56 protein-coding genes, 1 tRNA gene, 1 other RNA gene and 1 other annotated feature (1 of these 59 running past the window's edge) are annotated in these 57,671 nt (G+C 41.3%); of the genes, 55 read left to right on the forward strand and 3 right to left on the reverse strand.

Features of this window, described 5'->3' with window-relative positions; translation table 11 throughout:
* The first annotated feature begins 270 nt into the window (after positions 1 to 270).
* The 10 genes from GT641_RS01500 to GT641_RS01545 all read left to right on the forward strand — a co-directional run bounded on the left by GT641_RS01500 (position 271) and on the right by GT641_RS01545 (position 11,196).
* The gene (locus GT641_RS01500) at positions 271 to 630 is read left to right on the forward strand and encodes an Asp23/Gls24 family envelope stress response protein (RefSeq protein WP_008400960.1); all 360 of its coding nucleotides are present in this window, start codon (positions 271 to 273) and stop codon (positions 628 to 630) included.
* Positions 631 to 647: 17 nt separating this feature from the next.
* On the forward strand, positions 648 to 2,330 hold the full coding sequence (locus GT641_RS01505; RefSeq protein WP_008400958.1) for a DAK2 domain-containing protein: 1,683 nt from the start codon (positions 648 to 650) through the stop codon (positions 2,328 to 2,330).
* Between the two features lie 15 nt (positions 2,331 to 2,345).
* Positions 2,346 to 4,376: an ATP-dependent DNA helicase RecG gene (gene recG, locus GT641_RS01510; RefSeq protein ID WP_008400957.1), complete on the forward strand. Its 2,031-nt coding sequence runs from the start codon at positions 2,346 to 2,348 to the stop codon at positions 4,374 to 4,376.
* 13 nt (positions 4,377 to 4,389) lie between these two features.
* Positions 4,390 to 5,340: a MoxR family ATPase gene (locus tag GT641_RS01515; RefSeq protein WP_044944989.1), complete on the forward strand. Its 951-nt coding sequence runs from the start codon at positions 4,390 to 4,392 to the stop codon at positions 5,338 to 5,340.
* Position 5,341: 1 nt separating this feature from the next.
* Entirely contained in the window at positions 5,342 to 6,463 is a 1,122-nt protein-coding gene (locus tag GT641_RS01520; RefSeq protein WP_008400955.1) for a DUF58 domain-containing protein, read from the forward strand.
* On the forward strand, positions 6,453 to 7,703 hold the full coding sequence (locus GT641_RS01525; protein WP_161116672.1) for a hypothetical protein: 1,251 nt from the start codon (positions 6,453 to 6,455) through the stop codon (positions 7,701 to 7,703). The genes GT641_RS01520 and GT641_RS01525 overlap by 11 nt, the downstream gene beginning before the upstream one ends.
* 18 nt (positions 7,704 to 7,721) lie before the next feature.
* Positions 7,722 to 9,350: a cellulase family glycosylhydrolase gene (locus tag GT641_RS01530; protein WP_161116673.1), complete on the forward strand. Its 1,629-nt coding sequence runs from the start codon at positions 7,722 to 7,724 to the stop codon at positions 9,348 to 9,350.
* A 62-nt stretch (positions 9,351 to 9,412) separates the two neighbouring features.
* Positions 9,413 to 9,970 carry a 16S rRNA (guanine(966)-N(2))-methyltransferase RsmD gene (gene rsmD, locus GT641_RS01535; RefSeq protein WP_008400951.1) on the forward strand — a complete coding sequence of 186 codons (558 nt, stop codon included), beginning with the start codon at positions 9,413 to 9,415 and terminating at the stop codon, positions 9,968 to 9,970.
* 1 nt (position 9,971) lies between these two features.
* The gene (gene coaD, locus GT641_RS01540; RefSeq protein ID WP_008400949.1) at positions 9,972 to 10,457 is read left to right on the forward strand and encodes a pantetheine-phosphate adenylyltransferase; all 486 of its coding nucleotides are present in this window, start codon (positions 9,972 to 9,974) and stop codon (positions 10,455 to 10,457) included.
* Positions 10,458 to 10,470: 13 nt separating this feature from the next.
* Entirely contained in the window at positions 10,471 to 11,196 is a 726-nt protein-coding gene (locus tag GT641_RS01545) for a hypothetical protein (RefSeq protein ID WP_008400947.1), read from the forward strand.
* A gap of 13 nt (positions 11,197 to 11,209) precedes the next feature.
* Here GT641_RS01545 and GT641_RS01550 read toward each other — a convergent pair whose 3' ends face one another.
* A complete protein-coding gene (locus GT641_RS01550) occupies positions 11,210 to 12,190 on the reverse strand; it encodes a hypothetical protein (protein ID WP_161116674.1) in 981 nt (326 codons plus the stop codon).
* Positions 12,191 to 12,406: 216 nt separating this feature from the next.
* On the opposite strand from GT641_RS01550, the gene thiM reads away from it, so the two are divergent.
* From thiM to GT641_RS01675, 25 genes are all read left to right on the forward strand, one after another.
* The gene (thiM, locus tag GT641_RS01555) at positions 12,407 to 13,228 is read left to right on the forward strand and encodes a hydroxyethylthiazole kinase (protein ID WP_161116675.1); all 822 of its coding nucleotides are present in this window, start codon (positions 12,407 to 12,409) and stop codon (positions 13,226 to 13,228) included.
* A gap of 15 nt (positions 13,229 to 13,243) precedes the next feature.
* Positions 13,244 to 13,897, forward strand: a complete 654-nt coding sequence (thiE, locus tag GT641_RS01560) for a thiamine phosphate synthase (protein ID WP_161116676.1) — start codon at positions 13,244 to 13,246, stop codon at positions 13,895 to 13,897.
* Positions 13,898 to 13,899: 2 nt separating this feature from the next.
* Complete coding sequence (locus tag GT641_RS01565) at positions 13,900 to 14,550, forward strand: HAD family phosphatase (RefSeq protein WP_119963054.1); 651 nt, start codon at positions 13,900 to 13,902, stop codon at positions 14,548 to 14,550.
* A gap of 83 nt (positions 14,551 to 14,633) precedes the next feature.
* Positions 14,634 to 15,434, forward strand: coding sequence for a bifunctional hydroxymethylpyrimidine kinase/phosphomethylpyrimidine kinase (gene thiD, locus GT641_RS01570; RefSeq protein WP_008400941.1), 801 nt, complete (start codon positions 14,634 to 14,636; stop codon positions 15,432 to 15,434).
* A gap of 97 nt (positions 15,435 to 15,531) precedes the next feature.
* The gene (gene secG, locus GT641_RS01575) at positions 15,532 to 15,774 is read left to right on the forward strand and encodes a preprotein translocase subunit SecG (protein ID WP_008400940.1); all 243 of its coding nucleotides are present in this window, start codon (positions 15,532 to 15,534) and stop codon (positions 15,772 to 15,774) included.
* 74 nt (positions 15,775 to 15,848) lie between these two features.
* Positions 15,849 to 18,035, forward strand: a complete 2,187-nt coding sequence (gene rnr / locus GT641_RS01580; protein ID WP_008400939.1) for a ribonuclease R — start codon at positions 15,849 to 15,851, stop codon at positions 18,033 to 18,035.
* Entirely contained in the window at positions 17,998 to 18,465 is a 468-nt protein-coding gene (smpB, locus tag GT641_RS01585) for an SsrA-binding protein SmpB (RefSeq protein ID WP_117784805.1), read from the forward strand. The genes rnr and smpB overlap by 38 nt, the downstream gene beginning before the upstream one ends.
* Before the next feature lie 151 nt (positions 18,466 to 18,616).
* Positions 18,617 to 19,006, forward strand: a complete 390-nt coding sequence (locus tag GT641_RS01590; protein ID WP_008400937.1) for a hypothetical protein — start codon at positions 18,617 to 18,619, stop codon at positions 19,004 to 19,006.
* Positions 19,007 to 19,048: 42 nt separating this feature from the next.
* Positions 19,049 to 19,395: a transfer-messenger RNA gene (gene ssrA / locus GT641_RS01595) on the forward strand.
* Positions 19,396 to 19,562: 167 nt separating this feature from the next.
* Positions 19,563 to 19,913 (forward strand): 50S ribosomal protein L19, encoded by a 351-nt coding sequence (gene rplS / locus GT641_RS01600; RefSeq protein ID WP_008400935.1) that lies wholly within the window; start codon positions 19,563 to 19,565, stop codon positions 19,911 to 19,913.
* Positions 19,914 to 19,993: 80 nt separating this feature from the next.
* A complete protein-coding gene (lepB, locus tag GT641_RS01605) occupies positions 19,994 to 20,566 on the forward strand; it encodes a signal peptidase I (RefSeq protein WP_161116677.1) in 573 nt (190 codons plus the stop codon).
* Entirely contained in the window at positions 20,563 to 21,420 is an 858-nt protein-coding gene (ylqF, locus tag GT641_RS01610; protein ID WP_161116678.1) for a ribosome biogenesis GTPase YlqF, read from the forward strand. Before lepB (GT641_RS01605) ends, ylqF begins: the two co-directional genes overlap by 4 nt.
* 5 nt (positions 21,421 to 21,425) lie before the next feature.
* A complete protein-coding gene (gene lepB / locus GT641_RS12930) occupies positions 21,426 to 22,319 on the forward strand; it encodes a signal peptidase I (protein WP_192919781.1) in 894 nt (297 codons plus the stop codon).
* A gap of 60 nt (positions 22,320 to 22,379) precedes the next feature.
* Positions 22,380 to 23,156, forward strand: a complete 777-nt coding sequence (locus GT641_RS01620; RefSeq protein WP_119963057.1) for a ribonuclease HII — start codon at positions 22,380 to 22,382, stop codon at positions 23,154 to 23,156.
* Between the two features lie 24 nt (positions 23,157 to 23,180).
* Complete coding sequence (locus GT641_RS01625) at positions 23,181 to 23,552, forward strand: YraN family protein (protein ID WP_161116767.1); 372 nt, start codon at positions 23,181 to 23,183, stop codon at positions 23,550 to 23,552.
* A gap of 17 nt (positions 23,553 to 23,569) precedes the next feature.
* Positions 23,570 to 24,445: a peptidoglycan editing factor PgeF gene (gene pgeF, locus GT641_RS01630; RefSeq protein WP_161116679.1), complete on the forward strand. Its 876-nt coding sequence runs from the start codon at positions 23,570 to 23,572 to the stop codon at positions 24,443 to 24,445.
* Positions 24,438 to 25,760, forward strand: coding sequence for a ribosome biogenesis GTPase Der (der, locus tag GT641_RS01635; RefSeq protein ID WP_161116680.1), 1,323 nt, complete (start codon positions 24,438 to 24,440; stop codon positions 25,758 to 25,760). Before pgeF ends, der begins: the two co-directional genes overlap by 8 nt.
* On the forward strand, positions 25,760 to 26,437 hold the full coding sequence (plsY, locus tag GT641_RS01640) for a glycerol-3-phosphate 1-O-acyltransferase PlsY (protein WP_119963061.1): 678 nt from the start codon (positions 25,760 to 25,762) through the stop codon (positions 26,435 to 26,437). The genes der and plsY overlap by 1 nt, the downstream gene beginning before the upstream one ends.
* A gap of 58 nt (positions 26,438 to 26,495) precedes the next feature.
* Entirely contained in the window at positions 26,496 to 27,497 is a 1,002-nt protein-coding gene (locus GT641_RS01645) for an NAD(P)H-dependent glycerol-3-phosphate dehydrogenase (protein ID WP_119963062.1), read from the forward strand.
* Positions 27,498 to 27,646: 149 nt separating this feature from the next.
* On the forward strand, positions 27,647 to 29,119 hold the full coding sequence (gene spoIVA / locus GT641_RS01650) for a stage IV sporulation protein A (protein WP_044944980.1): 1,473 nt from the start codon (positions 27,647 to 27,649) through the stop codon (positions 29,117 to 29,119).
* A 60-nt stretch (positions 29,120 to 29,179) separates the two neighbouring features.
* Complete coding sequence (locus tag GT641_RS01655; RefSeq protein WP_044944977.1) at positions 29,180 to 30,028, forward strand: segregation/condensation protein A; 849 nt, start codon at positions 29,180 to 29,182, stop codon at positions 30,026 to 30,028.
* Positions 30,029 to 30,038: 10 nt separating this feature from the next.
* On the forward strand, positions 30,039 to 30,827 hold the full coding sequence (gene scpB, locus GT641_RS01660; RefSeq protein ID WP_008400920.1) for an SMC-Scp complex subunit ScpB: 789 nt from the start codon (positions 30,039 to 30,041) through the stop codon (positions 30,825 to 30,827).
* A 108-nt stretch (positions 30,828 to 30,935) separates the two neighbouring features.
* Positions 30,936 to 32,237, forward strand: a complete 1,302-nt coding sequence (locus tag GT641_RS01665) for a D-alanyl-D-alanine carboxypeptidase family protein (protein ID WP_243143667.1) — start codon at positions 30,936 to 30,938, stop codon at positions 32,235 to 32,237.
* A gap of 84 nt (positions 32,238 to 32,321) precedes the next feature.
* Positions 32,322 to 33,185 (forward strand): dipicolinate synthase subunit DpsA, encoded by an 864-nt coding sequence (locus tag GT641_RS01670; protein ID WP_161116682.1) that lies wholly within the window; start codon positions 32,322 to 32,324, stop codon positions 33,183 to 33,185.
* A 150-nt stretch (positions 33,186 to 33,335) separates the two neighbouring features.
* Positions 33,336 to 33,920 (forward strand): dipicolinate synthase subunit B, encoded by a 585-nt coding sequence (locus tag GT641_RS01675; protein WP_044945074.1) that lies wholly within the window; start codon positions 33,336 to 33,338, stop codon positions 33,918 to 33,920.
* 357 nt (positions 33,921 to 34,277) lie between these two features.
* On the opposite strand, the gene asnB is transcribed toward GT641_RS01675, so the two are convergent.
* Complete coding sequence (asnB, locus tag GT641_RS01680) at positions 34,278 to 36,134, reverse strand: asparagine synthase (glutamine-hydrolyzing) (protein WP_161116683.1); 1,857 nt, start codon at positions 36,132 to 36,134, stop codon at positions 34,278 to 34,280.
* A 114-nt stretch (positions 36,135 to 36,248) separates the two neighbouring features.
* Positions 36,249 to 36,512 (forward strand) — a binding site (T-box leader).
* Positions 36,513 to 36,599: 87 nt separating this feature from the next.
* On the opposite strand from asnB, the gene ilvB reads away from it, so the two are divergent.
* The 5 genes from ilvB (at position 36,600) to GT641_RS01705 (ending at position 40,470) form a co-directional block, all read left to right on the forward strand.
* Positions 36,600 to 38,324, forward strand: coding sequence for a biosynthetic-type acetolactate synthase large subunit (ilvB, locus tag GT641_RS01685; protein WP_161116684.1), 1,725 nt, complete (start codon positions 36,600 to 36,602; stop codon positions 38,322 to 38,324).
* Between the two features lie 13 nt (positions 38,325 to 38,337).
* On the forward strand, positions 38,338 to 38,844 hold the full coding sequence (ilvN, locus tag GT641_RS01690; protein WP_008400912.1) for an acetolactate synthase small subunit: 507 nt from the start codon (positions 38,338 to 38,340) through the stop codon (positions 38,842 to 38,844).
* Between the two features lie 14 nt (positions 38,845 to 38,858).
* Positions 38,859 to 39,305 carry a D-aminoacyl-tRNA deacylase gene (gene dtd, locus GT641_RS01695; protein WP_161116685.1) on the forward strand — a complete coding sequence of 149 codons (447 nt, stop codon included), beginning with the start codon at positions 38,859 to 38,861 and terminating at the stop codon, positions 39,303 to 39,305.
* Positions 39,306 to 39,459: 154 nt separating this feature from the next.
* The gene (locus GT641_RS01700) at positions 39,460 to 40,128 is read left to right on the forward strand and encodes a DivIVA domain-containing protein (RefSeq protein WP_008400909.1); all 669 of its coding nucleotides are present in this window, start codon (positions 39,460 to 39,462) and stop codon (positions 40,126 to 40,128) included.
* A 15-nt stretch (positions 40,129 to 40,143) separates the two neighbouring features.
* Entirely contained in the window at positions 40,144 to 40,470 is a 327-nt protein-coding gene (locus GT641_RS01705; protein ID WP_119963705.1) for an SCP2 sterol-binding domain-containing protein, read from the forward strand.
* 92 nt (positions 40,471 to 40,562) lie between these two features.
* Here GT641_RS01705 and GT641_RS01710 read toward each other — a convergent pair whose 3' ends face one another.
* Entirely contained in the window at positions 40,563 to 41,591 is a 1,029-nt protein-coding gene (locus GT641_RS01710) for a 3-deoxy-7-phosphoheptulonate synthase (protein ID WP_008400906.1), read from the reverse strand.
* A gap of 214 nt (positions 41,592 to 41,805) precedes the next feature.
* On the opposite strand from GT641_RS01710, the gene GT641_RS01715 reads away from it, so the two are divergent.
* From GT641_RS01715 to GT641_RS01785, 15 genes are all read left to right on the forward strand, one after another.
* Positions 41,806 to 43,101 carry a D-alanyl-D-alanine carboxypeptidase family protein gene (locus tag GT641_RS01715; protein ID WP_243143668.1) on the forward strand — a complete coding sequence of 432 codons (1,296 nt, stop codon included), beginning with the start codon at positions 41,806 to 41,808 and terminating at the stop codon, positions 43,099 to 43,101.
* Between the two features lie 11 nt (positions 43,102 to 43,112).
* Positions 43,113 to 43,976, forward strand: coding sequence for a metallophosphoesterase (locus GT641_RS01720; RefSeq protein WP_008400904.1), 864 nt, complete (start codon positions 43,113 to 43,115; stop codon positions 43,974 to 43,976).
* A 12-nt stretch (positions 43,977 to 43,988) separates the two neighbouring features.
* Entirely contained in the window at positions 43,989 to 45,689 is a 1,701-nt protein-coding gene (locus tag GT641_RS01725; RefSeq protein ID WP_008400903.1) for a L,D-transpeptidase family protein, read from the forward strand.
* A gap of 114 nt (positions 45,690 to 45,803) precedes the next feature.
* Positions 45,804 to 45,891, forward strand: a tRNA-Ser gene (locus GT641_RS01730).
* Between the two features lie 134 nt (positions 45,892 to 46,025).
* Positions 46,026 to 46,838: a purine-nucleoside phosphorylase gene (locus GT641_RS01735; RefSeq protein ID WP_243143669.1), complete on the forward strand. Its 813-nt coding sequence runs from the start codon at positions 46,026 to 46,028 to the stop codon at positions 46,836 to 46,838.
* A gap of 87 nt (positions 46,839 to 46,925) precedes the next feature.
* Positions 46,926 to 47,411 carry a ribonuclease HI gene (gene rnhA / locus GT641_RS01740; protein WP_008400901.1) on the forward strand — a complete coding sequence of 162 codons (486 nt, stop codon included), beginning with the start codon at positions 46,926 to 46,928 and terminating at the stop codon, positions 47,409 to 47,411.
* On the forward strand, positions 47,404 to 49,827 hold the full coding sequence (locus GT641_RS01745) for a homocysteine S-methyltransferase family protein (RefSeq protein WP_161116686.1): 2,424 nt from the start codon (positions 47,404 to 47,406) through the stop codon (positions 49,825 to 49,827). The genes rnhA and GT641_RS01745 overlap by 8 nt, the downstream gene beginning before the upstream one ends.
* Positions 49,828 to 49,929: 102 nt before the next feature.
* Positions 49,930 to 50,418 carry an acetolactate synthase small subunit gene (ilvN, locus tag GT641_RS01750; protein WP_008400899.1) on the forward strand — a complete coding sequence of 163 codons (489 nt, stop codon included), beginning with the start codon at positions 49,930 to 49,932 and terminating at the stop codon, positions 50,416 to 50,418.
* 91 nt (positions 50,419 to 50,509) lie between these two features.
* Positions 50,510 to 51,532 (forward strand): ketol-acid reductoisomerase, encoded by a 1,023-nt coding sequence (gene ilvC, locus GT641_RS01755; RefSeq protein WP_008400897.1) that lies wholly within the window; start codon positions 50,510 to 50,512, stop codon positions 51,530 to 51,532.
* 137 nt (positions 51,533 to 51,669) lie between these two features.
* Complete coding sequence (gene greA, locus GT641_RS01760) at positions 51,670 to 52,167, forward strand: transcription elongation factor GreA (RefSeq protein ID WP_044945066.1); 498 nt, start codon at positions 51,670 to 51,672, stop codon at positions 52,165 to 52,167.
* Positions 52,168 to 52,208: 41 nt separating this feature from the next.
* A complete protein-coding gene (locus GT641_RS01765) occupies positions 52,209 to 52,802 on the forward strand; it encodes a zf-HC2 domain-containing protein (RefSeq protein WP_161116687.1) in 594 nt (197 codons plus the stop codon).
* Positions 52,795 to 55,431 (forward strand): DNA polymerase I, encoded by a 2,637-nt coding sequence (gene polA / locus GT641_RS01770; RefSeq protein ID WP_161116688.1) that lies wholly within the window; start codon positions 52,795 to 52,797, stop codon positions 55,429 to 55,431. The genes GT641_RS01765 and polA overlap by 8 nt, the downstream gene beginning before the upstream one ends.
* Entirely contained in the window at positions 55,418 to 56,101 is a 684-nt protein-coding gene (gene coaE, locus GT641_RS01775) for a dephospho-CoA kinase (protein ID WP_161116689.1), read from the forward strand. The genes polA and coaE overlap by 14 nt, the downstream gene beginning before the upstream one ends.
* Before the next feature lie 154 nt (positions 56,102 to 56,255).
* A complete protein-coding gene (locus GT641_RS01780; RefSeq protein WP_117807541.1) occupies positions 56,256 to 57,443 on the forward strand; it encodes an acetate kinase in 1,188 nt (395 codons plus the stop codon).
* A gap of 97 nt (positions 57,444 to 57,540) precedes the next feature.
* Positions 57,541 to 57,671, forward strand: partial view of a DUF177 domain-containing protein gene (locus GT641_RS01785; protein ID WP_161116690.1) — the 5' portion only. 385 nt of this gene lie beyond the right edge of the window; only the first 131 of its 516 coding nucleotides appear in the window; the start codon lies at positions 57,541 to 57,543; the stop codon falls past the right edge of the window.

A 57,671-nucleotide genomic window follows, 5' to 3' on the forward strand; every position in this document is an offset into this window, starting at 1 on the left:
CATTAGGATGGAAATCTCCAAATCAGGTACTAAAGGATTATCTGGCATCTGTGTAACATATGTTTGACAAACCTACAATTTTTAATTTTTTTAAAAAGAATAGACAATAAATGGTTGTCTTGAAATTTGCATATTCTCTGTTATAATAGAACTATATGTTTATAATTATGGTGAGACAGGTTTGCCTATTTTTAAATATACTTTTCAGAATGATAAGGAGATGGGATTCCTGCACATCATATAACAGGACAAAAGCATGGGAGGTTTTCTATGAACGAATATATAAATAATGATAATGGAACCGTCAGTCTGGATGAGAATGTGGTTGCACAGGTAGCAGGTATGACAGCACTCGATTGCTTTGGCATTGTTGGTATGGGTATTGTCAGTGTAAAAGACGGAATCGTAAAACAGTTAAAAGGAAACAATATCACGCAGGGAATTCATGTTACGTTTGATGAGAATGGAGATATTGTGGTAGAGCTTCATATCGTTGTGGCATATGGTGTCAGCATCAAGGCTGTAACAGATAATCTGATGCAGTCTGTAAAATATAAAGTAGAAGATTTTACATCTCTTAAGGTCAGTCAGGTAAATGTATTTGTTGAAGATGTAAAGATTCTGGATTAGACGGAGGAACTGTAGAAGTGAAAAATACGATTGATGCACTTGCACTGAAGAAAGCATTTATAGCCGGTGCGAATAACCTTGATAATAAAAAAGATTATATTAATGAGCTGAATGTGTTCCCTGTACCGGATGGAGATACCGGTACAAATATGACAATGACGATCATGTCAGCAAAAAGGGAAGTTGAATCCTGTAAGGAGACAATGAGTGATATCGCAAAGGCAATGTCAACCGGTTCCCTTCGTGGAGCCAGAGGTAATTCAGGTGTAATCCTTTCTCAGCTTCTTCGTGGTTTCAGCAAGAAGATCGGGGATAAAACAGAGATCGGAGTAATCGAGATTGCTGATGCATTCCAGAAGGCGGTTGAGACAGCTTATAAGGCTGTTATGAAGCCAAAGGAAGGAACGATCCTTACAGTTGCCAGAGGTATTGCTACTAAGGCCAGAGAATGTGCAGGTACAGATATTACATTGGAGGAATTCTGCGAAACCATCATTAAGCATGGAGATGAAGTGCTTGCTTCCACACCGGAGCTGCTTCCGGTATTAAAAGAGGCCGGTGTTGTGGATTCCGGCGGACAGGGCCTGATGGAAGTATTAAAGGGTGCAGTTGACTGTATTCTCGGACGTGTCGTAATTGCAGATACAAAGCCTTCCGGAGCAGGAGTATCCGGTGTTGACAATCCAAAGTATTCTGAAGATCTGTCGGCCGATATCAAGTTCGGATATTGTACAGAATTTATTATTAATCTGGAAAAACCATACGGCATAAAAGAGGAAGAAGATCTGAAACAGTTCTTAGAGTCGATCGGTGATTCCATTGTCTGTGTATCAGATGATGAGATCGTAAAGATCCATGTTCATACAAACCATCCGGGCCAGGCATTTGAAAAAGGTCTTACCCTTGGTTATCTGTCAAATATGAAGGTCGATAATATGAGACTGGAGCATCATGAGAAGGTCATCAAGCAGGCAGAACGGGAAGAAGCAGCCAGACAGGAAGCTGCAAGACAGGCAGAGAAAGAAAAACAGCAGCCAAAGAAACAATATGGTTTCATCGCAGTATCCATGGGTGATGGATTAAAGGAGTTCTTTACGGAGCTTGGAGTTGATTATGTGATCGAAGGTGGTCAGACGATGAATCCAAGCACTGAGGATATGCTGAATGCGATCGAGAAGGTTCATGCCGAGAATATATTTATATTCCCAAATAATAAAAATGTTGTTCTTGCAGCCAATCAGGCAGCCGGCTTATGTGAAGATAAGAATATCATCGTCCTTGCAACGGCAAATGCGCCACAGGGTATCAGTGCAATGATAGCGTTTGACAGTACGATGACATTAGAGGATAACAAAAACAATATGTTAGAAGCTGTATCAAATGTAAAGAGCGGACAGGTAACATATGCGGTCAGAGATACCTCCATCGATGGAAAAGCCATCCATGAGGGAGATATCATGGGTATCGGTGATAAGGGACTGGTATCCGTTGGTAATGACATTTCGGATGTTACATTCGATCTGATCAAAGATGCAGTAGATGAAGACAGCGAACTGATCAGTATTTATTACGGAGCAGATGTAAAGAAGGAGGATGCAGAGGCATTTGCGGCAAGAGTGGAAGAAAGCTTCCCTGACTGCGATGTACAGAACTACTATGGTGGTCAGCCAATCTATTATTACATTGTTTCTGTAGAATAAAGGGAGAAAAACTACATGGAATTAAAGGATAAGGTAACTTGTATTAAAGGGATAGGAGAAAAAACAGCCGGTAATCTGGCAAAGCTTGGTATCTCTACAGTGAGTGACCTTATCCATTATTATCCAAGAACTTATATTACATATATGGATCCTGTTGACATTCAGGATATACAGGCAGATGAGCGTCAGGCAGTAAGTGTGACGATCAACAGTCGGGTGGAAGTGAAGAAGCTTCGCGGATTCTCGATTGCGACTGCCTATGCCAAAGATTATACCGGGACAATTAAACTGACATGGTTTAATTGTCCTTTTCTGCGTAATTATTTTCATATTGGAGATCGTTATATCTTTGTCGGAGAAGTGAAATATAAGAATGGCATGTATACGATGAGCCAGCCGGAGTACTATACAGTGCCCCAATATCAGGAAATTTTAAAAGAATGGCAGCCTGTATATGGTTGTACGGCGGGTATTACAAGCAAGACGATCCAGAAAGCGGTAAAGGGAACGCTTCCTCTGATTCAGACGCTTTCAGATTATATACCGGAGGACATTCGGGATGAATATGATCTGATGAGGGCAAATGAAGCCGTAACCCATATCCATTTCCCGGATACGGAGGATCACTTAAGAGCTGCGATCAAGCGGGTTGCCTTTGATGAATTTTATGAATTTATAGAGAATATGCATAGTCTGAAAGAACATGATACGGTGAAATACAATCAGGCGAAGATACCATTTACGGAGCAGGTGACAGGGTTTATCGAGAGCCTTCCGTATCGTCTGACTGGGGCACAGATGGATGCGGTTCGAGATATCATGGCAGATATGAATTCAGAGCATGTGATGAACCGTCTTGTGCAGGGGGATGTCGGTTCCGGTAAAACGATCGTTGCTGCGATCGCTTTATTTGCCTGTGCGACGCAGGGTTATCAGGGTGTGATCATGGCGCCGACCGAGGTACTTGCAAATCAGCACTTTAAAGAACTGACCGGCTTATTTGAGCCATATGGAATCCATGTTACGCTGTTGACCGGTTCGATGACGGCAAAGGAGAAACGGGAAGCGTATCAGGAGATTGCAGAGCATCGTGCGGATGTGATCGTTGGAACGCATGCGTTGATACAGGACAAGGTGGAATATGATAATCTGGCGCTTGTTGTGACGGATGAGCAGCATCGGTTTGGCGTAAGACAGAGAGAGAAATTATCGTTAAAAGGGGGAACGCCACATGTTCTTGTTATGAGTGCGACACCGATTCCGAGAACCCTTGCGATCATTATGTACGGAGATCTTGATATTTCGGTAATTAATGAACTGCCGGCAGGACGGATTCCGATCAAAAACTGTGTAGTGGATGAGAGCTACCGCCCGAAAGCACAGGCATTTATCCGGGCAGAGGTTAAGAAAGGACATCAGGTCTATGTGGTATGCCCGATGGTGGAGGAAAGCGAAGCCTTAGATGATGTGGCAAATGTAGTTGAGTATTCGGAAGATCTGTCACAGAAGCTTGACAGCAGCATACATGTGGCCTATTTGCATGGCAAGATGACAGGGGATGAGAAGAACCGTATCCTGACGGATTTTTATGAAAAAAAGGTTGATGTACTGGTATCTACAACGGTTATCGAGGTAGGGATCAATAATCCGAATGCCACGGTTATGATGGTAGAAAATGCAGAACGGTTTGGACTGGCAGCTCTGCATCAGCTCCGTGGGCGTGTGGGACGTGGAAATCTGCAGTCTTATTGTATCTTTATCAGTGGAAAGAAAAATAAAGAAGTGATGGAACGATTAAATGTACTTGCAGATTCAAACGATGGCTTTTATATTGCGGGAGAAGATCTGAAACGGAGAGGACCGGGAGATTTCTTTGGTATCAGACAGAGCGGAGATGTACTGTTTAAGATGGGAGATATCTATAAACATGCCGACATGTTAAAGGCAGCATCGGATGTCTATGAGAAGTATGGTGACCGCATACGGACAGAATTTGACCGAAGTGTAGCAGCAAGAAATGAGATGTATGGAAAACCGATATTATAAGGAGATTAGAACGATGAAGATAGCAGAGGTAAAAGAACAGGCAGATAAGATCTGTGAGAATATATCGAGAGTACTGATCGGCAGAGAGAAGGAGATACGTGTGATACTGGCTGCACTTTTTGCGGGAGGTCATGTACTGGTGGAGGACAGACCGGGAACCGGTAAGACACTTTTAGCAAAGACATTTGCAAAAAGCATCGGAGGACAGTTTAAGAGAGTTCAGTTCACACCTGATCTTATGCCATCCGATATTACAGGCTTAAGTATCTATAATCGTAAATCAGAAGATTTTGTATTGGTGAAGGGACCTGTATTTACAAATATCCTGCTTGCAGATGAGATCAATCGTGCAACACCGAGAACACAGTCCAGTCTGCTTGAGGCAATGGAAGAGCAGCAGGTGACGATCGATGGAGAAAGTCATAGGCTTGAAGCACCGTTTTTTGTTATTGCAACAGAGAATCCGATCGAGACGACCGGTACATACCCGCTTCCGGAAGCCCAGCTTGATCGTTTCCTTATAAAGATCTCCATGGGAGATAATTCAAAGGCTACAGAGGTTTCGATCATGGATCGTTTTATGTCTGAGAATCCGTTTGATACACTTCAGACGGTCTGTGATACAGATCATATAAAGACGATGCAGGAAGCGGTCAGAGAAGTTTTTGTTCATCCTTGCGTAAAGGAATATATAGCAGACATGATCCTTGCGACCAGGAATAATAGCCGGATACAGGTTGGTGCAAGCTCCAGAGGTACGGTAGGGCTTCTTCGTTTGTCGCAGGCATATGCTGCTATGGAGGGCAGAACCTTTGTCCGTCCGGATGACGTCCGGTATATGGCACCGTATGTTCTGGCACATCGTGTGATCATGGCAGGGCACATGGATGAGAAAAAGGAAAAGGCAGTGATCAGGGAACTGGTCGATCAGATCGCTGTTCCGGTTGAAGATTGGGAGAATTAATATGGAGATACTGATAGCAGTATTGTGTTTTCTGGTGATCTATCTCGGACAGACTGTTATTTACCGCAAATACTGGGATCAGGGGCTTTCTCTTGATCTGGATTTTGATGACAGGTATCTGGAGATTGGCGATAAATCAGGGATAACAGAGACAATTACAAATCGAAAGATGCTGCCTCTTACAACTTTACATGTGAAGTTTTCCACAGCGAGATCCTTACAGTTTCAGGAAAATGAGAATGCGGTTGTTACGGATTTTTATCATAGAAATGATCCGTTTTCGATTATGGGAAACCGGAAGGTAGTCAGAAAGCTTTCATTTACGGCGAAAGAGCGAGGTTTGTTTTTTATCAGTGCTGTAAAGCTGATGGCAAAGGATTTTCTGATGTCGAAGACATTTGCGCTGTCTGTAGAAAATCAGGCATATCTGTATGTTTTCCCTGAAAAACTTTCTAATATACAGCTTGATACGGTCTTAGATGGTATGTTGGGTGATCTGACATCAAGGAGAAGTCTTTTTCCGGATCCGTTTGCTTTTTCCGGCCTGCGGACTTACAGCGTGGGAGACCCGAGAAAGAGCATTAACTGGAAAGCAACAGCCAGATGCGACGACCTGATGGTAAATGTATATGAGCACACGGCAGAACAGAGGGTGAAGATACTTGTCTGCCTGGAGCCGAACACCATGATAAGAGTTCATTATATACAGGAAATGTGTATCAGTATAGCATCCACGGCAGCATCTTACTTTCTGGATAACCGGATTCCTGTCATGATACGGGCAAATGGATATGATCTGTTATCCGGTGAGGTGGAATGGGTGGATTTTGGTTCTTCCGGAGAACATCGATTTACGGTTGATAAATATCTGGCACGGATAACGGAAAATGCCGGAATTGATAGATTTGTTGAAGTCTTGAAGCAGGAAGTGACAGATGTAGACAGTAATACAACATATCTGATCGTATCTGCATATCATAAAAAGGATTTGCTGAATGAACTTGATCATATGGCTGAAAAAGGAAAGAATATTTATATGATAGTTCCATATCTGAATATACAGGGGTGCGATGATATCAGACCTTATCTTCATGGAATGGAGGTAGAGTTAAATGACACATAAGATATATTGGGCAGAGCGAGGATTACGTTATCTTTATGAGGTGGTAGTGGCGGAATTGTTCATGTATACATTCTGCATGATATTTATGAGACAAGATCCGCGGTTTACGGATGCCATTTGGATCGCAGGAATATTTCTGTTGTCCTATCTGATCAGAGATTTTGCACCGAATCATATATTACTTACCATTGGACATCTGGTGCTTGCGGGACTTTTAGTTATCTTGCCGGGCACAGTATGGATCCGAATGGTTACAGGGATTTATGATATCGGGTATCTGTTGCCATGTGCGGTTGCTTATGCAAAGAGAGGTTCCGGACTTACAGATATGAGCGAACCATGGCCATCGATCTTAGCAGGAATTATTATTTATTTTGCAAGTATCGGCATGAAACTGTCTGTTTTGTCGAACCTGTCTTATATTGCAGTTGCATTACTTATGGCTATATATATGATGATCCGGTATATACAGGGGTTGAAACGCTATATCTCACACACAACAGAAGTATCGGAGCAATCCATCCGGGATATCGCAGTTATAAATGGCAGGGTTGTATTATTCCTTGCAGTGCTTGTGTTGTTATTAATGGGAGCCTGTCGTTTCCTTGATCTGTCCGGGTTTGTAAATGTACTTGCGCGTGCATTTGCAAAGGTGGTTCAGACAGTATTTGGTGCGATCATGGTCATATGGGTATTTGTGCTGACGCTGCTTACGAAGGGAGGAACGGCAGCAACCGGTCTCGATTATCAGGATACCTTAAATGAATATTATCAGAACAGTGTAAAGGGATATGATGTATTTACCTTGATATTAAAGGTATTTGTAGTTCTTCTTCTGATATTCTTTCTGGTACGGATATTGTTGCAGGTGATCCGTTTCCTTTTGAAACCGAGAAGCCATGCAGATGATGTGATCGAGCTTATCGCCGAAGAACCGAGGCAATATAAAGAACGTATAACAGATAGACGCATAATGCACAGGTTGACAGCTGAAGAACGGGCAAGAAAAATTTATAAGAAGTCGATCCTGCGATATAAGGATGTGATCACACTTAACAAACGGATGACCTGTGAAGATATCAGGCAGGAGATAACAGAGACGGAGGTTGGAAATGTAGAGGGTATTTCTGCTATATATGAACAGATCCGATATGGAGCCGGAGAAGTGGACAACCATGTTATACGAGAAATGAAAGCGGCATCAGGACAGAATAAAAGGGTGAATGAAAAAGGCAAATAAAAAGGGAGTAGTGCAAAAATGAACCAGAAGAAAAAGGCGATTGTATTATGGGGAGTCATCATAGTACTTGCAGCGGCTGTTGTGGCACTGTCAGTTATACTGGTGACAAAAAGTCGGAAAAATAATGATCCGGACGAACAGAAGAATGCCGGAACAGAAGCTGTGATAGAGGAATCCGGGCAGGATGCGGAGCAAAAGGCTGAGGATGGCGCTGATCAAAAGAAGGAAAAGGGTGCATCCGATACTCAGAAGTCGACAGATGACAAGAAGACCTTATATGCAGAAGTAACGGTTGGAAGTACATGGGAAAATAACGGGATGACAGCCGCTACAGAGACGGTCACGATCTATAATAAGACCGATAAAGCTGCAACGGATTGGAGCGTTGATCTGGAATTTTCCGGGAAAGTAACGATCGACCAGCTCTGGAATGGAAAGTATACGGCAGATGGATCGGTGGTTCATGTAACCGCAGAAAGCTATAATGAGGAGATACCGGCTGGTGGCAGCATTGATTTTGGATATAATTTGTCAGCATCGGATGTGAAGCCTGTTCGTTGTACATTGATGATCGCAGGAAAAGAAGTAACAACTGTCACCGGCGATGATCAGCAGAAAAATGATGAGAATGCAGCTCAGACAGATGGGCAGTCCGTTGACAGCGATAAAAAAGATCAGTCCGGCAGCGATAAGGTCACCGACAGCAAAATCGGTAAAAAAGAAGATGATCCGTATAAGGTACATGGAAAACTTGCAGTATCGGGAACGGATCTGGTGGATGCATCCGGCAGTAAATTCCGGTTAAAAGGTGTCAGTACACACGGACTTACCTGGTTTGCTGATTTTGTAAGTAAGGACACCTATCAGTATTTTAAAGATTCCTTTGGTATCAATCTGGTGCGTTTTGCGATGTATACAGATACAGGAGATTCCTATGGATATTGTTCCGGCGGAAATAAATCAGAGATCGAGGAGCTTCTTGGAAAAGGTGTTGATGCAGCAACGGATCTTGGACTGTATGCGATCATTGACTGGCATATTTTAAATGACAATGACCCGAATATGCATATAGATGATGCAAAGGATTTCTTTGATCGGATATCAAAGAAATATGCTTCTTACGGAAATGTGATCTATGAGATCGCAAATGAACCTAATGGGGGAACAACCTGGGATTCCGTAAAGAGCTATGCGGAAACGATCATCCCGATCATACGAAAAAATGCGCCGGATGCTATTATCATTGTCGGAACACCAACTTGGAGTCAGGATGTAGATGTGGCAGCTGCAGATCCGATCACAGATCAGACAAATCTGATGTATGCGGTTCATTTCTATGCCGCAACCCATAAGGATGATCTGAGAAATAAGGTTCAGTCTGCACTTGATTCCGGACTCCCGGTTTTTGTATCGGAGTTTGGCTTGTGTGATGCATCAGGAAACGGTTCGATTGATTATGATCAGTCCGATGCATGGTTTGATCTGATCGATGATAAGAATCTAAGCTATGCGGCATGGAATATTTCAAATAAAGCCGAGACATCGTCATTATTTGATTCCTCCTGTACAAAGAAAAGTGGCTTTACAGATGATGATCTGTCAGACAGCGGAAGGTATATTAAGGAAAAAATTGAGAGTTCCTATTGACAAAAGGGATGAAATATATACAATAAAAAAAGATTTTAACAACCTATGGGAGATCATGATTTATGAGAGTAATAGCGGGAACTGCCAGAAGTCTTCGTCTGGAAACGATCGACACGATGGATACCAGACCGACAACAGACCGGATCAAAGAGACCTTATTTAATATCATATCGAGAGAATTGCCGGATTGTACATTTCTGGATCTGTTCAGTGGAAGCGGAGCGATCGCGATCGAAGCATTGAGTCGTGGAGCAAAGCAGGCAGTCCTTGTAGAACAGAATCGGAAGGCAGTAGACTGCATTAACCGCAATCTGGAATTTACCGGATTAAAAGACAAGGCCAGGGTCATCACAGGAGACTGTGTTGCGGCGATTGACAGTCTGGAACGGTCAGGACTTGTGTTTGATATTATATTTATGGATCCTCCATATGGAAAATTATTAGAAAAACAGGTATTGAACCGTCTTGCGTCTTCAGGTATTGTTGATAAAAACACATGGATCATTGTTGAATCGGATCTGAATACAGAATATGATTATTTAACAGATATAGGATTCGAAATCGATCGTGTGAAGAAGTATAAGACGAATAAACATACATTTATACAGGAGATTTTATAAAATGAGTAGTGCAATTTATCCGGGAAGTTTTGACCCGGTCACATTGGGGCATTTGGATGTGATTAAACGCTCTGCAGAGATGTTTGATGAAGTGATCATCGGCGTTTTGAACAATACTTCAAAAACTCCATTGTTTTCTGTAAAAGAACGTGTTAATATGTTGTCTGAAGTGGTGTCAGATATACCGAATGTTCGTGTTGAGAGCTTTGGGGGACTGCTGATTGATTTTGCCAGACAGAATGGTGTAAAAACGATTATCAGAGGCTTAAGAGCTGTAACAGATTTTGAATATGAATTGCAGATTGCACAGAGTAATCGTAAAGTTGCACCGGAGATTGACACCGTATTTTTGACAACGAGTATTGAATATGCATATCTGAGTTCCAGTATCGTGAAGGAGTATGCAAGATATGGGGTAGATGTTACACAGTTTGTTCCAATAGAAGTTGTCGATCGTATAAAAGAAAAATATAACAGAGCATTTTAGGAGGAAATAAGTCATGGCAAAAAAAGGCATTGAGGAAATGATTTCTGAGATTGAGATTTTTATAGATAATTGTAAGTATCAGCCGTTATCATCCAGTAAGATCGTTGTTCCAAAGGATGATCTGGAACAGATGTTAAATGAACTGAAGTTAAAGCTTCCAAATGAGATTGAGCGTTGCAAAAAGATCATGCGTAATAAAGAAGCTATCCTTGCAGATGCAAGAACAAGAGCAGATTCTATTATCACAGAATCTGTTGCGGAGGCAAATAAGCTGGTAGATCAGAGCCAGATAGTTGAACTTGCAAATATCCGTGCAAATGAGATTTTAGATATGGCAAGAAGTCAGGCTGATCAGATTGTAAACGAAGCAAATGCAGATGCAAATGAGATCCGTCTGGGTTCTATGTATTACACTAAGGATAAGCTTACAGAGGTCAGCAATTATATTAATGCAACATTAGAGGCTGAAAAGGCAAATTACGATAACCTGATTCAGTCCTTACAGTCAAATCTGGATATTGTATTGAATAATACAAATGAGATCAATGGAGATATTGCAAATATGACCGGAGCAGCGCAGCAGGCTGCGGCTCCTGAGGATGATCCACAGGCAGTACCGGAAGAGAAAGTAACTGCAGAAGAGGATCGGAATTATAATGTATATGGTAAGACTGAGTATTCCGATGATGAAGAAGACGATGAAGATGATGATTTTGACGATGACTTTCTGGATGACTAGAGATTGTCGGATTTTAGCTTAAAAGCAACAAGATTATCAGATAACTAAACGTTGCGCAGATACATTTACCAAATGTATAGCATATAAAAGACAGCTTTGTACCTTTTAGGATATGCATGGATTGGCACAGGGAGGATATTCCGCCAAATGATGTAACAGAAAGGATCAAAGCTGTTTTTTGTACATGAGAAAGGGAGAGTGCAGATAATTCCGACAGTCCCTTTGTTATCTCAAGGTAACAGGCGAGAATATGAAGAATCGGTATGCCTCCGGTAAATGCGATTACAAGATCATATAGAACAGAGAAAATGGCAACATAGATTCCTATGATGGTGATAGTTGTTATACTGTTTTCGATAACAGAAGACATATAGTTATCATCTTGTGCCGTTGCATATTCGGACAGAGTGCCTGCAGTTTCAGAGAGATATATTCGGTGATTTGGTTGATCATCAGAAGAGAGATGAGCTGTTTTTTTGATTGGCTTAAAATGTAAAATATATAACTGCTTTTTGGATAACAGATAGTACAGGATGGCATAGCAGATCTGTGGCAGATAGATGACTGCCAGAACAGTGATGGTATTTATCTGCCCGTTTAGATATCGGTTACAGACATATCCCATCAGAAACATAGGGCTGATGTTGTTGCAGAGGGGCATAATGGCATGGGCGAAATCTTTTGATATAACTTGATTTTTGTAGAGCCTGCCTATAGCGATTGCGCCGACCGGGTAGCCGCAGAACAGACCGCATAAGAATAACAGGATCAGACAGCCTGCCCGGTTTGGATGCTCCCAGTCAATCATAGACAGGAAGAAACCCGAGATCAGAAGAAAAGGAAGCAGCAGAGGAACCAGATTGTTATACCACAGTACAAGACCCTCTGCAAAACTTTTGGAAACAAATGAAGAATTCAGACAGAGTGTGATAACAAGCAGGATGAAAGCAGAATATAAGCAGAATGAGCGGATAGATAAGGCAGGATGCTTCATAGGGAAAACTCCGGTTTATTTGTTCATCAGTATTTTATGAAAAAAGAGTAATTACTATGAATTATAAATTTTTCAATTTGCGTATGGTATTTACAAACAAAAAACAGATAGATTAACAGGAGAATCTCAGATAAGGTAAAGCATTTTCAGGTAAAATAGTTGAAAAAGGGAAGAAAACTGAGTATAGTTAAGCTGCTATTACAGGAGGTAGATAAAATGATCAAGGTGTGTTTTGAAAATGTAAAGGCGAAAACTCCGCTGGTGCATAATATCACGAATTATGTAACAGTAAATGATGTTGCAAATGTGCTTCTGGCATGTGGAGGAAGTCCGATCATGGCAGATGATATTGACGATGTGGAAGATATCACCGGTATCTGTGGCGGTTTAAATATTAATATTGGGACCTTAAATAAGAATACGATCCCATCCATGCTTGCTGCCGGCAAAAAGGCAAATGAGCTGGGACATGCCGTGCTGCTTGATCCGGTGGGCGCAGGAGCCAGCAGACTACGTACAGAGACAGCGATGAAGCTTTTAAATGAGATAAAATTTGATGTGATCCGTGGAAATATATCAGAAATCAAGACTCTTGCATTTGGTTCCGGCAGTACAAAAGGCGTAGATGCAGATGTGGCTGATACAGTTACAGAAGATACTCTCGATCAGGCGGTTGATTTTGTGAAAAAATTTGCGGGAAAACTCGGCTGTATCATCGCTGTTACAGGAGCAATCGATCTGGTAGCAGATGCAGATACCTGTTATGTGATCCGGAACGGAAGACCGGAGATGGGTAAGATCACAGGAACCGGATGCCAGTTGTCCGGTCTTATGACAGCTTATCTGACAGCAAATCAGGATAACAAACTGGAAGCTGCTGCAACTGCCGTTATACTGATGGGAGTTGCAGGAGAAGTTGGATTTGCGAATATGGAGTCCACAGATGGCAATTCAACTTATAGAAACCGCATTATTGACGCAATCTATAATATGGATGCAGATAAGCTTTGCAGTATGGCAAAGTATGAGATCAGATAAGGAGTGAACGAGGCTATGAGTAAGCAGACACATATAAAGCCGGAGGAGCTTTTGCTATATGCAGTAACAGACAGACACTGGTTGAATGGGGCAACTCTGATCAGTCAGGTTGAGGCAGCATTAAAAGGCGGAGCAACCTTTATCCAGCTTCGTGAAAAAAATCTGGATGATAAAGCATTTTATCAGGAAGCTCTTGAGATCCAGAAATTATGCAAAGAATATAAGGTGCCGTTTGTAATCAATGATAATGTGGAGCTTGCAAAGAAGATTGGTGCAGATGGTGTGCATGTCGGACAGTCGGATATGGAAGCCTTAGATGTCAGAAAGGTGCTGGGAGACGATAAGATCATCGGAGTATCCGCACAGACAGTGGAACAGGCAGAACTGGCTGAAAAGCATGGAGCGGATTATCTGGGCGTTGGTGCGGTATTTCCAACCGGATCTAAGAATGATGCAACAGAAGTCAGTTTTGAGACGTTACAGGAAATCTGTGAGCATGTGCATATTCCGGTTATTGCAATCGGCGGCATAACCAGAGATAATGTTGTGGAATTAAGTCAAAGCGGAATTTGTGGTATCGCAGTTATCAGTGCGATCTTTGGTCAGACAAATATTGAGGCAGCTACGGCAGATCTAAAAAAACAGACAAAGCAGATGTTAGGAGAATAAGGATGATAAAAGGTGCGATCTTTGATATAGACGGAACACTGATCGATTCCATGGGAATGTGGGAGCATGCGGCAGAACGATATCTGGCAGAAATGAATATCAAGGCAGAACCACATCTTCAAAAAAAACTGTATACATTTACGATTACAGAATCTGCGGAATACCTTAAAAAGAATTACGGCTTGTCAAAAACGATTCCTGATATCATAGATGGAATCAATGAAACTATTGGAGCATTTTACAGAAATGAAGCAGAACCAAAGCCAGGGATCATAGAGTTCTTATCTGCCTTACAGGAGCGGAAAATTCCAATGACAGTAGCGACTGCGACAGACAGGGTTCATATCGAAGCCGTATTGAAGCATAATCATATGGATCATTTTTTCAAGAAGATCTTTACCTGCTCGGAGGTAGGAATCGGAAAAGAACATCCGGATATCTATATTCAGGCAGCAAAGTATATGCAGACAAACATTGCTGATACATGGGTGTTTGAGGACGCTTATCATGGAGCAAGAACGGCATTTGATGCAGGCTTCAAAGTATGTGGTATCTATGATGCTGCGAGTGCGGAGCATGTAAATGAGTTAAAAAAATACAGTACGCTGTATGTTGACAATACAAAGGAATTATATAATATTTTCTTTCTTTAAAGAAAACGGTATGACACAGAATGGATGAAAATGTACAGCAAACCGATAACTAAAGTATTGTTAAAAGTAAAGGAGACAAAGGGGTGAAGACAGTTCTTACAATAGCCGGAAGCGATTCCGGCGGCGGTGCGGGAATCCAGGCAGATATAAAGACCATTATGGCGAACGGTTGTTATGCCATGAGCGCAATCACCGCATTGACCGCCCAAAATACAATGGGAGTGACCGGGATTCAGGAGACAACGCCTGAGATGCTTGCTTTACAGCTTGACGCCGTATTTACGGATATCCTGCCGGATGCGATTAAGATCGGTATGGTCGCATCCGAGAAGTTGATCCGTGTGATCGCAGATAAGTTAAAAGAATATCAGGCAGAACATGTAGTTGTGGATACCGTTATGGTGTCAACCAGCGGACACCGGCTGATCGACGAGGATGCGATCGGTGCTTTAAAAGAATGTTTGCTTCCGATCGCGGAGGTTATTACTCCGAATATTCCGGAAGCAGAGGTATTGGCCGGAATGACGATCCGTGATGAACAGGATATGGTTTGTGCAGCTGAAAAAATATCAAAAGTCTATGGCTGCGCAGTTCTCTGCAAGGGAGGGCACAGTATCAACGATGCAAATGATGTCTTATATTCAGACGGAAAAGTCAACTGGTATTATGGAAAACGAATCGATAATCCGAATACTCATGGAACCGGATGCACACTATCAAGTGCAATCGCATCAAATCTTGCAAAAGGGTATAAGATCGATGAAGCAATAAAGAACGCAAAAGACTATATATCCGGTGCGCTTGCAGATGGCATGGATCTGGGACATGGAAGCGGACCTATGAATCACGGCTTTGATCTGAAAAGTAGATTTGCAGAATCATGAAAAAAGTGGTTGCGAATCTCAAATGACTATGTTATTATGGACAAAGTTGGTGTAAAAGCGCATTTGACACCAGAACACTTGGAATGGAGGTGGCAATATGGTAAAGACAATTATCATGGTCGTATATGTAATTATATGTATAGCATTAACAATTATTGTCCTGTCACAGGAAGGTAAATCAGCCAGTCTGACAAGTTCAATTACCGGCGGTAATTATGATAATTCATACTGGGGCAAGAATAAAGGAAGTTCAAAAGATGCGGTTCTCAGAAAGATCACAACAGTGCTTGGTGTTCTTTTTATAGTAATTGCATTGCTTCTTGATTCTAAGCTGTTCTAGTTCATATACAGAATTTATCAGTGCTTACATATATCCTATATGTAAGCACTTTTTAGATATACGGAGAGGTATTTATGACAGAAGAATTAAAGAATGAAAGAAAAGAGAATATATATACCCTGATCAATGACGATGATTACAGACCATTGAAATTTAAAGAGCTTTGTTATCTGCTTCAGATCGGAGGACGTGATAAGGATGACCTGTTAGAAATCTTAAATGAGCTTGTCGATGAGGGCAGGATCGAGAAAACCTCCAAAGGTAAGTATCAGAAACTTGGAAAGGGTGTCCTTGTCGGTACATTCATCAGCAATCAGAGAGGATTTGGATTTGTCCGTGTGGAAGGATATAAGGAAGACTTCTTTGTACCACAGAAGTATACGATGGGCGCATTTCATAATGATAAGGTGCTGATCCGTGTTGCATCCGGTAACCGGGGCAGATCAACGGAAGCACATGTAGAACGGATTCTGGAACGAGGCTTAAAGCAGTTGGTCGGAACCTATCAGAAGAACCGGAACTTTGGTTTTGTGATTCCGGATAATGGTAAATTAGACAGTGACATCTTTATACCGGAGAAGAAATCCATGGGAGCAGTAACCGGACATAAGGTTGTTGTGGAAATCACAAATTATGGAGAAAAGTCCAAATCTGCAGAGGGACGTGTCGTTGAGATACTTGGACATATCAATGATCCGGAGACGGATGTATTATCGGTTGTAAGAGATCTTGATATTCCGGTTGATTTTCCGGATGTTGTTATGGCAGAGGTGAAGAATATACCGGATGAGGTAACATCAAAAGAAATGGCAGGAAGAACCGATCTCAGACAGTTGCAGACCGTTACGATCGATGGAGAGGATGCAAAGGATCTGGATGATGCGATCACACTCTATGAGGAAAACGGGTTATATAAGCTTGGCGTTCATATTGCAGATGTTACACATTATGTAAGGGAGAATTCTCCGCTTGATAAAGAAGCATTGAAGCGTGGAACAAGCTGTTATCTGATCGATAAGGTCATACCGATGCTGCCGCATAAGCTGTCAAACGGTATCTGTTCACTGAACGAGGGAAAAGACCGTCTGACGCTTAGCTGCCTGATGGATATAGATGCAAACGGCAAGATCATCAATCATAAGATCTGTGAATCGGTGATCAATGTTGACCGCAGAATGTCATATACAAGTGTATCTGCAATCGTAGAGGATCATGATCCGGCAGAAACAGAAAAATATAAAGAACTGGTTCCTATGTTTGAATTAATGCTTCATGTGTCAGAGTTGTTAAGAACGATCCGACATGAGCGAGGTTCGATTGATTTTGATTTTGATGAGTCTAAGATTACAGTTGATGAAGACGGTCAGGTATCTTATATCGGAGTGTATGAGAGAAGACGTTCGAATCAGATTATTGAAGACTTTATGCTGGCTGCAAATGAGACGATCGCTGAAGACTATTTCTGGCAACAGATTCCATTTGAATATCGTATCCATGAAGCACCGGATACGGAGCGTGTAAAGCAGTTATCCATTCTGATCAGCAAGTTCGGATATTACTTTAAGGCATCCAAAGAGAATATTCATCCGAAGGAGTTCCAGAAGCTGTTATCAAAAATCGAGGGTGAGCCATGTGAGAATCTGATCAGCCGTATGACACTTCGTACGATGCGGCAGGCGAGATATTCGACGGAATGTGAAGGACATTTTGGATTGTCCTGTAAATATTACTGCCATTTTACATCGCCGATCCGAAGATATCCGGATCTTCAGATCCACAGGATCATTAAGGATAATATCCATGGAAGATTGGATGACAGAAGACTTTCGCATTATGATGCGATCCTTCCAAAGGTAAGCGATGATAATTCCAGAAAAGAACGCCGCGCGGAAGAAGCAGAACGTCAGGTCGAGCGTTTAAAGAAAGTGGAATACATGGAGCATCATATCGGAGAAGAATTTGAAGGTATCATATCAGGAGTCATCAACCGTGGTATCTTTGTAGAGCTTCCAAATACTATTGAGGGATTTGTAGATGTGTCGACGCTTTATGACGATTTTTATGTGTATTCGCAGGATGAATATGCTATGATCGGAGAATCAACCGGAAAGAAATACTCGATCGGTGATACCGTTAAGGTAAAAGTAAAGCTTGCAGACAAACAGAGCAGACGGATCGAATTTGTGATCCGGTCAGATGCCAAAGAAGGAGATGAAGCAGGACATGGCAAAGGAAAGAGGAAACAAACTCATCGCAAATAACAAAAAGGCATATTTTGATTATTTCATAGAAGAAAAGTACGAGGCAGGGATCGCACTGGCCGGAACAGAAGTGAAATCAGTCAGACAGGGACATTGTAGCATCAAAGAATCTTTTATCAGTATCGATAAAGGAGAAATCTACATTTATCGTATGAATATCAGCCCATATGAAAAAGGCAATATATTCAATAAAGACCCACTTCGTACTAGAAAGCTGTTGCTTCATAAGTATGAGATCAATAAACTGATGGGAGCCCAGCAGGTAAAAGGATATACGATCGTTCCATTAAAGGTTTATATCCGTGACGGCCTGGTCAAGATGGAGATCGGGCTGGCAAAGGGTAAGAAATTATACGACAAACGTCAGGACATCGCGAAGAAGGATGTCAAGCGAGAGAATGAGCGTGAGTTCAAGATCCGTAATTTGTAAGATCTGATAAAGAATTTCATAAATATCCGAGTATGATAAACAGAATTATTCCCGATATTTTGTATGAAGTTTTAAAGATTTTGTGAAATGCTGGAATATTTCATGCAGATGTGATATACTCCAATAAGATTTTTACTGGGAGGTCAGGCAAGTGAGCCAGAGTAAAGTAGATAAAAGAAAATATGAGAAGAAGAACCGCGCAGCAATCATGAAGCGCGAAAAGAGAAAGAAAATCCTTGGATGGTGTATATTTGGCGTGTTAGTCGGATGCATTCTTGCAGCCACACTGGGCGTAAAGATATACAAGGCCATTCCAAAGTATGTAGAGGCTGAGAAGCTCGGTGCATATGTCAGCCAGACATGGGCAGAACAGGGATATGGAAGTATTTTCCCTGCAACTTCATCTGATGCATCCGACGGAGACAGTACGGATGTTGAAGATACTGACAGTGATACTTCTGAAGACACAGCTTCTGAAGCAGATACTACATCTGAAACGACAACTACAGCAGAGACTGATACCACAGAAGCTGCTGAGTAATATATGAAAGCACCTGATAACAGAGCTTTCCTTTATAAACCAGGGGTTGACTGGTTTCGACAGGGGTTTTGCAGTCATGGAAGCCATCCGTGGACTAGGACCACGTTAAAACTTAGACTAAATATAAACGCTAACGATAATTTAGCTTACGCTGCCTAATTAAAGGCAACTGCCAGCTTTAAGGTCCCCCGTACCTTTTAGATCTGGTATCATCCAACGGGAAACTCCGGTGCTTAAGCTTTGCGGTATCGGAAAATTCATGAAGCTACCGATGTATCCAGCCTGTCCGTAGGCGTGGTATTGAGGAAATGTTAAAATACGGAATGTGATGGGAGATGCCGTGATGAATGAGCTTTTGGACGTGGGTTCGAATCCCACCAGCTCCATAGCATGAACTATGGCAAAAAGAATGCAAGGTCATACATCCAAAAAGATGTAGATTTTTCTTGCATTCTTTTTATTTGTATGGTAAACTGAACGAGTTGTGAAAAAAATCGATGGTCCTCTGTACCGGTGTGGTAGTAAGAACATCTAAATATCAAGGAGGTCACACAAAATGAATAGCGATTACATTAAGAATCTTGAAGCTTCTCAGATGAAGGCAGAAGTTGCTGACTTTGCAGTAGGTGATACTGTTAAGGTACACAACAAGATCAAAGAAGGTAACAGAGAGAGAATCCAGATTTTCGAAGGAACTGTTATTAAGAGACAGGGTGGAAGCAACAGAGAGACTTTCACAGTCAGAAAGTTCTCAAATGGTGTTGGCGTAGAAAAGACATGGCCGGTACATTCACCATTTGTTGAGAAGATTGAAGTAGTTAGACATGGTAAAGTAAGACGAGCTAAGATTTACTACTTACGTTCAAGAGTTGGTAAAGCTTCAAAGGTTAAAGAGCTTGTTAAATAATTTTTACAGGTTACATGAAAAAGTGGCTGGGGTTAATAGCTCCAGCCATTTTTGCAATATGAGCATATTGGAGTAAGAATATGAGCGATAAAAGTGAACGCAGAAAGAGAATAAGACGGGAAAAGCGGCGGCAGAGAAGAAAAGAAAGAAGCTTTAAACGTACAGTCAGAACGATATTTGGCTGGTTGTTGTCTGTTTTGATTGCAGTCGTACTGGGATATGGAATGGTATCTTATTGTTTTCAGACTGTGTATGTGGTTGGGGACTCGATGAGTCCGGTGTGCATAAATCAAGATAAGGTTACAGTAAATAAGTTATGTTACCTTCTTGGCTCTCCGGATCGATATGACATAGTAGCATATAGAAGTGTTGATACACCGGATGAATATTATGATATTAAACGTGTGATCGGTTTACCGGGAGAGACCGTGCAGATAAAGGATGGCAAGGTCTACATTAATGATAAAGAACTTACGGATACTCCGTTCAGTGATTATATCTTTACGGCAGGGCTTGCAGAGAACACGATCACACTTGCTGATGATGAATATTTTCTTCTTGGAGATAATGTGAATAACAGCGAAGATTCCCGTTTCTTAAAAGTGGGAAACGTGAAAAAAGCTGAGTTATTAGGAAGGATAAAGAAACGATGAATATACAGTGGTATCCGGGACATATGACAAAAGCAAAACGTATGATGCAGGAAGATATCAAGCTGATCGATGTTGTGATCGAGCTGATCGATGCCAGAGTGCCATACAGCAGTAAAAATCCTGATATTGATGCTTTAGCTGCGAATAAATACAGATTGATTTTATTGAATAAAACAGATCTGGCAGACGCAGCTGTGACCGCGGAATGGGAAGCATATTATAAGGAAAAAGGTGTTTTTGTTGCTAAGATCAATGCCAGATCCGGGGATGGAATGAAGAATATCAGCAATGTAGTAAAGGAAGCATGTAAGGAGAAAATTGAACGTGATAGAAAGCGTGGAATCATTAATCGTCCGCTTCGTGCCATGATCGTCGGTATTCCAAATGTCGGTAAGTCTACCTTTATTAATTCTTATGCCAGAAAGGCGTGTACAAAGGTTGGCAACAAGCCGGGTGTTACAAAAGGAAAGCAATGGATACGTCTTGGAAAAGATATTGAATTATTGGATACCCCTGGAATATTATGGCCCAAATTTGATGATAAAGAGGTTGGATTACGACTTGCATTTATCGGATCAATCAATGATGAAATCTTAAGTATTACCGACCTTGCGTATGAATTGATCAAATTTTTACAATTAAACTATTGTCAGAGCCTTGCAGATAGGTATAATATTAATGATGATGACGACAGTGTTCATATTCTGGAACAAATTGCCGAGAAACGTGCGTGCATCAAAAAGGGTGGAGAATTAGACATTGATAAGGCGGCTGCTCTCCTGCTTGATGATTATCGTTCGGGCAAACTGGGCAGAATCTCACTGGAACGTCCGAGTATGGTAAAGGATAAATAGTTATTATGAAAGAAGATAATGAACGCGTAGAGGCGTTAAATGCAATATTTGATGATGATCCCATGCAGAAAGAGCGCGAAAAAGAGATCAGACGGCTTGAAAAGAAACGTGAAAAGCAGCTTGCGAAGCTGCAAAAAAAAGGAATTGATCCGGAACAGCAGAGATCAGAAGAAGCAGTAAAAGAGGCGGATGCAGACGAAAAGGAAGCATCTGATAAGGTTTTAAATGAGGATGGAGAAGCGATAACCAATTATTTCGCAGAATCCGATCCGGCATCGAACACTCATGTTCAGGATGAAGTTGATAAGCCGAAAAAAAAGAAGAAAAAAGAAAAGAAAAAGCAGGAGAAAGAGGAGATCAATATCGTAAAAGATTTAATTAGTCTTGCCATTTATATTCTTGCGATCGTTGCGGTATGCTGGCTGATTCTTACCTATGTGGGGCAGCGTACAGAAGTAAGCGGAGATTCCATGAATGATACTCTGCATGATGGTGATAGTTTATGGATCGATAAGCTGTCTTATCGATTTAAAGATCCTGAAAGATTTGATATTGTGGTATTTCCTTATGAGGAAGAGGATGAGACCTATTATATCAAACGAATCATCGGTCTTCCGGGCGAAACCGTTTATATTGATGAAGATGGTGTGATCTATATTAATGATGAGCCGTTAGAAGAAAATTATGGTAAAGAAGTAATCGAAGAAAATCATCGAGGGCTCGCGGCAGAAGCGGTTACGCTCGGAAATGATGAGTATTTCGTAATGGGAGACAACCGGAATAACAGCCGGGACAGCAGATTGTCAGATGTCGGAAATATACATAAGGACAAGTTTGTTGGTAAAGCAGTATTCCGTTTTACCGGTGGATTCGGTTTTTTAAATAAAGAAGAACAATAAGTACAGATAAATGGCTGTCGTGTAAGAAACAACAGCCATTTATGCTTATATGAGGATGAGATGGAAAATAAAAGAAAAAGTATAACAGAGATTAAATCCGAATTTGCAAATGCAGATATACATTCAGTCAGGCATGTGATGGAAAGATATGCAGAGGATGACAGGGAAGGTGTAAAAAAACTGATTCTTTCTGCTGAAAAGAAGCTTACAGCACATCAAAAAGAGCTTGACCGGATGGAGCATATGTTTGAATATGAGAGACAGCATGCGGACTGTCAGTATATCTGTGGAATTGATGAGGTAGGCCGTGGCCCGCTTGCAGGTCCGGTAGTAGCTGCGGCTGTCATTCTGCCGGAGAATTGCGATATTCTATACCTGAATGATTCCAAGCAGCTCTCTGAAAAGAAGCGTGAAGAATTATATGATGAGATTATAGAAAAAGCGGTTGCTTACGGAATCGGTATGGCAGATGAGAAGCTGATCGATCAGATCAATATTTTAAATGCAGATTATGAGGCCATGCGGATCGCGATACATAAGCTTGCCGTGAAGCCGGAGCTGTTATTAAACGATGCTGTCAGAATACCGGAGGTAGAGATACCACAGGTATCGATCATTAAAGGAGATGCAAAGTCGGCTTCGATCGCCGCTGCCAGTATTATTGCAAAGGTAACGAGGGATCGGTTAATGGTCGCTTATGATGAGATCTATCCCGGGTATGGATTTGCAAAGAATAAAGGGTATGGTTCGAAAGAGCATATAGAAGCATTAAAAACATTTGGACCATGTGAGATCCACAGAAGATCATTTATTACACATTTCTGGAAAGAACAGTAGAAAGAAAAAAGGGGAACAGTCAGTATCGAGCGCTATAATACGAGAAAAAAAGGAAAAGAATATGAAGACATGGCTGCATTATATCTGAAAGATACAGGGTATCGGATATTTGCCAGAAATTATCGGATTGCCGCCGGAGAGATCGACCTGATCGTAGGAAAAGACGGGTATCTGATATTTGTAGAAGTAAAATACCGGAGCAACAGCAGACATGGTTCACCGGAATCGGCAGTAACGTCTGCCAAGCAACGGCAGATCAGTAAGGTAGCTGTGTATTATATGAAACGATATGGATATGATCCGTATAACACACCGGTAAGATTTGATGTTATTGCGGTGACGGAAAATGAGATTCGTCATATTAAGGATGCGTTTCCTTATCAGGGATATTATTAAGGCTATGAGGTATGAAGATGTATAACATAATATATATCAATCAGGATAAGACTACAGAGATAAAAGTGAAGAACGGAGTTCCGTATATCGTATTCAAGAATCTGGAACTGCCCGGTATCGTGCATGGGTTTTCGACAAGGCTTGGAGGTGTCAGTGAGGGAATCTATTCTACGATGAACTTGAGCTTTCATCGTGGAGATGATATGGATGCGGTGATGGAGAACCATAGGAGACTGGCACAGGCAGTCGGATATGATCACCGAAGACTGGTATTTTCCGATCAGGTACATGAAACCGTGATCCGCAAAGTGACAGAAGAAGATGCCGGAAAAGGGATCACAAGGGAATCAGATATAACAGAAACGGACGGCCTGATGACGAATGTAAAGGATCTTCCGCTGATCACATTTTATGCGGACTGTGTACCGGTATTCTTCTACGATCCGGTAAAAGAAGTTGTAGCCATGAATCATTCCGGTTGGCGGGGAACAGTTAAGAATATCAGCCGGCATATGGTTGAAGCACTAAATAAAGAATATGGCTGTGAGGCTTCGGATCTGATCTGTGCGGTCGGACCGTCTATTTGTCAGAACTGTTATGAGGTAAGTGAGGATGTAGCTGAGGCATTTAAGAATGCTTATTTACCGGAACAGTACATGAAAATGACAAAAAATATTGGAAATGGTAAGTATTTGCTTGATTTACACCGGGCAAATTATTATAATCTGACTGGTGCAGGTATATTGCCTGAACATATAAATGTAACCGACATATGTACATGCTGCAATCCGGATTTCCTGTTTTCACATAGGGCGAGCCATGGAAAACGTGGCAATCTGGGAGCTGTTATCATGCTGAAATCGACAGCAGACGGAGGAAACGTAAATGAGTAAACCGATAGTAGCCATCGTTGGACGACCAAATGTAGGTAAATCTACCCTGTTCAATGCACTGGTAGGAGAGAAAATTTCAATTGTAAAAGATACGCCAGGCGTAACCAGAGACAGAATTTATGCAGATGTGAGCTGGCTCGATTATAATTTTACGATTATAGATACCGGTGGAATTGAGCCGGAAAGTGACAATATTATTTTAAAAAGTATGCGGGAGCAGGCAGAGATTGCCATTGAAACTGCGGATGTTATTATATTTATGACAGATGTCAGACAGGGACTTGTGGATGATGATCATAAGGTAGTCCAGATGCTTCGTAAATCCAAGAAGCCGGTGATCCTTGTGGTTAATAAGGTAGATAGCTTTGAGAAATATATGAATGATGTATACGAGTTCTATAACCTTGGACTTGGAGATCCTGTTCCGATATCAGGTGCATCCAGACTTGGAATCGGAGATATGCTGGATGAGGTTGTCTCTCATTTTGATGAAGATTCCAAGAATGAAGAGGAAGATGACAGACCTAGAATTGCCATTATCGGTAAGCCAAATGTAGGTAAGTCATCGATCATCAACAAGCTTCTCGGAGAAAACCGTGTGATCGTATCTGATATTGCCGGAACGACCAGAGATGCGATTGATACCGAGATTGTGAGAAATGGAACGGAATACGTATTTATTGATACTGCAGGACTTCGAAGAAAGAGCAAGATCAAGGAGGATATCGAGCGTTACAGTATCATTCGTACTGTATCGGCTGTTGAACGCTGTAATGTAGCTGTACTGGTTATTGACGCGACAGAGGGTGTCACGGATCAGGATGCAAAGATCGCAGGCATTGCCCATGAACGTGGAAAAGGAATGATCATTGTTGTAAATAAATGGGATGCGGTGGAGAAAGACGATAAGACTATTTATAAGTTTACAAAGGAGATCCGTGAGAAGCTGTCCTATATGCCATATGCAGAATTATTATTTGTGTCAGCAGCCACAGGTCAGAGACTTCCGAAATTATTCGAAACGATCGATGCGGTTATCGAAAATCATTCGCTCCGTGTTGCGACCGGTGTGTTGAATGAGATTATGACAGAAGCAGTTGCTATGCAGCAGCCGCCTACAGATAAAGGAAAACGTTTGAAGCTGTTTTATATTACTCAGGTAGCGGTTAAACCTCCTACATTTGTAATATTTGTAAATGATAAAGAACTGATGCATTTCTCATACACACGTTATATTGAAAATAAGATCAGAGAAGCATTTGGTTTCCGAGGTACACCTCTAAAATTCATTATCAGGGAGAGAAAAGAAAAATAATGTTAATCTTAGCAAGAATCATATGTCTGGTCGGAGGATATTTTTTCGGGATTATCCAGACAAGCTATATCTATGGTAAATTACATGGTATCGATATCCGTGAATATGGAAGTGGAAATGCGGGCACTACAAATGCACTTCGGGTTCTGGGAAAGAAAGCGGGAGCGGTTGTCTTTCTGGGAGATCTTTTCAAATCAGTTGTAGCCTGCAGTATCACACATATCATTATGAATGCACTTGGTATTGAGAATGTGTATTTGTTCGTGATCTACACAGCGGCAGGTGTTGTTCTTGGACACAATTTCCCATTTTATATGCAGTTTAAAGGCGGTAAGGGAATTGCAGCGACTTCCGGTATTGCGATCGGTCTGCTTGACTGGAGAGTTGCACTGATCGAGCTTGGACTGTTTGTATTTTGCGTAGTGGTAACAAAATATGTATCGGTAGGTTCTATTTGTCTGGTACTCGGGCTGATGGTTTCCTATACGATATTTGCATACACCGGTTCTTATGGTTTTACATCTGATTCCATGAAGCTTGAAAGCTGTATTGTATTAGGGCTTATTACTCTGCTTGCTATTTACAGGCACAAACAGAATATTGTAAGACTTATAAAAGGTACAGAGAATAAGTTTTCATTAAAAGATAAAAGTAAAACAAAAGAAGAACAGGCATAGGATTATAATTTGTGGTTTAATCGGTCATGAAGTTTTATAAGATGGAGAGGTATATAGTATGATAATTGGTATTTTAGGAGCAGGAAGCTGGGGGTCAGCACTTGCAAACCTGTTGGCTGGAAATGGACATGATGTAACAGTCTGGTCTATAGATGAAAAAGAAATCGAGATGTTGAATACATACAGGGAACAGAAGGATCGTCTGCCGGGTGTTCATTTGAACGATACAATTGTATTTACAACAGATCTGGAACAGACGATAGATGGTAAGAAAATGATCATCTGTGCGGTTCCATCTCCTTTTATCCGAAGCACTGCAAAAAAGATAGCACCTTATATTACAAATGAACAGCTGATCGTTAATGTCAGCAAGGGTATTGAGGAGGCAACCCTGACTCCGATTGTAGAGATCATCGAGAGTGAGATACCAGGGGTAAAGGTCGCAGTTCTTTCAGGTCCAAGCCATGCGGAGGAAGTCGGTATCGGTATTCCGACTACTGTTGTAGCAGGTGCACGTGATATGGATACGGCAAAGCTGATTCAGAATACATTTATGAATGATGTGTTCCGTGTCTATACAAGTACAGATGTGACAGGAATCGAGCTTGGAGGCTCGGTTAAGAATGTTATCGCACTGGCTGCCGGAATTACAGACGGATTAGGATTCGGAGATAATACAAAAGCAGCGTTAATGACCAGAGGCATGGCAGAAATTATAAGACTCGGTACTGCAATGGGCGCTCACGTTGAGACTCTTGCCGGTTTGTCAGGTATGGGAGATTTGATCGTGACCTGTACGTCCAGACACAGCCGTAATAGGAATGCCGGTTATCTGATCGGGCAGGGGAAAAGCTATAAAGAAGCAATGGCTGAGGTTAAAATGGTTGTAGAGGGAGTATACTCGGCAAAAGCAACCCTGAAGCTTGCAAAGAAATATGGTGTTGATATGCCAATCGTTGAAGAGGTGAACAAGGTTTTGTTCGAGGGAAAGTCTGCTCGTGAAGCAGTGGTAGATCTGCTTACCAGAGACAGAAAAGCAGAGATATCCGTAGAGGAATAATTTTCTGACATACTTATAAAAGTACATTCATATATTACTTATATGATAATCTTTACATAGGAAACAGATTTTGTATTTCGGGTTGGACACATATATTGCGGAATACAAAAACAGGAACGGAAAATGTGTAAGAAATGCAGGAGGTATATATGGAAGGCTTTAATGTGTATAATGACATCAATGCCAGAACAAACGGAGAGATCTATCTGGGTATTGTCGGACCTGTTCGGACAGGAAAATCAACATTTATCAAACGTTTTATGGAGATGATGGTTCTTCCGAACATAAAAGATGAGAATGACCGCGAAATTGCTCTGGATGAGATGCCGCAATCGGCATCCGGTAAGACAATCATGACAACAGAACCGAAATTCATTCCGAAAGAAGGGGTGGAGATCCGGGTAGATGATGAGATTGATATGAGGGTTCGTCTGATCGATTGTGTCGGATATGTGGTAGACGGAGCTGAAGGGCAGACGGAAGATGGAAAAGAGCGTATGGTTAAGACACCATGGTATGATTATGATATTCCATTTGCCAAGGCGGCAGAGATCGGAACGAAGAAGGTTATAAACAGTCATTCAACGGTCGGGATTGTGGTGACCTGTGATGGAAGCTTTGGCGATCTTGCCAGAGAGAGTTATATCGATGCAGAGGAAAAAACAATTGCAGAGTTAAAGTCAATCGGGAAACCCTTTGTTGTTATATTGAATTCGAATCGCCCGGGTGCAGCCGAGACAAAGGAACTGGCAGATTTGATGGTAGAAAAGTATGGAGTAGCTGTTCTTCCGGTTAACTGCGATCAACTGAACAGGAAGGATATCAATGAGATCTTTACTTCCATGTTATATAGTTTTCCGATCACATGTATTAATTTTGTAATTCCCAAATGGTTAGAAGTATCGGAAAATGAAAACAAGATCAAAAAGAGTGTCATCGAGAATGCCATGGATATACTGAATGGCAATCAGCATATCTATGACATGGTTCATTGTTCGTTCCCTGAAAACGAATATGTGGAAAAATATACATATAACAATATAAATCTGGCAGACGGTTCATTGAATGTACAGGTAACGATCTATAACAGATATTATTACGAGATGCTTTCCGATATGCTGGGAACAGATATTCATAATGAATATGATTTTATAACTGAAATAAAGGAAATGGCAGAAAAGAAGAAATTCTGCAATGGAGTCATGAATGCACTTGAAGGTGTAAAAAATGGCGGATACGGGCTTGTAATGCCCGAAAAAGAGGATATCACGCTTGAGACACCGGAGCTTATAAAATCCGGTAACAAATATGGTGTTAAGATCAAAGCAGAAGCGCCCTCCGTACATATGATCAAGGCGAATATCACAACGGAGATCGCACCTATCATTGGTACGAAGGAACAAGCAGAAGATCTGGTAGAGTATATTAAGACCAGTACCGGAGAGAACGGAGAAGATATCTGGGATGTTAATATATTTGGAAAATCGATCGAGCAGCTTGTAGAAGATGGATTAAATACTAAGACAAACAAGATGAATGTAGAAAGTAAGCAGAAGTTACAGGACACCATGGAAAAGATCGTGAATGACGGAAATGGTGGACTGGTCTGTATTATTATATAATCATACAAAGAACAGATGCAGAGACTTACATGGTATCTGTGAGTGATAAAGGGAGAAACTATGTCGGCAATCGATGTAAAACTTAACGTATTTGAAGGACCGCTTGATCTGCTCCTTCATCTGATCGAAAAGAATAAAGTAAATATCTATGATATACCGATTGTAACGATCACAGAACAGTATCTGGATTATGTGAATCATATGGAGGAGGAAGATCTGGATGTTATGAGTGAGTTCCTCGTAATGGCGGCAACTCTGATTCGTATTAAATCCAAAATGCTTCTTCCTAAAGTGACGGAAGATGACGAAGAGGAAGAAGATCCAAGAGACGAGCTTGTTCGAAGGCTGTTGGAATATAAGATGTACAAATATGCAGCAAGTGAGCTGAAGGATCTGGAGCTTGATGGTGCAAAGGCATTCTATAAAAAAGAAAGCATTCCTGCTGAGGTGAAGAATTTCAAGCCAGCAGTAGATACGGTTGCTTTGATCTCTGAATATGACATCAATCTGGAAAGGCTGAATGAGATTTTTAAGTCTGTGATGCGGAAACAGGTTGAAAAGGTAGATCCGATCCGTAGTAAGTTTAAGAACATTGAAAGAGAAGAAATCTCTCTGGAAGCTAAGATGGCTGAGATTCGGGAACAGGTTCGTGGACTTGCCGGAATTAACTTTCGGACGCTGCTTGAGATGCAGGCTTCAAGGTCGAACATTATAGTAACGTTTCTTGCAATCTTAGAGCTTATGAAAATCGGAGCGATCCAGATTCGGCAGGAAGAAATCTTTGGAGAGATCATCATTGATTCCCGGGATGACATTGAAACATATGAGTTGAACAGTTTTACTGTCAGCGCAGATAAAGAAGATACGAATGAGTCTGCTTCTGCAGAGGAAAAGCCGGACACGATTTAAGAGGCTGATAATGAAACGGATGAGACAAGACGAGGATAAAACAGGTATGGATAAGATAAAAGAGAACGAAGCAGCATATAATTTAAAAGAATATGACAGCGATAAGAGTAATGAGGAAGATGTATCCAGAACAGTTCAGGCAGATCTGTCAGATGCAGGTGAGCAAGATATGACGCCGGAGAATACAGAGAAACAGCCGGTTACTTATAAAGAATACAGTACAGAATATCTTGTATCTGCGGTTGAGGCTATACTGTTTTCCATCGGAGAATCTGTGTCGGTTGACAGATTGGCAAAGGCACTTGAGATGGAAATAAAAAAGCTGTCCAAACAGATGGAAGAGGTGCTTGCGATCTACAATCAGTCAGATCGTGGCATCAAGATGGTAGAACTTGAAAACGCTTATCAATTATGTACCAGAAATGAATACTACGATGTACTTACAAAGGTTGTCTGTACACCTAAGAAGCCGAATCTGACAGATGTACTTCTTGAAACCTTATCAATCGTAGCTTATAAACAGCCAATCACCAGACCGGAGATAGAGGCTATTCGAGGAGTTTCCTGTGCACATGCGATCAATAAGCTTATGGAATATGGATTAGTAGATGAGGTTGGACGGTTGGATGCTCCGGGACGACCGATTCTTTTTGGAACAACAGAAGAGTTTCTGCGAAGCTTCGGTGTTGCATCCACGGAAGAACTTCCGATGATCAGCCCGGATAAGATTGAGGATTTCAAGAAAGAAGCTCAGGAAGAGGCAAACGAGATCACACTTGGTTTGGATAATGAGTCATAAAGCAGCCGGATACGGAATATAATTTTATGAATAAAGAATATATCCGGTGATGATATGACTGAAATATATAAAAAATATTATAAAAAAAGAAATAAACCTGCGGGAAGAATGAAACAAAAAATTCCGGCAGGTTTTCTGTTTGCATGGTTTCTGACAGCAGCCGTGCTGCTTGGTTCCGTGATCCCTGTAAATGCGTTAAATATGCCTGTATGTCAGATACCATATTATCGAACGGAGGGCATCAGGCAGGATAATAATACCGGTCGGACTGCTTCAGAAGTGAAGCTCTCGGACAATGACCTTCATGCTTTATCAGCTATCCTGTTGGATGGAAAAAATGGCAGGGTGCTGTATGATAAAGCTGGTGAAGAGGTTCGGGCAAATGCCAGTACAACGAAGATTTTAACCTGTATCCTTGCGCTGGAATATGGTGATCCCGATGATATCGTTATAGTATCCTCTTATGCGGCAAAGATGCCGGATGTTCAGTTAAATATCAGAGAGGGTGAAGAATACCGGTTAAAAGATCTGCTTTATTCGCTGATGCTTGAAAGTCATAACGACAGTGCTGTTGCAATAGCTGAATATATTGGTGGAAGCGTTGAGGCATTTGCCGATCTGATGAACCGAAAAGCAATAGAAGTCGGTTGTACAAATACACATTTTATTACTCCTAATGGACTGGATGCAAAGGATGAATATGGGATTCACGGAACGACCGCAGAGGATCTTGCCCGGATCATGCGTTATTGTATCAGAGAGTCACCGAAACGGGAACAGTTTCTTGCTATAACAAGAACAGCTACATATTCCTTTACAAATGTAGGGGGAACGAGAAGCTTTAGCTGTTCCAATCATAATTCTTTTCTGAATATGATGGATGGAGCTTTGACCGGAAAAACGGGATTTACCGGATCTGCAGGATATTGTTATGTCGGAGCGTTGGAGAGGGATGGAAAAATACTGATCGTTGCCCTTCTTGGCTGTGGGTGGCCGGGAAATAAGACCTATAAATGGGCAGATACAAAAAAATTAATGAATTATGGACTGGCAAATTATCAGGAGCATGTAATTACTGATGATATACTTCAAAAGAATAAGATACCGGTTCTTTCGGATTCTGTTTATGGAACAATAAAAGAAGATACAGAGACAGTTGGCTGGGAATGTCATTTTTCGGAAACTCTGCTTTTGCGGACAGATGAACAGATCTCGGTTAAGTATCTGCTGCCTGAGTATCTGAAATGCCCGATATATGCAGGAATGCAGGCAGGTTCTGTGGTGTTGTTAATTGATGGGAAAGCATTTGCAATCTATCCGGTGACAATAACAGAAAATGTTCAAAGTGAATCTTTGTATGATTTCATGAAGGAATATGTAAAAGACTACATAGACAGGAATTTCTTCTGATTAGACTGTAATAATTCAGTAATCGGAAAGAGTATGATCTATAATAGATGACAGATGTAAGAAAGTCTATAAGGAGGATATAATTTGAGACAGTTTGTAATGATAGGCGGAGATATGCGTTGCCATTATCTGGCAGCATATTTAAAAGAACAGGGAGTATATGTTACAACATATAAAGTGCCAGACTGTGAGAATGAATACAGCAGCTGGCCAATGCTTTCTGAAGCTTTCAGAAATGACAGTACTGTTGAAGAAAGGGTATTGTTATTACCTGTTCCGGTTGCAAAAGACGGAATCCATATCAATGGATGTACAGAGCTTGCGATAGAAAATATTGCAGGGAGTCTTACAGCTTTTGATTTTGTATGCGGGGGAGTGCTCCCATCCGGGCTGACAGATGCCTGTACAGCAGCCGGCGTACCATATTATGATTATATGAAGGATGATTGTGTGGCGTTAAAGAACGCAGTTGCTACGGCGGAGGGGGCTATAGCTGAAAGCTTTATGATGAGTGATATTAATATTGAGAACAGCAAATGTCTTGTCACCGGATATGGAAGATGTGGCCGTGTGCTTGCACAGAAGCTCCTTCGTATGGGTGCTGAGGTAACGGTTACAGCCAGAAGTGTGGAAGCATGTTTTAAGGCGGCAATGGGAGACTGCCATACGATTCTGTTAGATCAGCTTGGCTCAGACAATAAGCTTGATCAGTTTGATTTTTGTTATAATACCATACCTGCGCCTGTATTAAATCGAGATATATTATCAAAGTTCCGACAAAATATAGTGATCCTTGATATCGCATCGATGCCCGGTGGAACAGATTTTTCCTATCTGGATGAAAGAGGGATAAGATACCGACACAGTCTGGGTATTCCGGGACGCTATTCACCGAAGACTTCGGGCGAGATCCTTGGAGAGGCGGTTCTGGGGTATCTGCTTTTTTAAGTCACATGTCATGATGTTCTGCATAATCTATAATAAACATAAAATTTCTCTGCAAAAGTAATTGTTTTATGAGTTAATTAAATAAAAAACTGACTACCTGCCGGGATATTGATTTTATGGAGTTCATATAGCATGGAAAGGATTATAGATATGAGTTTATCAGGGTGCAATTGCGGCGTTGCAATAACCGGTTCTTTTTGTACTTTTGATAAAGTAAAGATAGAGATAGAGGAAATGACAAAAATGGGAATATCGGTGTATCCGATCTTTTCTGATCGTTCGGCGACATACGACACCAGATTTGGTAAAAGTGATGAATTTGTAAAAGACATTCAGAGGATTACAGGGAAGAAGGGAATATTTACGATTCAGGAGGCAGAACCGATCGGTCCTAAGGCATATCTGGATGTATTGGTGATCGCCCCATGTACCGGAAATACACTCGCAAAGCTGTGTAACGGTATAACGGATTCTCCTGTGCTGATGGCAGCAAAGGCACATATCAGGAATAATAAACCACTGATCATCAGCATATCGACAAATGATGCTATGGGAATGAATTTTAAGAATATCGGAATGCTTATGAATATGAAAAATATTTATTTTGTTCCTTTTTATCAGGATGATCCTGTAAAGAAACCGAATTCCCTGATCGGAAAACTGTCTATGATACCGGATACGATAGAGGAGGCTTTAAAGGGGAAGCAGATTCAGCCGGTGTTATGTGACAAATAAAAATGAGGGCTTGTTCCCTTGCTGCTATGCATAATGCTCTATATATTACTCGACTCACTTCATTTCTATTCGACTCGCACACCTGTTTGTCAGCAGTCGCCCAAACTCACCCTAACGGGTTCAAACATGGGCTTGGTGCTGACAGCTAGTGCAAGTCTCATAACGAAATTACATGAATGTCGAAGTAATATATAGAGCATTATATTATTGTCAGCAGGGCACAAGCCTTTATTTACTTTATAGGAGGTTCGTTTTTATAAGATAAATAATCTGCTGGAAAAGGGGCGATAGAGTATCGGGTATTTTGGAGTTCTGGTATATAAGATATAAACACCCACCGGCTGGTGGGTGTTATGATCAGAATTCGATGGAGATCCGGTATTCTTTCAACCAGTAGTTGATCTGTAATAAGTACGCCATCATCTGTGGACCTGCCATCAACTGACCATACCAAGGCTTTCCGTAATCTTTCGGTGATTCCAGAAACTGCAGAACTGCTTTTTTTTCCAGAAATCGGTTGACAGGGCTTGTAGGATCATCAATCACTTCTCTTAAGCGGTCGGCAAGGATCGTTTCATAAAGCGGGTTATATGTCTTTGGATACGGACTTTTCTTTCGAAACAGGATCTCGTTTGGCACGAGATTCACGGCAGCATGGCGGAGCAGACTTTTTTCGGTCTGATTTCTGTATTTGTATTTCCACGGAACATTGAAGACATATTGCAGAAGATGAATATCCGCAAATGGTACTCTGGCTTCCAGACCATTATACATACTGGTACGATCCATACGGTCAAGCAGGGTCTGCATAAACATCCGGATGTTCATATAGCCAATCCGGCGGCGGGATTTCTCGATATCTGATTCTTCCGGCAGAACCGGAATCTCCGAGATGATCTGGTGGTAAAGATTTTTCACATAGTCATCCATCTGTAAGGCATCTGCAAACTCCGGATCTAACAGCTGCTTTCTCGGTGTGAGATCGATCATCCATGGAAATGTATCGGATGCAAGCAGATCTTCCCGGTAGAACCATGGATAACCACCGAATATCTCGTCTGCACATTCGCCGGTTAGGACAACCTTATTGTGTTCGGACACCAGTTTACAGAAATACAATAACGAAGAGTCGACATCTGCCATAGTTGGTTGATCTCTCGACAGAACCGAGTCATAGAGAAGATCGGCAAGTTCCTCCATATTACAGGTTAAGTAGTGATGGGAGGTTCCGAGATAGGATACCATCTGATCGACATAAGGACGATCCTGTTCCGGCTGAAAGGCATTTGATTTGAAATAACGTGCATTATCTGTAAAGTCAAAGGAATAGGTATCAAGCACCTGTCCGCGTTCTTTTAATTCATTTGCACAGACAGCACTTACGATCGAGGAATCGATGCCTCCTGACAGGAAGGTACAGATTGGAACATCGGATACAATCTGTCGTTTGATCGCATTTTTAAGAAGATCGGCAGTCTTCTCGATCGTTGTTTCGTAATCGTCGGTATGAGGCATGCTCTTTATTCGGAAATAGCAGATCGTGGATTGACCGAAACGATCGTACCGCAGATAATATCCTGGCTTGATTTCATTTATTCCTTTAAATACGCCACAGCCCGGAGTTTTGGACGGCCCAATGGCGAAGATCTCACATAAGCCTTTTTTATCCAGTCTAGGAAATGTGCCGGGATAACAGAACAGTGCCTTTCGCTCTGAGGCAAATACCAGCGTTTCGTCAGACAGAAAAGTATAGTAAAGTGGTTTTACCCCGAACGGATCACGGTAAAGGAAGATGGACTGCTCCATATGGTCATAGATCGCAAATGCAAAAATACCATTTACCTTTTCTACAAAATCAGGTCCGTAGTATATGTAGGAGAGCAGCAGAACTTCGGTGTCCGATGTTGTGGTAAAACTGTATCCATGTGAGGTAAGAGGCTGCTTTAATTCATCTGTATTATAGATCTCACCATTAAATACAATCGTAAAGCTTCTGCCTGCGACCGTACGGGTCATTGGTTGGATTCCGGCCTTGATATCACGGATGGATAATCTGGTATGCGACAGACCGCAGGTATCCGTCAGAAGGATACCGTCATCATCCGGCCCGCGGTGTTTTTGTTTTATGTTCATGTCAGATAGAATATTTTGAAAATGATTTTCTGCTTCGGTATATCTGCCATGTACATTATAGAATCCAGAGATAGAACACATAGCTAACTCACTTCATATTTTTCGTATAATTGTATGAGAAGTATTTGGTTATTATTCCTAAATAACACGTTGACTTTTTTTCTCATTTATGCTAAAGTAACAACAGTTTATATGTCAAATGCAATGACAAGGAGGAGTACATACAGGACCGGCTCCCAGAGAGAAGATGGTGGTGAGAATCTTCAGCTAGGATGTATGGAAGTAGCCTTCGAGCAGTGGACTGAAAAGCATAATTTCTTATGAAGTGCTAAGTAGGATTCAACGGATTTCCCCGTTACAGGAAAACGATATGACACAGGTAAAACTTGCAAGTATCGGATAAGAGCAGGAAGAACCTGAATTTAGGTGGTACCACGGATATGATTATTCGCCCTAAGCTGATATACGGCTTAGGGCTTTTTTAATGGATGTGAAAAAGCTCTTTTAGGAAATTTATATGAATGAAATTAAAGGAGGATATAGGTTATGGAGATTAATGGAGCACAGATGTTTGTAAAAGCATTACAGGAAGAACATGTTGATACACTGTTTGCCTATCCGGGTGGAACAGCGATCGACTTATTTGACGCATTATATGATGCGGAAGGAATCGATATGATCCTTCCAAGACATGAACAGGCACTTGTTCATGCGGCAGATGGATATGCAAGATCAACAGGGAAGGTTGGTGTATGCTTGGTTACCAGCGGTCCCGGTGCAACCAATCTGGTTACAGGAATTGCAACAGCAAACTATGACAGTGTTCCACTTGTATGTTTTACCGGACAGGTACCGATGAATCTGATCGGTAACGATGCCTTTCAGGAGGTTGACATTGTAGGTATCACGAGAAGTATTTGTAAGTATGCGGTAACAGTCAGAAAGAGAGAAGATCTGGCAAGAATTATCAAGAATGCATTCTATATCGCAAGAACCGGTAAGCCGGGTCCGGTACTGGTTGATATACCGAAGGATATCCAGTTGGCAATGGGTTCGGATGAATATCCGGATGAGGTAAATATCAGAGGATATAAGCCGGCTGAAGGCGTACATTCTGGTCAGCTTAAGAAGGCTCTGGCAGAATTAAATCGTGCAAAAAAACCGGTATTTTTGATCGGCGGTGGTGTAAATATCGCGCATGCAAGAAAAGAAATGCAGGAATTATGTGAATTGACAGGAATCCCTGTTGTTACTACGATCATGGGTAAGGGAGCAATTCCGACGGACCATCCTTTATATGTTGGTAATATCGGAATGCATGGAAATCTTGCATCCAATAAAGCAATCATGGAATGTGATGTCTTGTTCTCGATCGGAACCAGATTCAATGATCGTATCACCGGTACGATCGACACATTTGCAAAGAATGCAAAGATCATACATATCGATATCGACGCAGCATCAATCTCCAGAAATATCGAGGTAGACATCCCGATCGTAGCAGATGCAAAGCTTGCGATTACAAAGATGTTAAAATATGCAAAGAAATTAGATATAAGCGATTGGGTAGATGAGATCATGGAAGTGAAGAGACAGTATCCGATCAACATGAATTCTTATAAAGGTGTTACACCGGAGAAGATCATTAAGACCATTAATGAGATGTATGACGATCTCATCATTACAACCGATGTAGGGCAGAATCAGTTATGGACAACACAGTATATCGCACTTGGCGGAGAGAACCAGCTCTTAACCTCCGGTGGCCTTGGTACGATGGGATATGGACTTCCTGCTGCCATCGGTGCCAAGATCGGTAATCCGGATAAAAATGTTATCTGTATTTCCGGTGACGGTGGTGTGCAGATGAATATTCAGGAGATGGCGACTGCGGTTGCACAGGAGCTTCCGATCACAATCTGTATCTTAAATAACGGTTATCTTGGAAATGTACGTCAGTGGCAGGAGTTGTTCTTCAACAAGCGTTACAGCAGTACATGTCTGCGATACAGAAAGAGCTGTAATCATGACTGTCAGAATCCGGACAAATGCTGTCCGAAATATACACCGGATTTTGTAAAACTGGCGGAAAGCTATGAGGCACTTGGAATCCGTGTTACAAAGGAAGAAGAGATCAAGGCAGCATTTGAGCAGGCAAAGGCAAATACAAAGGGACCTACAGTTATAGAGTTCTATATTGATCCGACTGCAAATGTATTCCCGATGGTTCCGGGCGGTAAGTCATTAAATGATATGATCATGGATTGTTAAGGAGGATGGACATATGAGTGAAAAGAAAAGATGGATATGTTTATATGTTGAAAACGAAATAGGTGTACTTGCAAGGATTTCCGGCCTTTTTTCAGGCAAATCGTATAATCTGAACAGCCTGACAGTTGGTGAGACAGAGGATACGACTATATCCAGAATGACAATCAGTTTTACAAGCGATGATCGTATTTTTGAGCAGGTAAAGAAGCAGTTAAACCGTAGTGTGGAAGTAATCAAGGTGGTTGATTATACAGATATTCCGATTCATAATAAAGAGATTTTGTTTATTAAGGTCAAGGAATGTAATACGGATGATAAGGATGAGGTATTCCGCATTGCAAATGCATTTAATTTTAGAATTACCGACTACGATAAAAAGAATATTCTGGTAGAGTGTTTACAGACAGAGAATCAGAATAATGATGCGATCAAATTATTCAAACAGAGTTTTCCGAACCGAATCGAGGTCGTTCGAGGGGGAAGTGTTGCTGTAGAAGCAATCAGTATGTCAGAACGTTAAAGGGGAAAAAGATTATGAGATTTCTGATTCAAAGAGTGAATCATGCAAGTGTAACAGTAGATGATAAAGAGGTCGGAAAGATCGGAAAAGGTCTGCTGGTATTTGTAGGTGTATTCGAAGAAGATACAGAAGAAGTTGCAGATAAATTGATCCGTAAACTGCTGGGGCTTCGTATATTTGCAGACGAAAATGGTAAGACAAATCTTTCTCTTACAGATGTAAAAGGTGAGCTTCTGATCGTATCACAGTTTACTTTATGTGCAGACTGCAGGAAAGGAAATCGTCCTTCTTTTACAAAGGCGGGTAACCCCGATAAGGCAAATAAGTTATATGAATATATCCTGTCTGTCTGTAGAGAGAAGAATACTGTTACGGAAAGCGGCGTTTTCGGTGCGGATATGAGAGTGGATCTGTCTAATGACGGACCGTTTACAATTCTGCTTGATAGTCAAGAAATGTAAAAGAATACATGAAAATAGCTTAGACTTGAATATCTTTCATGAAAAATTGTAAATTTTTTTAAAAACATACGATTATTTCTTGAAAAACATACAAAGAATTAATATAATTGAGTTTAGGTTATGTTAAAAAAACACGAAAAGGAGAAGCACTATAATGTTAACAAAGGAAAGCATTGAAGAAAAGACCTTTAAAAAGGGACTTTTTGGTTATAATAAAGATGAAGTAAATTCATTTATGAGAGAAGTATCGGATGAGTTTGCTTCATTACAGGCAAAATATGATGCAGCTGCAGCAGAAAATGAACTGGCTCAGAATTCTCTCAGAGAGAATAGTGTAAAGATCTATGAATTAGAGAAACAGCTGGAGCAGGCTGCTCCGGGTTCCAAAAAGGAACAGAATGCAGCAAACAATGAAGCCAACAGAATCATTAACGATGCAAAGAAGCGTGCAAATGAAGTCCTTTCAAATGCAAAGGCAGAGCTTGCAAAGTTAAAAGCAGAGATGGAAGAGATTAAGGCAAATGGTGGTGTTGCAACAGCAACAGCAGGTACTGCTTCATCCATTAATGAGGATGCGTTAGAAGCTGATCCTATTACTAAGCTGAAGATGAAGTCCCAGACAACAAATGAACCTCAGAAGTTAAAGATGAAGCCAAAGGAAGAACCGAAAGAGGAAAGCAAGCCACAGGCATTTGCAGGTAAGAGTGCTGTAACAGAGGATGAAGAAGATGAAGTAATTGTAGGAGAAATCGAAGAAGGCGTTAAGCGTAATCAGGTTCTGATCGGTGATGGCGACGAGGAAGACGATTTCGAGTTCTTATAAAGCGGGTTTGTTTATATGACATACAGGGAATGTCTTGATTATTTTAATGAATTATCCTTGCATAAGAATATAGATGGATTAAAGGATGATACGTATTTCCAGTTTGATGTTATTGGACGTGATAGCGGGCATTTTTACATTCATTTGAAAGATGATACATTTGAGGTCGCTTCGGGGGAATATAAGCAACGAAATGTTCAGTTTATCGTTACAGTATCCTGCCTGGAGAAAGTAATAAATGGAGTGATGGATCCGATTTATGCATATGCAACCGGAAAATTGAATATTACCGGAGATGTGTCGTTAGGTAGAAATTTTCTATCACGCATCATAAAGGATTAAAAAAGGAACCTGCCAGTTGTTATTTGGCAGGTTCCTTTTTATCATACATATAATTGTTATTAAAAAGAAATTTCATATTCTTTTATCGTTTTTTATAACAGATCTGCAACTTCTTTTAAGAGACGTTCTGTCTTTTCCCATCCGAGACAAGGGTCTGTGATGGATTTGCCATAGCATCCTCCGCCAACCGGCTGATTACCATCTTCGATATAACTTTCAACCATAACACCTTTTACAAGTTCTTTGATATCAGGATCATAATTGCGGCTGTGGATAACCTCTTTTACGATTCTTGGCTGCTCATCGAATTTTTTGCCTGAATTGTTATGATTTGCATCAACGATACATGAATGATTTACCAGATTGAACTTCTGGTATGATTCATATAAAAGACGCAGATCTTCGTAGTGGTAGTTTGAGATGGAACGACCGTGTTTGTTTAATGCACCTCTTAAGATACAATGGGTCAGTGGGTTTCCGTCTGTGTGGGCTTCCCATCCGGAATATAAGAAAGTATGCGGATGCTGTCCGGCAAGACAAGAATTCATCATAACAGTATAATCACCACTGGTTGGATTCTTCATGCCAACCGGAATGTCCATTCCACTTGCCGTTAATCTGTGCTGCTGATCCTCAACGGAACGTGCACCGATCGCTACATAGGATAAGATGTCGTCAACATATTGCCAGTTCTCGGAATAGAGCATTTCGTCTGCTGCTGTGAGTCCGGTTTCTTTGATCGCGCGGATATGCATTTTACGAATCGCATATAAACCTTCTAACATATCAGACGCCTTATTCGGATCCGGCTGATGTAACATCCCTTTGTATCCATCACCCGTTGTTCTTGGTTTGTTCGTATATATACGTGGAATTACAAGAATTTTATCTTTGACCTGTTCTGCAACCTTTGCCAGTCTGTTCTGATAGTCGCATACAGCATCTTCGTTATCAGCGGAACATGGACCAATTATAAATATAAATCGCTTGTCTTCTCCGGTAAAAATTTTTCTGATCTCTTCGTCTCGTTTTGCTTTAATGTCTTTGAGTTCCTGTGAGAGAGGATATAATTCTTTGATCTCTTCACCGGTTGGTACTCGTTTAACCAATTTCATACTCATTGATTTTCCTCCTGTTATAATTTGTCCAGTTAATAAATGACGAAAGTGTCATTATTTATTAAATTACCGCATATTGCGCATAATTCTGTAGTATTATAGCAGAATATAATTAATTATGAAAGAAAAATATCAACACAAACATTCTTTATTCATTTTTTTAAGCATAAATTGTATAAATGAACAGATTAGAGGGATGTTATTGAAACGGGTTAAAATGGGAAAGAGGGTAGGCAGAGCATTTATAGGTATGGTTCTTGGAATAGCACTTGTAGTCGGACATACCGACCGATCGGTAATATATAGTGTTGCTGAGCCAGAGGTGGTAACTGAGGAAAACGTACAGGAAGAACCGCTTACAGATGAAGCCGTAACAAATGGAACTGTAACAGATAGAACAGCAACAGATGAAATAGCGACAGATCAGTCCGGACTTCAATTGGAATCACCATTCTGTATCCTTATGGAAGCAACAACAGGAACGGTATTATATGAGAAAAATGCAGACGAGGCAAGGAAACCTGCATCCGTCACAAAGGTAATGACGCTGCTTCTGGTTTTTGAGGCAATGAAGGCAGGCGATTATCAGATGTCTGATATTGTAACTGTGAGTGAACATGCAGCTTCTATGGGTGGTTCACAATGTTTCTTTGAAACCGGTGAACAGCAGACGGTTGAAGATATGATAAAATGTATCATTATTGCATCAGGAAACGATGCGGCAGTTGCTATGGCAGAATTCACGGCAGGAAGCGAGGAAGCCTTTGTTCAGAGAATGAATGACAGGGCAAAGGAACTTGGAATGGAGCATACACATTTTGTCAATGCCTGTGGACTGGATGCAGATGGACATGAGACATCGGCAAGAGACATTGCAATTATGTCCAGACAGTTAATTGATGAACATCCTGAGATCCTGAAATATTCCGGTATCTGGATGGATTCGATCATACATAAAACCGCAAGGGGCGAGTCAAGATTTGACCTTGCTAATACAAATAAATTCCTTAATATATACACTGGGGCGACCGGGCTTAAAACTGGATATACGGCGACAGCCAAATACTGTATGTCGGCGACGGCGAACAGAAACGGCATTACATTGATCGCAGTTATCATGGGAGCTGAAACAAAGGATATCAGAAATAAAGAGGTCTGCAAGCTATTCGATTATGGATATGCAAACTGCAATCTGTATAAAGATGAAAATGTACTTGACACCCGCAGCGTTTCTATAGAAAATGGTATCAGTGACGAACTGGCGATTGAAAGTGCATCGGACTTCTCATCCGTTCTGCTTCGCGGAGAAAAGGCAGATGATGTGAAGAAGACACCGATTCAGGAAGAGACGCTTACAGCACCGATCAACAAAGGAGACGTGATTGGAAAAATGGAATATTCGATCAATGGCCGTGTACTTGGTTCAGTTGAGATTGTTGCTGCAGAAAATATAAAGAAAATGACGTTTGGCTATAGTTTTAAAAAAGTATTATATCTTGCCTTTCGTTCCTAGAGGAAGAGGAAATGTTATTCAATATTATCAGTATCATCTGTATATTTGCGCTTATCTGTCTGTTCGCAGTTCTGATTGAAAGCAGACGGGAGAATCACATGCTTTCGGTATCTCATTATACGATCACGGATAAAAGAATCAAAAAGTCTGCTACATTTGCGATGATCGCAGATCTTCATAATGCGGAATTCGGAGATAAAAATGAGGAGCTCATAAAAGAGATAAAAAAGATTGCTCCTGATGCAGTTTTGATCGCAGGAGATGTTATAGTCGGAAAGAAAGATGTCGGTTCGGGTGTTGCGATAGACCTTCTGCAAAAGCTTGGAAGTGAATTCCCTGTTTATATTTCAAAGGGAAATCATGAGATGCGAACCAGTTTATATACAGAGCAGTATGGAGATATCTGGGAAAATCTATATGAACAGACAAAGGATTATGTTCAATGGCTTATAAATGAGGAAATGATTCTGACATCTGAAAATATCCGGGTGGTGGGGCTTGACATGGATGCGGCTTATTACAGAAGATTCCGGCTTCTGAAGATGGAGACGGACTATCTGGTGGAGCTTCTTCCGACGAGACATCAGGATGCATATACGATATTACTTGCGCATAACCCGGATTATTTTTCGGTTTATGCGGAATGGGGAGCAGATCTGGTGTTATCCGGTCATGTACACGGGGGCATGATCATACTTCCGTTTTTTGGGGGAGTGATATCACCGATGGTACGGCTGTTTCCGAAATATTACCGGGGTATGTATGAATATCGCAATAAAAAAATGATCTTAACAGGTGGACTTGGTGGTCATACTTTAAAGTTTCGGGTCAATAATAAACCGGAGATATGCGTGATCCATTTGGAAGGAGAATAACAGGGGAAGATTATGAGTGAGGAAAACAAAGAAGTAGAGCAGATAGAGAGCAAAGCCGTCAAAGATGCAGAACAAACAGAATGCGAAGCGGATAAAGAGGCAACACAAATAGAGACTAAAGAAGAGCAAACAGAAAACAGCGCAGACAAAGAAGAGAATGAGGCAGGCAAAGAGGCTGGGCAGATGGAGATTGAAACTGAAGCAGACCAAGAGACAGACCAGGCGGAGGCTGAAGAAATAGAAACAAAAGACCAGCCGGAGGTTGCTGCCACGGCTGCTGCTATACCATCGGATGTCTTTGTCGATAAGAGTGTCTATGAACAGATCGATAAACGAAAAAAAGGAAAAAAGATCGCTGCGATTATATCAATTTCTGTGGGCGGAGTTATTTTACTTTGTTATCTTACATTGTCGATCTGGTTTAGCTTCCATTTTAACAAGAATACATATATTGACGGACAGAATGTATCCTATCATACAGTAAAATCCGTAAAAAACACGATCGATACATATATGAGTGGATATACTTTAAGCGTAAACGGCAGAGAACATGCATCATTTGTGATCCGTCCGGAAGATATCGATATGACGATACAGGCAGTTTCCAATGAGAAAAGCATTAAGAAGAAGCAAAATGGCTTTCTGTGGTTTTTATATCTGAATAATAAGCGGAAAGATTATAAAACCAGTTATGAGGTAACCTATGATAAGGAAAAACTGTATCAATTTTTAAAAGATCAGGACTGTATGCAGGAAAAGAATATGGAAAAACCAAAGAATGCCTATGTAGCAGTTGATAAGAGCGAGGCGGTTATCATACCAGAGACAGAAGGCAGTTATCTGGATACAGATAAGGTTCATGAAGTGATAGAAACGGCGCTTGAACAGGTGAAAGCTACTACAGACCTTGATAAAGAAGCGTGTTACGAGAATGCAGAGATCACGGCAGACAGTAAGGAGATTGCAGACCGGAAAAAAGCACTGGAAACATATCTTACGGTTCAGATCGACTACAGCATTGATCGTGTATCATGGACGCTTGATGCATCAACATTTGGCAGCTGGCTCTATTATGATAACGGAAAATGGAAGTTCAAAAAGAAATCGGTTCAGGCATATGTGAGACAGCTTGCAGAGACATATGATACAGTCGGAACAACGAGAACCTTTCAGACTTATACAGGAAGATATGTAGAAGAAACAGGCAATCGTTATGGATGGGCAATTGATGTAGAAGCGGAGACAAAGGGCTTGCGGGAAGCACTTGCAAGTGGGAAATCACAGGAGCGTACACCGGAGTTTTCCCAGACGGGAGCAGCATATAACAAATACGGGGATATCGGTTATTCTTATGTAGAGGTCGATCTGTCGAACCAGCATGTATATTTGATCATAGATGGAAAATTGGTTGAAGATTCTCCCTGTGTAACAGGTTGTGTAAAGAAAGGACATGGTACACCGGATGGGTTATATTCGATCACATATAAAGAATCACCTTCTGTTTTAAGAGGAGAGGATTATGAGACAAAGGTCAATTTCTGGATGCCTTTTAATCGTGGAATCGGGCTTCATGATGCGACATGGCGTGATAAGTTCGGCGGAGACATTTATTATTCCAGCGGTTCGCATGGCTGCGTTAATCTGCCATATCAGAAAGCCGCGGTTATTTATGAGAATATCTATGCCGGGATGCCTGTAATCTGCTACTATTAGTTTTAAGTGTTACCATTGTATGACCATGCCCGGTGAAAAGGCATCAGAAAGTATCATAAAAAATAGTTGTATATTTTGTGTATTAATGGTATTATAGCAAAGTCATAGGAAAAAGGAGATATACCCAAGTGGCTGAAGGGTCCGCTCTCGAAAAGCGGTAGGTCGGGCAACCGGCGCGAGAGTTCAAATCTCTCTATCTCCGTTTTATGAAAATAAGCTGACATTCAGATGGGTGTCAGCTTTTTTACCATATGGATATATGGGAAAACTCAGAATTATGTATTTCAGAGACTGGGTACAGGTGAGCTGCAGCATTAGGATAAGGAGATGTTGTTTATGTATGATGAGGCTGTTCGTTATATCACTGACAAAATAAAGATGAAGCCGGAGATAGGGATTGTACTTGGAAGCGGACTGGGCGATGCATTTACCATGGATGATCCTGTGTATGTTTATTATAAAGAGATTCCGGGTTTTCCTGTTTCGACGGTTGCCGGTCATAAGGGACGGTTTATATTTGGTTATTCCTGTGGAAAGCCGATTGTTGTCATGCAGGGAAGAGTTCATTACTATGAGGGATATTCCATGCAGGATGTCGTGAAGCCGATCCGGCTGATGGGGCTTCTAGGAATACGGTGGCTGATCCTTACCAATGCGGCGGGAGGAATCAGTGAAGAGCTGGCACCGGGAGATATCATGATCATTTCGGATCAGATATCAAGCTTTGTTCCATCTCCGTTGATTGGAAGAAATATAGATGAGTTTGGCGTCAGATTCCCGGATATGAGCCATATATATGATAAAGAAAAAATACAGATAAGCAGGAAAGTATTTGAGCAGATTGGACTTCATGTTGTGGAAGGAACCTACATTCAGGCGACCGGTCCGCAATATGAAACACCGGCTGAGATAAGGATGTTTCAGTTGCTCGGCGCAGATGCGGTCGGCATGAGTACAGCATGTGAGGCAATCGCGGCCTGCCATATGGGAATCCGTGTATCCGGTTTTTCGGCAATTTCAAATAAAGCGGCAGGACTTGGTGCTGAATTAAAGCATGAGGATATTCTGGATCGCAGTAAGGAGATGTCTGATAAAATGAGCAGACTCCTTACAGAATTGATCGAAAGTTATAGTGATGGCACAGAATAAAATATTCCGATCATTTGATGAAAAGTGATAATCAGTCATTTATAAGCGGATATGGATTAATTAGAATGGATATGAGGTGCGAAAAGAATGGATGTAAAGATATATACAGATGGTGCAGCGAGAGGTAATCCGGACGGACCGGGCGGATATGGTACGGTTATCCAGTTTATTGATGGAAAAGGAACGCTCCATGAACGGGAATTTTCACAGGGCTATAATAAGACTACAAATAACCGCATGGAGCTTATGGCAGCTATTGTTGGTTTAGAAGCATTGATAAAACCCTGTAATGTGGAATTATATTCAGATTCCCAGTATCTTGTAAAGGCATTTAATGAAGGCTGGATATGGGGCTGGATCAAGAAGGGCTGGAAACGTGGCAAGAATGAACCGGTAAAGAACCGGGATCTGTGGGAACGACTGTTAAAAGCAAAAGAACCGCATACAGTAACCTTTCACTGGGTAAAGGGACATGCAGGACATCCGATGAATGAACGATGTGATATGCTTGCAACGACAGCGGCAGACGGAGATAACAAAATAGACGACGAAGGTGTGATAACGAATGAATAAACACGAATTTAGACAACTGTTCAATGAGAAAATACTGATCTTAGATGGAGCAACCGGAACAAATCTGATGAATGCAGGCATGCCGCTTGGTGTATGTCCGGAAAAATACATACTGGAGCACAAAGAAGTTATGCTGGAACTTCAGACGTCGTATCTGAATGCAGGCACAGATATCTTATATGCTCCGACATTTACCTGTAATCGTTTAAAGCTTCGTGAATATGGACTGGAGAATGATCTCTATCAGATGAATATGGATCTGGTAGCTCTGTCAAAGCAGGCCGTTGCTGAGTGCGGGCATGGTTATGTCGCAGGCGATCTTACCATGACAGGTGAGATGTTATATCCGATGGGAAAACTTCAGTTTGAAGAGTTGGTTGATATCTATAAAGAACAGATCAAAGTTCTTGTTGAGGCGGGCTGTGATCTTCTGGTTGTAGAAACTATGATGAGCCTTGCCGAAACCAGAGCTGCTGTGATCGCTGCAAATGAGATCTGTGATCTCCCTGTCATGGCGAGCCTTACATTTAACGAGGACGGAAGAACCTTATATGGAACGGATCCGGTAACCGCGGTCAATGTATTACAGAATCTTGGCGTGGACGCGATAGGTGTAAACTGTTCCACAGGACCGGACAAGATGACAGAGCTTGTGGCTGCCATGAAAGAGGTAGCATTTGTTCCCGTATTTGCGAAGCCGAATGCCGGTATGCCTGAACTTGTGGATGGTAAAAGTGTATATGCCATGACACCGGAAACCTTTGCAGAAGATATGAAGATGATCATAGAAGCAGGAGCCGGTATGGTCGGCGGCTGCTGCGGAACAACTCCTGCCCATATCAAAGCACTTTCTGATATGGCAAAGACAATGGATATTCCTGAGATATCAGACAAGAAAGAACGTTTGCTATCATCAGAACGCATGACAAGACAGATCAGTCTGGATGGTCCTTTTATGGTGGTCGGAGAACGTATCAATCCAACCGGTAAGAAGAAACTGCAGGCAGAGCTTCGGGAAGGAGTTCTCGATACTGTTATGACGATGGCGGAAGAACAGATGGAAAAGGGTGCATCAATCCTTGATATCAATGTCGGCATGAATGGTATTGATGAGAAAGAAATGATGGTAAGGGTTGTATATGAGGTGTCACAGGCAGTGAACCTTCCGTTATGTATCGATTCCAGTAACCCTGCTGTTATCGAAGCGGCACTTCGTATCTATCCGGGACGTGCACTTGTGAATTCTGTATCTCTGGAAAAGGTAAAAATGCAGGAGATCCTTCCGTTAGTCAGAAAATATGGTGCGATGTTCATTCTGCTTCCGCTTTCTGATGAGGGACTTCCGAAAGACAGTGCTGAAAAAGAAGGCATCATACATACAGTTCTGGATACTGCATATAAGATGGGCTTTCAGAAAGAGGATATTGTAGTCGATGGTCTGGTTGCGACAGTCGGAGCAGAGAAAGCTGCTGCTGTCAACTGCCTGAAAACAATCCGTTATTGTCATGATATGGGGCTTGCTACGATATGCGGACTTTCGAATATCTCATTTGGATTGCCGGAGCGAATGTTTGTAAATGCAGCTTTTCTTACGATGGCGATCCAGAATGGTCTTACGATGGCAATTGCAAATCCGTCACAGACAATGCTTATGAATATGGCATATGCATCGGATATGCTTCTTAACAAAGACGAAGGAGATATCCGGTATATCCAGAATGTAAAACCTCTCGGGATCACAACGGCTGCACCTGTACAGAATGGAGGCAGTCAGGAGGATGAAAAAGAAAAAAGTGTTATCTACACAGATGTTGTAAAAGGAAATAAAAGAAATATTTCAGAAGATGTCAAAAAAGAACTGGAACAGGGGATAGATCCGCAGAAGATTATTGATGATGAGCTGATTCCGGCAATTAACCGTGTTGGAAAATTATTTGAACAGAAAAAATACTTTCTGCCACAGTTAATCGCAAGCGCAGAGACGATGGAGCTTGCGATCAATCAGATCACACCACTTATCGTACGAGAGGATGATGGAAAGGCAATGCCTGCGATCGTGGTTGCTACCGTAGAGGGAGATATCCATGATATTGGAAAGAATCTGGTTGTCTTGATGCTACGAAACTACGGATTCCCGGTTATCGATCTTGGAAAGGATGTACCTGCGGATGTGATCGTAGATGCAGCTATAGAAAATGATGCCAAGGTCATCGGACTTTCGGCACTGATGACAACAACCATGATGAAAATGGTGGATGTCGTTGAACTGGTAAAAGAAAAAAATCTGGATATTAAGGTCGTTATCGGCGGAGCCGTTATCACGGAGAGCTTTGCCGAGGAGATCCATGCAGACGGTTATTCAGAGGATGCGGCAGAATGTGTTCAGGTTGTAAAAAGATTGCTTGATATTGAGTAATTCTTCGTTGACAATAATTGACAAGATAACTATAATAAAACAAGGATTTGTGCTGTATTGATTATACAGCCGTTTCATAGGTTTGAAAGGTGGTACTTATTGATGGATAATATAGTTTTGTCACTTCTTGTAGATAATACATCAGGTGTACTGAGCAGAGTTTCAGGTTTATTCAGCCGCAGAGGTTATAATATCGACAGCGTTACGGTAGGTGTTACAGAGAATCCTGCATATTCCAGAATGACTGTAGCAGTAAGCGGAGATAATGCAAGTCTGAGCCAGATCAAGAAACAGTTGAATAAGCTCGAGGACGTCGTAGAGATCGTTGAACTGGAGCCGGGCAAATCAGTATGCAGAGAGCTTGTACTCGTAAAGGTGAGAAGTGATAAGGATACCCGTCAGGATATCATGTCCATTGCAAATATATTCCGAGCAAACATCGTTGATGTTTCAAAAGGTTCCATGATCATTGAGCTAACAGGCGCAACCTCGAAGTGTGAAGCATTTCTCGGACTGTTAGATGGATTTGAGATCATTGAACTGGTTCGTACCGGCCTGACAGGACTGGTGAGAGGTCAGCGTCAGGATTAATCATGCGCACCTTGTTTAACTATTGATAGATTGATTGCAGTTATGCAGTTAATTATTATAAAGAAGTCATTTATATCAGGAGGACAAAATAATGGCAGAAGCAAAAATTTATTATCAGGAAGACTGTAATTTATCATTACTGGACGGACAGACAATCGCTATTATCGGTTATGGTTCACAGGGACATGCACATGCCCTTAACTTAAAGGAATCAGGCTGTAACGTAATTATCGGTCTTTATGAAGGAAGTAAGTCTTGGGCAAAGGCTGAAGCACAGGGATTTGAAGTATATACAGCTGCAGAAGCTGCTAAGAAAGCAGACATTATCATGATTCTTATTAATGATGAGTTACAGGCTGATATGTACAAGAACGATATCGAGCCAAACCTTGAAGAAGGCAATATGTTAATGTTTGCGCATGGTTTCAATATCCACTTCGGAACAATCGTTCCACCTAAGAATGTTGATGTAACTATGATCGCTCCTAAGGCACCTGGTCACACAGTACGTTCTGAGTATCAGGCAGGAAAGGGTACACCTTGTCTTGTAGCTGTAGAGCAGGATTACACAGGAAAGGCTCTTGACAGAGCATTAGCTTATGCACTTGGTATCGGCGGAGCTCGTGCCGGCGTTCTTGAGACAACATTCAGAACAGAGACTGAGACAGACCTCTTCGGTGAGCAGGCAGTTCTTTGCGGTGGTGTATGTGCACTTATGCAGGCTGGTTTCGAGACACTTTGCGAAGCTGGTTACGATCCAAGAAATGCATACTTTGAATGTATCCATGAGATGAAGCTGATCGTAGATCTGATCTACCAGTCAGGCTTCAAGGGAATGAGATATTCTATCTCAAATACTGCTGAGTATGGTGATTATGTAACAGGCCCTAAGATCATTACAGAAGATACAAAGAAGGCTATGAAGAAAGTCCTTTCTGATATTCAGGATGGTACATTTGCTAAGGAATTCTTACTTGATATGTCACCTGCAGGACGTCAGGTTCACTTCAAGGCTATGAGAAAGAAAGCTGCTGAGCATCCATCAGAGATCGTTGGCGAAAGCATCAGAAAGCTGTACAGCTGGAATGGTGAAGACAAGCTCATCAACAACTAATCTGAAGTAAATATATTTTATTTCATATAATAACAGGAGCAGATTTTATGTTTTCGGACGTAAGATCTGCTTTTGTTGTATCCAAAAATGTTTTGTGCTATACTGTTAGCAAAAATGTGAACAGGGTGGTTGGTTTAATGTTTAATCAGTTAACAGAATCTGACATCAAGAAGATGGAAGAAGAAATCGAATATAGAAAAGTCGTAGTTCGTAAAGAAAAGTTGGAAGCTGTGAAGGAAGCAAGAGCACAGGGAGATCTGAGTGAGAATTTTGAATATTATGCTGCGAAGAAGGATAAGAATGCGAATGAAAAGAGAATCCGTTATCTGGATCGTATGGTAAGAACTGCTGAGATCATAAAGGATGAATCAGCAGATGATGAAGTTGGCTTGAATAATACCGTTCGTGTTTATTTTGAAGAGGATGAAGAAGAAGATACTTATCGTATCGTAACGACAGTACGTGAAGATGTATTAAACGGCATTATCAGTAATATATCTCCAATGGGGAAAGCATTACTTGGACATAAAGTCGGTGACCGTGTAGAGGTGGTTCCGGGAAAGGGTGACCCTTTCCATATTGTGATACGGGAGATTGTTAAGACAACCGATGAATCCCGGGATCATATTCGATAGACGATAAAAAATACGGACAGGATGAAGAAGGTGACAGTCAGATGACATGTTTGGAAGCACAATCGAAGATCATGGCATTTATAGAGAATAAGCTCCCGGATGACGAGTTAAAGGAGTTTATTAAGCATGTCAAAAACTGTGATAATTGTTCAGAGGAACTGGAAATCTATTACACCCTGATCGTTGGGATGAAAGAGTTGGATAATGAAGAGAATCTTTCAACTAACTTTAAAAAGGAACTGGATGATAAGCTGGATGAAGAAATGACACGTATGACAGCTGTAAAACGAATTGCAACATCTACGATTGTTCTCGTTCTTGCGGCTATTATCACAGGGCTTTTGTGGGTATACAGTGGCGTACTTGAAAAGGTTTATCATTATGAACAGAATTCCAAGCAGAAATCACAGACAGAATATTATTACAGCGATACATTTGGCGAAAAGCTGTTATTCGGTAATAAGTATATGATTGAATATCTGGAAAATATTTTATATAAAGATGAGGATCTTCCGGGAAACAGTGATAAGAATGTACAGTTTATGGATAAAATAAAGAAATATAACCAGACACATAAAAATTATCTGGAAGTCGCCGAGGAAACGGCAGAGAAGGACGATATAGAAAATGAATAAAATATTATTAATTGATGGACACAGTATATTAAACCGTGCATTCTATGGTCTGCCGGATCTTACAAACTATGAAGGACTGCATACAAATGCAGTTCTTGGTTTCCTTAACATTATATTTAAGATCATGGACGAAGAAAAGCCGGATCATATGTGCGTAGCATTTGATGTGCATGAACCGACATTCCGCCATCTGAAATACAGTGCTTATAAAGGAACCAGAAAACCAATGCCGGAGGAGCTTCGGGAACAGGTTCCGCTTATGAAAGAAGTGCTTACAGCCATGCATGTCACGATCGTGGAAAAAGGCGGATATGAGGCAGATGATATTATCGGTACGATATCAAGAATGGCAGAACGGGATGGTTATGCAACTGTTATTGTATCGGGTGACAGAGATCTTCTACAGCTTGCAACGGATACAATACTTGTGCGTATCCCAAAGACAAAAGCAACCGGAACAACGATAGAAAATTATTATGCAAAGGATGTTGTTGAGGCATATGGCGTTACACCGGTTCAGTTTATAGATATGAAGGGCCTTATGGGAGATACCTCTGATAATATTCCCGGAGTTCCGGGAATCGGAGAAAAGACAGCGGCAAAGCTGATGATCGAATACGGAAGCATGGAGAATATTCTGGATCATCTGGATACGGTAAAGCCTCCGCGTGTTCAGAAGAATCTGACAGAGAACATGGATCTTGCAGTCATGTCAAAGGATCTTGCAACGATCAAACTGGACTGCGAGCTGGATGTCTCTCTGGATGAAATGACGATCGAATCATTATTCAATGATGATTCATATAAGATTTTTAAACGATTAGGCTTTAACAGTCTGTTAAAAAGGTTTGACACAGTGACAGAGACAGCGGAGATTGATCCGGTTATCACCTTGCTTGAAACAACAGAGCAGATAGATGGTTTCTTTGCTGATAAGATGAAAAATACAGATAAGATCGGTTTATATCCGATCCGAAAGGATGGAACCTTATTCGGGCTGGCTGCCGCCATATCCGATAAAGATGTCTATATTTTATCGAATCTGAACGGAATGGAGCATGACAGACTGATAGAGAATATAGTATCAGCCACCAGGGGCGGTATACAGATTGATATTCTGGATCTAAAGGAAGCATTGTCAGTCTTTCCGTTTGATGAGAGTGATACAAAGGTGCATGATATCGGTGTAGCGGCATATCTCTTAAATCCGATGGAGGATGTATATTCCTACGATGCGATCGCAAGAGATTATCTTGGCGCAACACTGCCATCCGAAAAAGAACTGGTTGGAAAAGATGAACTGAATCTGTTCTCTTTTACAAATGAGACCTTTCAGAAATTATTTGCATATAAGGCGTTGATCCCATATCTTGTAGGTGATCTTCTGATGGAACGGTTGGAAAAACAGGAGATGTTTACCCTCTATAATGAGATCGAGATGCCAACGGTATATACACTTTATGATATGGAGCACCGGGGAATCCGGGTTGACCGAAAAGCCTTGGATGATTACAGCGTAAAGCTGCAGAGTAGGATTGACGAACTGCATACTGAGATCATCGGTTATGCAGGAAAAGAGTTTAATATCAATTCACCGAAACAGTTAGGCGTTATTTTATTTGAAGATATGGGACTTTCCGGTGGCAAGAAGACCAAGACCGGATACAGCACCAGCGTTGATGTGCTGGAAAAGATAAAGAATGACCATCCGATCATACCTGCGATACTGGAATATCGTCAGCTTACAAAGTTGAATTCCACTTATGCGCAGGGATTGACGGCATATATATCAGAAGATGGCAGGATTCATGGAACCTTTAACCAGACGATCACAGCGACCGGTCGTATCAGTTCGACTGATCCGAACCTTCAGAATATTCCTATGAAACTGGAACTTGGCAGACTGATTCGAAAGGCATTTATTCCGGAGGAGGGATATGTATTTGTGGATGCTGATTATTCTCAGATTGAACTTCGTGTACTTGCTCATCTGTCCGGAGATCAGGTTATGCAGAATGCCTTTCTGAATCATGTAGATATCCATGCAACGACAGCTTCCGAGGTGTTCGATGTTCCGATCGATCAGGTAACATCCTTGCAGAGAAGAAATGCAAAGGCAGTTAACTTCGGTATTGTTTATGGAATCAGTGCATTTGGTTTGTCGGAGGATCTTGGAATATCCAGAAAAGAAGCGGCTGATTATATTGAGAAATATTTTGCAACCTATAAGAATATAAAGTCATTCCTTGACCGTCAGGTGGAAGAAGCAAAAGCAGATGGTGTTGTCCGGACGATGTTCGGTCGTATCCGTCCTGTACCGGAGCTTCGGTCTTCAAACTTCATGACCAGAAGCTTTGGTGAACGTGTTGCAATGAATTCGCCGATTCAGGGAACGGCGGCAGATATTATTAAGATTGCTATGTTCCGTGTGAATATGGAACTGAAAAAACGAGGATTGAAATCCCGCCTGATCTTACAGATCCATGATGAACTTCTGGTAGAGACCGCAAAGGATGAGGTTGATATTGTAAAAGAGATCATGGAAAAGGAAATGATGGGTGCAGCCGACATGGCAGTACCGCTTGAGATCGGTATCAGTGAAGGAGATAACTGGTATGATGCAAAATAAAGACGACATGCTGATCCTTGGACTGACCGGAGGCATCGGTTCCGGAAAGACAGCAGTTCTTACAATATTAAAGGAAGAATATGATGCATATATAATAGAAGCAGACCGTCTGGCGCATGAGCTGATGAATCCCGGAAGAACGGTTTATCAGGGAATTGTGGATGCATTTGGTACGGAGATTTTGATGGATACTGACATAGATACATCTGCACCTGCCGAAGGGAATGCAGCGACAGACAACGGTCAATCAACGGTTAACCGCTCGATTGACAGAAAGAAGCTTGGAGATATCGTATTCCACAATAAAGATAAACTGGCTTTGCTGAACAGTATCTCACATCCGTTAGTGAAAGAAGAAATCCTGCGCAGGATTGAGGAACAGAAGAATGCCGAAAAAAAGCTGTTCGTGATTGAAGCTGCTTTGCTGATTCAGGATGGATATAAGAGTATCTGTGATAAGATGTGCTATGTCTATGCAGACTTGGATGTCCGGATATCCAGACTCTGCGAATATCGTGGCTTTACCAGAGAACGAGCACAGGCGGTTATCGATTCACAGGAGCCGGAAGCTTTTTATCTGGAAGCCTGCGACTATAAGATTGATAATTCCGGGTCGCTTGAAAATACGAAAAAAGACTTGAAGCACATATTAGATGAATGTAGAATATAAAGTGTTGTCTGAGAAATAAAGTTTAAGTCTTGAAGAAAAGAGACCGAAAATTAAAGGTCAAAGAATAAAGCAGATAACTGTATAAAAAAATTATGTTATATACGACAGGCATTGTGCCGGTCAGAACAAAATATATAAAGTGAGGATATTTAATATGAAGGTTTTAGTTATTAACTGTGGCAGTTCATCATTGAAGTATCAGTTGATCGATTCTGATACAGAAGAACTTCTTGCAAAGGGCTTATGTGAACGTATCGCTGTAGATGGCAGACTTACCCATACAACGACAGGAAAAGAGAAATATACAAAGGATCTTCCTATGCCGGATCATAATGCAGCAGTCAGCTATGTATTAGAAGCATTAACAGATAAAGAGACAGGCGCGATCACTGATCTGTCCGAGATCGATGCTGTAGGTCACAGAATCGTACATGGTGGTGAGAAATTTGCCAAGTCTGTTGTGATTACAGATGAAGTAATCGCTGCGATTGAAGAATGTAACGATCTTGCACCATTACATAATCCTGCAAATCTGATCGGTATTCGTGCATGTCAGAAATTAATGCCGGGTGTTCCGAATGTCGGTGTATTTGATACAGCGTTTCATCAGACAATGCCGGATAAAGCATATATCTATGGTATCCCTTATGAATATTATACAGACTATAAGATCAGAAGATATGGTTTCCACGGCACAAGCCACAGCTTCGTTTCAAAGAGAACAGCAGAGCTTCTTGGAAAGAATATTGAGGATACAAAGATCATTGTATGTCATCTGGGTAACGGTTCCAGTATTACAGCGGTTAAGGGTGGCAAATCTGTTGATACGACCATGGGTCTGACACCGCTTGCAGGTGTGATCATGGGAACAAGATCCGGTGATATCGATCCTGCCATTATCGAATTCCTTGCAAATAAGACAGGAAAGAATATCGAAGAGATCAATACGATCTTAAATAAAAAGTCCGGTGTCTATGGTCTGTCCGGTGGTTTCAGTGATTTCAGAGATCTCGGCAAGGGTATGGAAGAAGGAAATGACAGATGCCGCCTTGCACTTGATGTATTTGCATATGGTGTTAAGAAGTATATCGGTGCATATGCTGCAGCAATGGGTGGAGTAGATGCGATCGCATTTACAGCCGGTATCGGTGAGAATAATCCATATGTCAGAAACCTTGCAATGTCAGATATGGAATACATGGGTATCACGATCGATCAGGAAGCAAACAAGGTTATGGGAGATGAAAAGCTGATCTCCACACCGGATTCAAAAGTAAAGGTATTCGTAGTTCCTACAAACGAGGAGCTTGCGATTGCCAGAGAGACTGTTGCTTTAGTGTAACGAAAAAGAAAAATATGGCAAAAAATATGTGATTTTATCGTTGACAAAGAGTATTCAAATATGTATAATAACCAATGTGCGATTTTTAGGAGATATTATGTTAATTGATTTATCAGAGATTTTATCGACAGAAGGACAGGTAAAAGACTACGATGTTACATCTGAATTGAAGGAATTTTCTTTCAACGGAAATGTATATGTAGTCGATAATGTAAAGAATTTTCATCT

Source organism: Clostridium sp. BIOML-A1 (assembly GCF_009874105.1).
Lineage (GTDB): Bacteria > Bacillota > Clostridia > Lachnospirales > Lachnospiraceae > Coprococcus.

Bases quoted from the DNA above. Each gene is read 5' to 3' on its own strand.
- GT641_RS01500 (WP_008400960.1), top strand. From the start codon at position 271: ATGAACGAATATATAAATAATGATAATGGAACCGTCAGTCTGGATGAG.
- recG (WP_008400957.1), top strand. From the start codon at position 2,346: ATGGAATTAAAGGATAAGGTAACTTGTATTAAAGGGATAGGAGAAAAA.
- GT641_RS01515 (WP_044944989.1), top strand. From the start codon at position 4,390: ATGAAGATAGCAGAGGTAAAAGAACAGGCAGATAAGATCTGTGAGAAT.
- GT641_RS01520 (WP_008400955.1), top strand. From the start codon at position 5,342: ATGGAGATACTGATAGCAGTATTGTGTTTTCTGGTGATCTATCTCGGA.
- GT641_RS01525 (WP_161116672.1), top strand. From the start codon at position 6,453: ATGACACATAAGATATATTGGGCAGAGCGAGGATTACGTTATCTTTAT.
- GT641_RS01530 (WP_161116673.1), top strand. From the start codon at position 7,722: ATGAACCAGAAGAAAAAGGCGATTGTATTATGGGGAGTCATCATAGTA.
- rsmD (WP_008400951.1), top strand. From the start codon at position 9,413: ATGAGAGTAATAGCGGGAACTGCCAGAAGTCTTCGTCTGGAAACGATC.
- coaD (WP_008400949.1), top strand. From the start codon at position 9,972: ATGAGTAGTGCAATTTATCCGGGAAGTTTTGACCCGGTCACATTGGGG.
- GT641_RS01545 (WP_008400947.1), top strand. From the start codon at position 10,471: ATGGCAAAAAAAGGCATTGAGGAAATGATTTCTGAGATTGAGATTTTT.
- GT641_RS01550 (WP_161116674.1), bottom strand. From the start codon at position 12,190: ATGAAGCATCCTGCCTTATCTATCCGCTCATTCTGCTTATATTCTGCT.
- thiM (WP_161116675.1), top strand. From the start codon at position 12,407: ATGATCAAGGTGTGTTTTGAAAATGTAAAGGCGAAAACTCCGCTGGTG.
- thiE (WP_161116676.1), top strand. From the start codon at position 13,244: ATGAGTAAGCAGACACATATAAAGCCGGAGGAGCTTTTGCTATATGCA.
- GT641_RS01565 (WP_119963054.1), top strand. From the start codon at position 13,900: ATGATAAAAGGTGCGATCTTTGATATAGACGGAACACTGATCGATTCC.
- secG (WP_008400940.1), top strand. From the start codon at position 15,532: ATGGTAAAGACAATTATCATGGTCGTATATGTAATTATATGTATAGCA.
- rnr (WP_008400939.1), top strand. From the start codon at position 15,849: ATGACAGAAGAATTAAAGAATGAAAGAAAAGAGAATATATATACCCTG.
- smpB (WP_117784805.1), top strand. From the start codon at position 17,998: ATGGCAAAGGAAAGAGGAAACAAACTCATCGCAAATAACAAAAAGGCA.
- rplS (WP_008400935.1), top strand. From the start codon at position 19,563: ATGAATAGCGATTACATTAAGAATCTTGAAGCTTCTCAGATGAAGGCA.
- lepB (WP_161116677.1), top strand. From the start codon at position 19,994: ATGAGCGATAAAAGTGAACGCAGAAAGAGAATAAGACGGGAAAAGCGG.
- ylqF (WP_161116678.1), top strand. From the start codon at position 20,563: ATGAATATACAGTGGTATCCGGGACATATGACAAAAGCAAAACGTATG.
- lepB (WP_192919781.1), top strand. From the start codon at position 21,426: ATGAAAGAAGATAATGAACGCGTAGAGGCGTTAAATGCAATATTTGAT.
- GT641_RS01620 (WP_119963057.1), top strand. From the start codon at position 22,380: ATGGAAAATAAAAGAAAAAGTATAACAGAGATTAAATCCGAATTTGCA.
- pgeF (WP_161116679.1), top strand. From the start codon at position 23,570: ATGTATAACATAATATATATCAATCAGGATAAGACTACAGAGATAAAA.
- der (WP_161116680.1), top strand. From the start codon at position 24,438: ATGAGTAAACCGATAGTAGCCATCGTTGGACGACCAAATGTAGGTAAA.
- plsY (WP_119963061.1), top strand. From the start codon at position 25,760: ATGTTAATCTTAGCAAGAATCATATGTCTGGTCGGAGGATATTTTTTC.
- GT641_RS01645 (WP_119963062.1), top strand. From the start codon at position 26,496: ATGATAATTGGTATTTTAGGAGCAGGAAGCTGGGGGTCAGCACTTGCA.
- spoIVA (WP_044944980.1), top strand. From the start codon at position 27,647: ATGGAAGGCTTTAATGTGTATAATGACATCAATGCCAGAACAAACGGA.
- GT641_RS01655 (WP_044944977.1), top strand. From the start codon at position 29,180: ATGTCGGCAATCGATGTAAAACTTAACGTATTTGAAGGACCGCTTGAT.
- scpB (WP_008400920.1), top strand. From the start codon at position 30,039: ATGAAACGGATGAGACAAGACGAGGATAAAACAGGTATGGATAAGATA.
- GT641_RS01665 (WP_243143667.1), top strand. From the start codon at position 30,936: ATGAAACAAAAAATTCCGGCAGGTTTTCTGTTTGCATGGTTTCTGACA.
- GT641_RS01675 (WP_044945074.1), top strand. From the start codon at position 33,336: ATGAGTTTATCAGGGTGCAATTGCGGCGTTGCAATAACCGGTTCTTTT.
- asnB (WP_161116683.1), bottom strand. From the start codon at position 36,134: ATGTGTTCTATCTCTGGATTCTATAATGTACATGGCAGATATACCGAA.
- ilvB (WP_161116684.1), top strand. From the start codon at position 36,600: ATGGAGATTAATGGAGCACAGATGTTTGTAAAAGCATTACAGGAAGAA.
- ilvN (WP_008400912.1), top strand. From the start codon at position 38,338: ATGAGTGAAAAGAAAAGATGGATATGTTTATATGTTGAAAACGAAATA.
- dtd (WP_161116685.1), top strand. From the start codon at position 38,859: ATGAGATTTCTGATTCAAAGAGTGAATCATGCAAGTGTAACAGTAGAT.
- GT641_RS01700 (WP_008400909.1), top strand. From the start codon at position 39,460: ATGTTAACAAAGGAAAGCATTGAAGAAAAGACCTTTAAAAAGGGACTT.
- GT641_RS01705 (WP_119963705.1), top strand. From the start codon at position 40,144: ATGACATACAGGGAATGTCTTGATTATTTTAATGAATTATCCTTGCAT.
- GT641_RS01710 (WP_008400906.1), bottom strand. From the start codon at position 41,591: ATGAGTATGAAATTGGTTAAACGAGTACCAACCGGTGAAGAGATCAAA.
- GT641_RS01715 (WP_243143668.1), top strand. From the start codon at position 41,806: ATGGGAAAGAGGGTAGGCAGAGCATTTATAGGTATGGTTCTTGGAATA.
- GT641_RS01720 (WP_008400904.1), top strand. From the start codon at position 43,113: ATGTTATTCAATATTATCAGTATCATCTGTATATTTGCGCTTATCTGT.
- GT641_RS01725 (WP_008400903.1), top strand. From the start codon at position 43,989: ATGAGTGAGGAAAACAAAGAAGTAGAGCAGATAGAGAGCAAAGCCGTC.
- GT641_RS01735 (WP_243143669.1), top strand. From the start codon at position 46,026: ATGTATGATGAGGCTGTTCGTTATATCACTGACAAAATAAAGATGAAG.
- rnhA (WP_008400901.1), top strand. From the start codon at position 46,926: ATGGATGTAAAGATATATACAGATGGTGCAGCGAGAGGTAATCCGGAC.
- GT641_RS01745 (WP_161116686.1), top strand. From the start codon at position 47,404: ATGAATAAACACGAATTTAGACAACTGTTCAATGAGAAAATACTGATC.
- ilvN (WP_008400899.1), top strand. From the start codon at position 49,930: ATGGATAATATAGTTTTGTCACTTCTTGTAGATAATACATCAGGTGTA.
- ilvC (WP_008400897.1), top strand. From the start codon at position 50,510: ATGGCAGAAGCAAAAATTTATTATCAGGAAGACTGTAATTTATCATTA.
- greA (WP_044945066.1), top strand. From the start codon at position 51,670: ATGTTTAATCAGTTAACAGAATCTGACATCAAGAAGATGGAAGAAGAA.
- GT641_RS01765 (WP_161116687.1), top strand. From the start codon at position 52,209: ATGACATGTTTGGAAGCACAATCGAAGATCATGGCATTTATAGAGAAT.
- polA (WP_161116688.1), top strand. From the start codon at position 52,795: ATGAATAAAATATTATTAATTGATGGACACAGTATATTAAACCGTGCA.
- coaE (WP_161116689.1), top strand. From the start codon at position 55,418: ATGATGCAAAATAAAGACGACATGCTGATCCTTGGACTGACCGGAGGC.
- GT641_RS01780 (WP_117807541.1), top strand. From the start codon at position 56,256: ATGAAGGTTTTAGTTATTAACTGTGGCAGTTCATCATTGAAGTATCAG.